51 protein-coding genes, 1 pseudogene and 1 other annotated feature (2 of these 53 running past the window's edge) are annotated in these 57,671 nt (G+C 50.9%); of the genes and pseudogenes, 38 read left to right on the top strand and 14 right to left on the bottom strand.

The window, feature by feature from the left end; translation table 11 throughout:
* Nucleotides 1-236, top strand: partial view of an ABC transporter ATP-binding protein gene (locus tag IDH45_RS13170; protein ID WP_190928270.1) — the final stretch only. Its footprint begins 1,579 nt before the window's first position; 236 of the gene's 1,815 nt are visible here — the last part of the coding sequence; its start codon lies beyond the left edge, outside the window; it ends in the stop codon at nucleotides 234-236.
* Nucleotides 237-319: 83 nt separating this feature from the next.
* Here the strand turns inward: IDH45_RS13170 and IDH45_RS13165 are convergent, their stop codons facing one another.
* Complete coding sequence (locus IDH45_RS13165) at nucleotides 320-1,651, bottom strand: ABC transporter substrate-binding protein (protein WP_190928268.1); 1,332 nt, start codon at nucleotides 1,649-1,651, stop codon at nucleotides 320-322.
* Between the two features lie 523 nt (nucleotides 1,652-2,174).
* Between IDH45_RS13165 and IDH45_RS13160 the strand changes: the two genes are divergently transcribed.
* The 8 genes from IDH45_RS13160 (at nucleotide 2,175) to IDH45_RS13125 (ending at nucleotide 14,261) form a co-directional block, all read left to right on the top strand.
* The gene (locus IDH45_RS13160; protein WP_190928266.1) at nucleotides 2,175-3,500 is read left to right on the top strand and encodes an ABC transporter substrate-binding protein; all 1,326 of its coding nucleotides are present in this window, start codon (nucleotides 2,175-2,177) and stop codon (nucleotides 3,498-3,500) included.
* A 718-nt stretch (nucleotides 3,501-4,218) separates the two neighbouring features.
* On the top strand, nucleotides 4,219-6,576 hold the full coding sequence (locus tag IDH45_RS13155) for an MHYT domain-containing protein (protein ID WP_190928265.1): 2,358 nt from the start codon (nucleotides 4,219-4,221) through the stop codon (nucleotides 6,574-6,576).
* 10 nt (nucleotides 6,577-6,586) lie between these two features.
* The gene (locus IDH45_RS13150; protein ID WP_190928263.1) at nucleotides 6,587-8,980 is read left to right on the top strand and encodes a PAS domain-containing hybrid sensor histidine kinase/response regulator; all 2,394 of its coding nucleotides are present in this window, start codon (nucleotides 6,587-6,589) and stop codon (nucleotides 8,978-8,980) included.
* A complete protein-coding gene (locus tag IDH45_RS13145; protein WP_190928261.1) occupies nucleotides 8,977-9,342 on the top strand; it encodes a response regulator in 366 nt (121 codons plus the stop codon). Before IDH45_RS13150 ends, IDH45_RS13145 begins: the two co-directional genes overlap by 4 nt.
* A 41-nt stretch (nucleotides 9,343-9,383) precedes the next feature.
* Complete coding sequence (locus IDH45_RS13140; RefSeq protein WP_190928259.1) at nucleotides 9,384-10,442, top strand: HD-GYP domain-containing protein; 1,059 nt, start codon at nucleotides 9,384-9,386, stop codon at nucleotides 10,440-10,442.
* Between the two features lie 500 nt (nucleotides 10,443-10,942).
* Nucleotides 10,943-12,328 (top strand): ABC transporter substrate-binding protein, encoded by a 1,386-nt coding sequence (locus IDH45_RS13135; RefSeq protein ID WP_190928257.1) that lies wholly within the window; start codon nucleotides 10,943-10,945, stop codon nucleotides 12,326-12,328.
* Nucleotides 12,329-12,654: 326 nt separating this feature from the next.
* Nucleotides 12,655-13,548 carry a helix-turn-helix transcriptional regulator gene (locus IDH45_RS13130; protein ID WP_190928256.1) on the top strand — a complete coding sequence of 298 codons (894 nt, stop codon included), beginning with the start codon at nucleotides 12,655-12,657 and terminating at the stop codon, nucleotides 13,546-13,548.
* Between the two features lie 92 nt (nucleotides 13,549-13,640).
* Nucleotides 13,641-14,261, top strand: a complete 621-nt coding sequence (locus tag IDH45_RS13125; RefSeq protein WP_190928254.1) for a stalk domain-containing protein — start codon at nucleotides 13,641-13,643, stop codon at nucleotides 14,259-14,261.
* 124 nt (nucleotides 14,262-14,385) lie between these two features.
* Here IDH45_RS13125 and epsC read toward each other — a convergent pair whose 3' ends face one another.
* A complete protein-coding gene (gene epsC, locus IDH45_RS13120; protein WP_190928252.1) occupies nucleotides 14,386-15,294 on the bottom strand; it encodes a serine O-acetyltransferase EpsC in 909 nt (302 codons plus the stop codon).
* 190 nt (nucleotides 15,295-15,484) lie between these two features.
* Here epsC and IDH45_RS13115 point away from each other — a divergent pair, with 190 nt between their 5' ends.
* The 4 genes from IDH45_RS13115 (at nucleotide 15,485) to IDH45_RS13100 (ending at nucleotide 19,800) form a co-directional block, all read left to right on the top strand.
* Nucleotides 15,485-16,462, top strand: coding sequence for a helix-turn-helix transcriptional regulator (locus tag IDH45_RS13115; RefSeq protein WP_190928251.1), 978 nt, complete (start codon nucleotides 15,485-15,487; stop codon nucleotides 16,460-16,462).
* A 219-nt stretch (nucleotides 16,463-16,681) separates the two neighbouring features.
* Complete coding sequence (locus IDH45_RS13110; protein ID WP_190928249.1) at nucleotides 16,682-18,133, top strand: MFS transporter; 1,452 nt, start codon at nucleotides 16,682-16,684, stop codon at nucleotides 18,131-18,133.
* Between the two features lie 93 nt (nucleotides 18,134-18,226).
* The gene (locus IDH45_RS13105) at nucleotides 18,227-18,979 is read left to right on the top strand and encodes a hypothetical protein (RefSeq protein WP_190928247.1); all 753 of its coding nucleotides are present in this window, start codon (nucleotides 18,227-18,229) and stop codon (nucleotides 18,977-18,979) included.
* Nucleotides 18,976-19,800, top strand: coding sequence for an AAA family ATPase (locus IDH45_RS13100; RefSeq protein WP_190928245.1), 825 nt, complete (start codon nucleotides 18,976-18,978; stop codon nucleotides 19,798-19,800). Before IDH45_RS13105 ends, IDH45_RS13100 begins: the two co-directional genes overlap by 4 nt.
* 74 nt (nucleotides 19,801-19,874) lie before the next feature.
* Here IDH45_RS13100 and IDH45_RS13095 read toward each other — a convergent pair whose 3' ends face one another.
* The gene (locus IDH45_RS13095; protein ID WP_190928243.1) at nucleotides 19,875-20,729 is read right to left on the bottom strand and encodes a sugar phosphate isomerase/epimerase family protein; all 855 of its coding nucleotides are present in this window, start codon (nucleotides 20,727-20,729) and stop codon (nucleotides 19,875-19,877) included.
* A 236-nt stretch (nucleotides 20,730-20,965) separates the two neighbouring features.
* On the opposite strand from IDH45_RS13095, the gene IDH45_RS13090 reads away from it, so the two are divergent.
* Both IDH45_RS13090 and IDH45_RS13085 read left to right on the top strand, forming a co-directional pair.
* Nucleotides 20,966-21,499, top strand: coding sequence for a sigma-70 family RNA polymerase sigma factor (locus IDH45_RS13090; protein WP_317891201.1), 534 nt, complete (start codon nucleotides 20,966-20,968; stop codon nucleotides 21,497-21,499).
* Nucleotides 21,492-22,862, top strand: coding sequence for a DUF4179 domain-containing protein (locus tag IDH45_RS13085; RefSeq protein WP_190928241.1), 1,371 nt, complete (start codon nucleotides 21,492-21,494; stop codon nucleotides 22,860-22,862). Before IDH45_RS13090 ends, IDH45_RS13085 begins: the two co-directional genes overlap by 8 nt.
* 105 nt (nucleotides 22,863-22,967) lie before the next feature.
* Here the strand turns inward: IDH45_RS13085 and IDH45_RS13080 are convergent, their stop codons facing one another.
* Nucleotides 22,968-23,834 carry a LysR family transcriptional regulator gene (locus IDH45_RS13080; protein WP_190928239.1) on the bottom strand — a complete coding sequence of 289 codons (867 nt, stop codon included), beginning with the start codon at nucleotides 23,832-23,834 and terminating at the stop codon, nucleotides 22,968-22,970.
* A gap of 131 nt (nucleotides 23,835-23,965) precedes the next feature.
* On the opposite strand from IDH45_RS13080, the gene IDH45_RS13075 reads away from it, so the two are divergent.
* From IDH45_RS13075 to IDH45_RS13045, 7 genes are all read left to right on the top strand, one after another.
* Nucleotides 23,966-24,952: a zinc-binding dehydrogenase gene (locus tag IDH45_RS13075; RefSeq protein WP_190928237.1), complete on the top strand. Its 987-nt coding sequence runs from the start codon at nucleotides 23,966-23,968 to the stop codon at nucleotides 24,950-24,952.
* Nucleotides 24,953-25,052: 100 nt separating this feature from the next.
* Nucleotides 25,053-25,502: a hypothetical protein gene (locus IDH45_RS13070; protein WP_190928235.1), complete on the top strand. Its 450-nt coding sequence runs from the start codon at nucleotides 25,053-25,055 to the stop codon at nucleotides 25,500-25,502.
* A gap of 164 nt (nucleotides 25,503-25,666) precedes the next feature.
* Complete coding sequence (locus tag IDH45_RS13065; RefSeq protein ID WP_190928233.1) at nucleotides 25,667-26,398, top strand: aminoglycoside phosphotransferase family protein; 732 nt, start codon at nucleotides 25,667-25,669, stop codon at nucleotides 26,396-26,398.
* Complete coding sequence (locus IDH45_RS13060) at nucleotides 26,395-26,601, top strand: hypothetical protein (protein WP_190928231.1); 207 nt, start codon at nucleotides 26,395-26,397, stop codon at nucleotides 26,599-26,601. Before IDH45_RS13065 ends, IDH45_RS13060 begins: the two co-directional genes overlap by 4 nt.
* Nucleotides 26,602-26,649: 48 nt before the next feature.
* A complete protein-coding gene (locus tag IDH45_RS13055) occupies nucleotides 26,650-27,006 on the top strand; it encodes a HesB/IscA family protein (protein WP_190928338.1) in 357 nt (118 codons plus the stop codon).
* Nucleotides 27,007-27,030: 24 nt separating this feature from the next.
* Entirely contained in the window at nucleotides 27,031-27,273 is a 243-nt protein-coding gene (locus tag IDH45_RS13050) for an indolepyruvate ferredoxin oxidoreductase subunit alpha (protein WP_190928229.1), read from the top strand.
* Between the two features lie 23 nt (nucleotides 27,274-27,296).
* Entirely contained in the window at nucleotides 27,297-27,554 is a 258-nt protein-coding gene (locus tag IDH45_RS13045) for a DUF1450 domain-containing protein (RefSeq protein ID WP_190928227.1), read from the top strand.
* Nucleotides 27,555-27,688: 134 nt separating this feature from the next.
* Here IDH45_RS13045 and IDH45_RS13040 read toward each other — a convergent pair whose 3' ends face one another.
* The gene (locus tag IDH45_RS13040; protein WP_223836627.1) at nucleotides 27,689-28,198 is read right to left on the bottom strand and encodes a P-loop NTPase; all 510 of its coding nucleotides are present in this window, start codon (nucleotides 28,196-28,198) and stop codon (nucleotides 27,689-27,691) included.
* Nucleotides 28,199-28,330: 132 nt separating this feature from the next.
* Between IDH45_RS13040 and IDH45_RS13035 the strand changes: the two genes are divergently transcribed.
* Nucleotides 28,331-29,254: a UDP-N-acetylmuramate dehydrogenase gene (locus IDH45_RS13035; protein WP_223836615.1), complete on the top strand. Its 924-nt coding sequence runs from the start codon at nucleotides 28,331-28,333 to the stop codon at nucleotides 29,252-29,254.
* A gap of 54 nt (nucleotides 29,255-29,308) precedes the next feature.
* On the opposite strand, the gene IDH45_RS13030 is transcribed toward IDH45_RS13035, so the two are convergent.
* The gene (locus tag IDH45_RS13030) at nucleotides 29,309-30,673 is read right to left on the bottom strand and encodes an FAD-binding oxidoreductase (protein ID WP_190928223.1); all 1,365 of its coding nucleotides are present in this window, start codon (nucleotides 30,671-30,673) and stop codon (nucleotides 29,309-29,311) included.
* A gap of 338 nt (nucleotides 30,674-31,011) precedes the next feature.
* On the opposite strand from IDH45_RS13030, the gene IDH45_RS13025 reads away from it, so the two are divergent.
* Both IDH45_RS13025 and IDH45_RS13020 read left to right on the top strand, forming a co-directional pair.
* Nucleotides 31,012-31,437 (top strand): MarR family winged helix-turn-helix transcriptional regulator, encoded by a 426-nt coding sequence (locus tag IDH45_RS13025; protein WP_190928221.1) that lies wholly within the window; start codon nucleotides 31,012-31,014, stop codon nucleotides 31,435-31,437.
* Nucleotides 31,438-31,536: 99 nt separating this feature from the next.
* Nucleotides 31,537-32,946, top strand: coding sequence for an MFS transporter (locus IDH45_RS13020; protein WP_190928219.1), 1,410 nt, complete (start codon nucleotides 31,537-31,539; stop codon nucleotides 32,944-32,946).
* Here the strand turns inward: IDH45_RS13020 and IDH45_RS13015 are convergent.
* Nucleotides 32,943-33,842, bottom strand: a complete 900-nt coding sequence (locus IDH45_RS13015) for a DMT family transporter (RefSeq protein ID WP_190928217.1) — start codon at nucleotides 33,840-33,842, stop codon at nucleotides 32,943-32,945. The genes IDH45_RS13020 and IDH45_RS13015 overlap by 4 nt on opposite strands.
* 292 nt (nucleotides 33,843-34,134) lie before the next feature.
* On the opposite strand from IDH45_RS13015, the gene IDH45_RS13010 reads away from it, so the two are divergent.
* Nucleotides 34,135-34,695, top strand: a complete 561-nt coding sequence (locus IDH45_RS13010; protein WP_190928215.1) for an AAA family ATPase — start codon at nucleotides 34,135-34,137, stop codon at nucleotides 34,693-34,695.
* A 335-nt stretch (nucleotides 34,696-35,030) separates the two neighbouring features.
* Here the strand turns inward: IDH45_RS13010 and IDH45_RS13005 are convergent, their stop codons facing one another.
* Nucleotides 35,031-36,218: a GntR family transcriptional regulator gene (locus IDH45_RS13005; protein WP_190928213.1), complete on the bottom strand. Its 1,188-nt coding sequence runs from the start codon at nucleotides 36,216-36,218 to the stop codon at nucleotides 35,031-35,033.
* A 159-nt stretch (nucleotides 36,219-36,377) separates the two neighbouring features.
* Here IDH45_RS13005 and IDH45_RS13000 point away from each other — a divergent pair, with 159 nt between their 5' ends.
* Nucleotides 36,378-37,760: a metallophosphoesterase family protein gene (locus IDH45_RS13000; protein ID WP_190928211.1), complete on the top strand. Its 1,383-nt coding sequence runs from the start codon at nucleotides 36,378-36,380 to the stop codon at nucleotides 37,758-37,760.
* Between the two features lie 10 nt (nucleotides 37,761-37,770).
* Nucleotides 37,771-38,511, top strand: coding sequence for an HAD family hydrolase (locus IDH45_RS12995; RefSeq protein ID WP_190928209.1), 741 nt, complete (start codon nucleotides 37,771-37,773; stop codon nucleotides 38,509-38,511).
* Nucleotides 38,512-38,596: 85 nt separating this feature from the next.
* Here IDH45_RS12995 and IDH45_RS12990 read toward each other — a convergent pair whose 3' ends face one another.
* On the bottom strand, nucleotides 38,597-39,913 hold the full coding sequence (locus IDH45_RS12990) for an ABC transporter substrate-binding protein (protein ID WP_190928207.1): 1,317 nt from the start codon (nucleotides 39,911-39,913) through the stop codon (nucleotides 38,597-38,599).
* A 257-nt stretch (nucleotides 39,914-40,170) separates the two neighbouring features.
* Here IDH45_RS12990 and IDH45_RS12985 point away from each other — a divergent pair, with 257 nt between their 5' ends.
* Nucleotides 40,171-40,668 carry an SRPBCC family protein gene (locus tag IDH45_RS12985; RefSeq protein ID WP_397327054.1) on the top strand — a complete coding sequence of 166 codons (498 nt, stop codon included), beginning with the start codon at nucleotides 40,171-40,173 and terminating at the stop codon, nucleotides 40,666-40,668.
* Nucleotides 40,669-40,776: 108 nt separating this feature from the next.
* Here IDH45_RS12985 and IDH45_RS12980 read toward each other — a convergent pair whose 3' ends face one another.
* Complete coding sequence (locus IDH45_RS12980; protein ID WP_190928203.1) at nucleotides 40,777-41,676, bottom strand: AraC family transcriptional regulator; 900 nt, start codon at nucleotides 41,674-41,676, stop codon at nucleotides 40,777-40,779.
* A gap of 182 nt (nucleotides 41,677-41,858) precedes the next feature.
* Between IDH45_RS12980 and IDH45_RS12975 the strand changes: the two genes are divergently transcribed.
* Together IDH45_RS12975 and IDH45_RS12970 are read left to right on the top strand one after the other, a co-directional pair.
* Nucleotides 41,859-44,222, top strand: a complete 2,364-nt coding sequence (locus tag IDH45_RS12975; RefSeq protein ID WP_190928201.1) for a WG repeat-containing protein — start codon at nucleotides 41,859-41,861, stop codon at nucleotides 44,220-44,222.
* A gap of 217 nt (nucleotides 44,223-44,439) precedes the next feature.
* On the top strand, nucleotides 44,440-46,203 hold the full coding sequence (locus IDH45_RS12970; protein WP_190928199.1) for a glycoside hydrolase family 35 protein: 1,764 nt from the start codon (nucleotides 44,440-44,442) through the stop codon (nucleotides 46,201-46,203).
* A gap of 88 nt (nucleotides 46,204-46,291) precedes the next feature.
* Here IDH45_RS12970 and IDH45_RS12965 read toward each other — a convergent pair whose 3' ends face one another.
* Nucleotides 46,292-47,263 (bottom strand): phytanoyl-CoA dioxygenase family protein, encoded by a 972-nt coding sequence (locus IDH45_RS12965; RefSeq protein WP_190928197.1) that lies wholly within the window; start codon nucleotides 47,261-47,263, stop codon nucleotides 46,292-46,294.
* 135 nt (nucleotides 47,264-47,398) lie between these two features.
* The gene (locus tag IDH45_RS12960; protein WP_190928195.1) at nucleotides 47,399-48,304 is read right to left on the bottom strand and encodes an AraC family transcriptional regulator; all 906 of its coding nucleotides are present in this window, start codon (nucleotides 48,302-48,304) and stop codon (nucleotides 47,399-47,401) included.
* Between the two features lie 181 nt (nucleotides 48,305-48,485).
* Nucleotides 48,486-48,738: a binding site (T-box leader), on the top strand.
* A gap of 120 nt (nucleotides 48,739-48,858) precedes the next feature.
* Between IDH45_RS12960 and IDH45_RS12955 the strand changes: the two genes are divergently transcribed.
* The 3 genes from IDH45_RS12955 (at nucleotide 48,859) to IDH45_RS12945 (ending at nucleotide 53,575) form a co-directional block, all read left to right on the top strand.
* Complete coding sequence (locus tag IDH45_RS12955) at nucleotides 48,859-50,538, top strand: glutamine--tRNA ligase/YqeY domain fusion protein (protein WP_190928193.1); 1,680 nt, start codon at nucleotides 48,859-48,861, stop codon at nucleotides 50,536-50,538.
* 203 nt (nucleotides 50,539-50,741) lie between these two features.
* Complete coding sequence (locus IDH45_RS12950; RefSeq protein ID WP_190928191.1) at nucleotides 50,742-51,623, top strand: immunoglobulin-like domain-containing protein; 882 nt, start codon at nucleotides 50,742-50,744, stop codon at nucleotides 51,621-51,623.
* Between the two features lie 575 nt (nucleotides 51,624-52,198).
* Nucleotides 52,199-53,575 carry a chymotrypsin family serine protease gene (locus IDH45_RS12945; protein ID WP_190928189.1) on the top strand — a complete coding sequence of 459 codons (1,377 nt, stop codon included), beginning with the start codon at nucleotides 52,199-52,201 and terminating at the stop codon, nucleotides 53,573-53,575.
* Between the two features lie 372 nt (nucleotides 53,576-53,947).
* Here IDH45_RS12945 and IDH45_RS12940 read toward each other — a convergent pair.
* Nucleotides 53,948-54,136, bottom strand: a pseudogene (locus tag IDH45_RS12940) (helix-turn-helix domain-containing protein); the annotation flags it as partial.
* Between the two features lie 158 nt (nucleotides 54,137-54,294).
* On the opposite strand from IDH45_RS12940, the gene IDH45_RS12935 reads away from it, so the two are divergent.
* The 4 genes from IDH45_RS12935 to IDH45_RS12925 all read left to right on the top strand — a co-directional run bounded on the left by IDH45_RS12935 (nucleotide 54,295) and on the right by IDH45_RS12925 (nucleotide 57,223).
* The gene (locus IDH45_RS12935; protein ID WP_190928187.1) at nucleotides 54,295-54,609 is read left to right on the top strand and encodes an ArsR/SmtB family transcription factor; all 315 of its coding nucleotides are present in this window, start codon (nucleotides 54,295-54,297) and stop codon (nucleotides 54,607-54,609) included.
* An 83-nt stretch (nucleotides 54,610-54,692) separates the two neighbouring features.
* Nucleotides 54,693-55,175, top strand: a complete 483-nt coding sequence (locus IDH45_RS12930) for an SRPBCC family protein (RefSeq protein ID WP_190928185.1) — start codon at nucleotides 54,693-54,695, stop codon at nucleotides 55,173-55,175.
* Nucleotides 55,176-55,640: 465 nt separating this feature from the next.
* Nucleotides 55,641-55,763, top strand: coding sequence for a hypothetical protein (locus IDH45_RS34655; RefSeq protein WP_263364809.1), 123 nt, complete (start codon nucleotides 55,641-55,643; stop codon nucleotides 55,761-55,763).
* The gene (locus tag IDH45_RS12925; protein ID WP_190928183.1) at nucleotides 55,760-57,223 is read left to right on the top strand and encodes an arylsulfatase; all 1,464 of its coding nucleotides are present in this window, start codon (nucleotides 55,760-55,762) and stop codon (nucleotides 57,221-57,223) included. The genes IDH45_RS34655 and IDH45_RS12925 overlap by 4 nt, the downstream gene beginning before the upstream one ends.
* 189 nt (nucleotides 57,224-57,412) lie before the next feature.
* Here the strand turns inward: IDH45_RS12925 and IDH45_RS12920 are convergent, their stop codons facing one another.
* Nucleotides 57,413-57,671 carry the end of an AraC family transcriptional regulator gene (locus IDH45_RS12920; protein WP_190928182.1) on the bottom strand. It continues 2,051 nt past the right edge of the window, so the window shows 259 of its 2,310 coding nt (coding positions 2,052-2,310); its start codon lies beyond the right edge, outside the window — the gene reads right to left on this strand; it ends in the stop codon at nucleotides 57,413-57,415.

Below are 57,671 nucleotides of genomic sequence, written 5' to 3'. Positions count from 1 at the left end.
CTATCGATCCGATCGAAGAATCGAACCTGTACAAGAAGTTCGCGGAAATCGCCAAAGACAATACGGCGATCATCGTCACCCACCGGCTGGGCTCGGCCAAAATCGCCGACCGGATCGTCGTTCTGGATCAGGGGCGGATTGCTGAGACAGGCACGCATGATGAACTGATGCGCAAGACCGGTAAGTATGCCGAGATGTTCAGCGCTCAGGCGCAGTGGTATTCCATACAGCATTAAGCAAAAGCAACAGGCTGCCGATTCCGTTCGGCGGCCTGTTGGGCACGGATAGGTGATGAGTGCTCACAAAGATGATCGTCGAACTATTGATTTTTCTTTTCCTCGATAAACTTGTTCGCTTTCTCGTTCGCTGTACGCAGGGCGGTATTGATGTCGACGTTTTCCTGGATGACGCTTTTGAGCGCATCGTTCAGAAATCCGTAGATGTTCGGATCGTATTTGGACGCTTGCGGCAATGGCGCAGGGGTGACGTTGAATATCCCAGACAAGTTTTTGCCTTCGAAAATTTTCATATCGCGGGCGTATTGCTTGCGAAGCTCCTTGTCTTTCATAATCGTCAACCGAGCACGCTGGTTCATATCTTTTTGCGCTTCCTCGCCGGTTAACAGCTCGATGACTCGGTAGGCCGCTTCCCGGTTTTTGGCAGCCTGGGGCACCATCAAGAGATGGAAATCGACTTCGCGTCCGATTCCCGGCCGGTCGTTATAGGACGGATAACTGATCATATCCCAGTTGAACTGCTTGCCGGGCTCGTCCGGCGTAGTCAACTGGGTGGCGAAGGAGTCGAGCCAATACGGGTAAAGCGCCAGCTTCCGTTCTTTGAGGAAATAGGCGACCCCGTAGACGTACCGTTTGTTCGGATCGATCACTTGTCCGGGGTAATCGAAGATCTGTTTTGCTTGTGCGAACACTTTTTGGAAGCCCTCGGTCGTGAGATCGGCCTTTTCCCGGCTTTTATCGAGCAGAGGCAGCGAATAGGCGCGGGACAAAGCGAGCGCGGGGCCCGGATCGATACCGATATATTGGGTGCCGTCATCATAACGCGTCACTTTTTGCGACAGGTCGATCAACTGATTCCACGTCATATTGTCTTTCGGGTACGGGACTCCGAATTTGTCGAAGATGTCTTTGTTATAAGCGACTAATCCGTAGTTGAGCGAGAAGGGGATGCCGTACATTTCTCCGTTTTTTCCGTAAATGCCTTCTCCGTATCCTTTGACCACATTGACGGCTTCCGGCTCGAACTTGCTCAGATCGATAGTTCCCCGCTTGATCAGATCGCGCAAGTCGCTGCCGAGACCGAGATCGAGAGGCTGGATCAAATAATAGTTGCTTGTGATGATCAGATCCGGAATCTCGCCGGCGGCCGCGAGTTCTTCCAGCTTGCGCCCCTTGATCAGCTCGACGGACACGTTCGGATACTTTTTTTGGATCGGCTCGATGAACGTTTTGTTCAGATCATGGTCCGTATTAATACCGGCTCCGTGATTAAACAGTGTAAGAGTTACGGTCTGCTTGGCGAAATCGTCATCTTTCAACATGACATTTATCTGGTTGTCCGACTTGCCGCAAGCCCCGACCGTCAGCGCAATCAAGATGCCGATCCCGACCGACTGCACGTGTTTCATTCGCATAATCATTGTCCTCCTTCTCCGGATCAACTTGTGAAAAGTCGCCACTTCCCGACAACGTACAGGTGCCCCCGGCGCCTGTAAGAGCGTACCCGGTTTGACGTTGGTAGCGATTTCATTCCCAATTATATCCTTTAAGAAATAATATTTCAATACGAAGTTTAAATCATAAAATTATATTTCCGAAACTTCCGGATTTCTCGTTTTCAAGAAAAAAATAGTTGCATTATTTCGTTTTCTGTATAATAATAAGAAACAAGGTTTCAGTCATCCCTATTGATGAAAGCGTTTAAAAGTTAGGTTAAGGGTGGAGTCCACGAGAGAACCCCGAGGCCATTACGTCTGTTTCGCCAGCCGGCGGAGCGGGTGTTTTGCCCGAGGTTTTTTTTGTTCCATTTTTTCCTGATTCGGCGTGAAGGGGGTGATTTCTATACATCTTGCCTATCGATATCCGTCACATACGGATTTGTAGTCGTAAGTCGGGGTAACCGCTTTATCCAATACGAATCCTGGAGGGGGACTTCATATGAACGAGTATTTGAAAGGGTTTTCATTAGGTTCGATTATCGCCGCGCTGGCCATCACGGGCTGTTCATCCGGGCAAGGCAGCCAGGGAGGGGATACGCCGGTCAAGGAGTCCGGTTTTGTCGTCTCGACGGAGCCTGTTACTTTGAAGTTTTATGTCAACGTAACGAGATTGTCGGAACTGGAGTTTCAAAACTATTTCGTCGATCCGCTCAAAAAGAAATATCCGCATATTACGCTTCAGAAGCTCGAAGGAGAGATCGATAAGCTGGTTGCCGCTGGGGATGTGCCGGATCTGATTATGTCCGATAACGACTGGCATATGCCCTTGAAGCATCTGGATCTGCCGATGGATCTGACCGAGCTTGTGAAGAAATCGGGTCTGGACTTGAACGTGTTCCTCCCTGAATCGATTCAGGCGATCCGCAATCTCGACCCGAAGGGCGGACTGGAAGGCATACCGCTGTTCCTGAATACGGGAGCGCTTTTCTACAATAAAGACTTGTTCGATAAGTTCGGGGTTCCGTATCCGAAGGACGGCATGCTCTGGAGCGAAGTGCTGGAGCTGTCCAGGAAATTAACGCGCAAGGAAAACGACGTTCAATATATCGGATGGGACCCCCGGTTCCCCGATCACTTGATCAGCCCGTACTCGCAGGAATTTGTCGATCCGAAGACGAACAAAGCTCTGATCGATATTCCGCATTACCGGAAAATATTCGAATTGTTCAAGCAAGTGTACGACCAGCCCGGCTACATCGGTCCGAAGAATGAATACGCTTACGGACCGGGCGGATTCGTATCCACGCATATATTGGCGATGCAGGCGGACTGGGTAAGCAAGCTGGTAAGCGACCTGCTTCAGGCCGAGGCGAAAGGCGCCGCACCGAACTGGGATCTCGCCACGGTGCCTAATTTCGAAGATACGGTCGGCAAGGGTCGTCATGCGCTGGCGGATATGCTGATTATTACGAAACCTAGCAAGTATAAGGAACAAGCGATGCAAGTAATTCAAATGTTAACGTCGCAAGAGCATCAAATCATGATGACCCGGGACGCCAGACTTACGGTCATGAAGGACAAGGAAGTTCAGAATCAGTTCGGCGCAAACAATCCGTCCTTAAAAGGAAAAAATATTGCGGCGATCTACAAGTACCCGCCGTCCAAAACTCCGCAGCCGCATATTGCCGACAAGGAAGTGCAAACGGTTATCCGCAACATCCGCAAAGAGATGGCCGTCGGCAAAAAGGACATCAACACGGTGCTCCGGGAAGGTCAGGAGCTGGCCGACAAGAAAATTGCGGAGATGGCCTCTATGATGAAATAGTAGGCGGGAGAAGCTACTATGCTATTGCTCCTTAACCGTTCAATCCGCCCTAAGCAGCTCGCATCCTTTATGAGGGATGCGAGTTTTTATGTACATTAAATGTCTTCAACGGGTTAAGCGGAGAAGGGATCATTTTCACTTGTTGAGTCAGCAAGGGTCGCAGATCGCTTTTTAGGTGGCCGTTTCGTCTGTTCGTCTGCACCTTCCGCCATGCTGCAAGCGGAGAAGGAACCGAATAGGAGCGGTTTGTACCCGTTATTTTGTTCATAATCTGTTTGGAGGGGGAAATAGGAGCGGTTTGTAGCTGCTAATATCCGCGGAAAGGGTAAAACGCAACGAGTAGGGCGGGATAAGAGGTGCAAACCGCCTCTATTCGTCTTTATTGTCCCCACATGCCGAAGATAGAGGATGGCAAAGACTCTTATTATGTGATAGTGCCGGTATGCATTCCGTTTGAACGAAGCCGAATATGCCCTGCCCGAAAAAATTACTTCATTAATAGATGTGACTGGATGCGCGCTGCTTGACGTCGTGCCGGACTATAACTTTTCGTAAAATGTTTCCAAGCATTGTAGTATAATAGAGGAGTCTAAGTGCCCATTGATTCCCAGATTGCTAGTTCGGTAGTATGATCGGATTGCCAAGGGTTCGATTGATTTCGACGTTATTTCTCAAAATCCGCTAACGCCATTAGGAGCTTAATGGGGAGGGACTAAAAATGGAACATATACACGGCTCGCATGATCCGGTACTGGTCGTATTTTCGTATATCGTAGCCGTGGTAGCTTCCTATACGGCGCTCGATCTGACAGGCAGAATCAGCACTGCGGAACGAATCAGGCGCTGGTTATGGCTGCTGTTCGGCGCAGCCGCTATGGGGCTTGGCATATGGTCGATGCATTTTGTCGCTATGCTCGCCTTATCGCTGCCCATCCCGGTTGCTTATGATCTCAGACTCGTAACGGTTTCGGTGCTGCCTTCGATTGCCGGGTCATTCGTCGCTTTATATGTAGTAAGCCGCAGCAAAAGGCTCGGAGCGCGAGCGTTATGGGGAGGCGGCCTGCTGCTGGCTGCCGGCGTATCGAGCATGCATTATATCGGCATGGCGGCCATGCAGATCGGCATAAGGTATGATCCGCTGCTGTTCGGCCTATCAATAGTAATCGCGATAGCCGCTTCCGTAACCGCGTTGTGGCTGACGTTTTACTTTCGTGTGGAAGGACAGCGCGGGGAAGGCTGGAAGAAGCTCGGCAGCGGCCTGATTATGGGGGCGGCGATCGCGGGCTTGCATTATACGGGCATGCTGGCGGCCAATTTTACGACGAGCAGCGATCCGGATCTGGCGGCAGGCGTCGTGCTGGATCAGAAGTGGCTCGCTTATTTCATATCGGGCGGCACTTTATTCACTCTGGGCTTGTGCCTGCTCGGCATCTTCGTATCCAAACGGTTCTACTTGAAAGATTCGGAGATTCTGCTGAAGTCCAAAGAAATATACAGGATGAACGAAGAATTGCTGCAGCTGAACGGGCATCTGGAGCAATTGGTGAAGGAACGTACGGCCCAGCTGGAGAAGGCGCATGACGAAGCGATTCGCGCGAACCGGATCAAAAGCCAGTTTCTGGCCAATATGAGTCACGAGCTGAGGACGCCGCTTAACGCCATTATCGGATATAGCGAAATGCTTCAGGAGGATGCAGAGGATCTCGGAGAGGCCGGTTTCGTCGAAGATTTGGGGAAAATCAGCCATGCCGGTAAACATTTGCTTGCGCTGATCAACGATATTTTGGACATCTCGAAGATCGAAGCGGGCAAGATGGAGATTTACTTCGAAACCTGCAATCTGCCGGAGCTGATTCAGGACGCGGCGGATACGGTCGCTCCGCTTATGGAAGCGAACGGGAACCGTCTGGAGGTGCATCGCCTGGAAGGTGAGATTACCACCGATGTGACGAAGCTCAGGCAAATTCTGATCAATTTGCTGAGCAATGCAGGCAAGTTTACGAAGCAAGGCCAAGTCGTTCTGAAGGTCGACCGGGAAGCGAGAGACGGCGAGCCGGGGTACCGGTTCAGTGTGCAGGACAGCGGAATCGGCATGTCGCCCGAACAGATGGACAAGCTGTTTCAGCCCTTCACCCAAGCCGACAATTCCACTACGCGCCAGTATGGCGGTACCGGACTCGGACTGGCGATCAGCCGTCGGTATTGCGAACTGATGGGCGGCGATATCCGTGTCGAGAGCAGTCTCGGGGCCGGCAGCACCTTCGTATGCTGGCTTCCGGCATCCCGTACGGCTCCAGCGCTTAACGAGCAGGCGGTTGGACCGGTTGCCGATTCCGAAGCGGAGACGAACTCCGCCCGGATTCTTTTGATTGATGACGAGATATCGAGCGAACAACTGCTTCAGCGGTACCTGGCCAAGGAAGGCTGGACAGTCGCCTACGCCGACAACGGGCAGAAAGGGCTGGCCTTGGCGAAAAAGCTTCGCCCCAAGGTGATCTGCCTCGACATTCTGATGCCCGGCATGGACGGCTGGAGCGTGCTGGCCCTGCTCAAAAACGACCCGGACACGAAGGACATTCCCGTTGTCATCTGGTCCATGTCGAGCGATAAACAGCTCGGCTTCGCGCTTGGCGCCGCCGAATATTTGGTCAAGCCCGTACAACGGGAGCAGCTCGTCTCGGTTATCGATAAATACGTGGACAAGAGCGGACAGCATTCGGTTCTGGTCATCGAGGACGACCAGTCGGCCAGCGAGCTTGCCGCCAGGCTGCTGCGCAAGGAAGGCTATCTCGTAACGGTAGCCGGAAACGGAGCGATCGCCTTGGATAGCTTGACGCGGCACCAGCCTTCGCTGATTTTGCTGGATCTGATGATGCCGCAGATGGACGGTTTCCAATTTATTGAGGAGCTGCAGAAAATCGAGGCTTGGCGGGACATCCCGGTTATCGTCATCACGGCGAAAACCGTAACGGCCGAGGACCGCGTCAAGCTGAACGGTTACGTGCAGAACATTATACAGAAGGGCGGATTCACCCCGCAGTCGCTGCTTGCGGAAATCAGACCGTATCTGGTCTAGGAGGGCCGGATTGGCGAGCAGGGGGAAGACGAATCGTATTCCAATCACCGGATGGGAGCTGACAGCTATGTTATCGGATCTGAAAGATGTCAAATACGCATTATCCGCCATCGAAGCATCATCAATCGTGTCGATCACGGACCACGAAGGCACGATCACATATGTGAACGATCATTTCTGCGAAATATCCCAATACGAACGGAAGGAATTGATCGGAGTTAATCATAGGGCGGTCAATTCCGGCTATCATGCGCAGGAGATTTTCACGCATCTGTGGGAGACGATCGGCGCGGGACAAGTGTGGAAAGGGGAAGTGAACAACCGGGCGAAGGACGGCAACGATTATTGGGTGAATCTGACGATCGTTCCGTTTGTTAACGACGAAGGCATCGTCTATCAGCACGTTGCGATCGGGACCGACATTACGAAGCGTAAACAAAACGAAACGAAGCTGCTGCAGATGATGGAAAACTTGCGCGATATCGAAAATGCGCTGGACGAATCCTCGATTGTGGCGATCACGGACGCGAAGGGCGTCATTACATACGTTAACGAGAAGTTTTGCGAAATATCGAAGTACGATCGGATCGAGCTGATCGGCAAGACGCACCGGGTCATCAATTCGGGCTATCACCCTAAATCGTTTTTCCAAAACATGTGGGAGACGATCAAAAAAGGAGGGGTCTGGAAAGGCGAGGTTAAAAATCGGGCCAAAGACGGTAGCGAATACTGGATGAATACGACAATCGTGCCTTTTGTCGACGAGAACGGCAGCCCTCATCAATTCATATCGATCCGCTCCGATATTACGGATCGCGTCAAGGCGGAAGCCGCTCTCGCCGAGCGGACCGAACAGCTCGCCAGAGCGCGCGACGAAGCGGTCAAGGCAAGCTTGATCAAAAGCCAGTTTCTGGCGAATATGAGCCACGAGCTGCGAACCCCGCTGAATGCGATTATCGGCTACAGCGAGATGCTTCAGGAGGAGGCGGAAATTTTAGGGGAGCCGGAGTTCGCGGAAGATTTGGCGAAGATCAGCAAAGCCGGCAATCATCTGCTTACCCTGATCAACGATATTTTGGATATTTCCAAAATCGAAGCCGGCAAGATGGAGCTTTTTCCCGAACCGTGCAGTTTGCCCGATCTGGTTCAGGATACGATCGCTACGATTCGTCCGCTCGTGGAGAATAAAGGCAACAAGCTGCTGGTGAAATGCGAGCACGAAGGGATGATTACGGCCGATGTGACGAAGCTCCGGCAAATTTTGATCAATTTGCTCAGCAACGCCAACAAGTTCACCGATGCCGGCACGATTACCTTTAAAGTGGTGAAGGCACCCAGGAACGGACGAGCCGGGTACTGCTTCAGCGTGCAGGATACGGGGATCGGCATGTCTTTGGATCAGCTCGACAAGCTGTTTCAGCCGTTCACCCAAGCCGATGCTTCGACGACAAGGAAGTACGGGGGGACGGGACTCGGGCTTACGATCAGCCAGAGGTACAGCCGGCTGATGGGCGGCGATATCCGGGTGGAGAGCAGCCTGGGTGAGGGCACGCTGTTTACTTGCTGGCTGCCGGCGGCCCCGCAGGATGTAATCGACACGACGATGTGGATGGATACGCCGGGCACCGCGGAAGAGGAGGGAGGCGAGATCAGCATCCTGTTAATCGACGACGAAGCTTTTAACCGGGAGCTGATGGAACGGTACGTAGCCAAAACCGGCTGGACGGTCGCTTATGCGGACAGCGGGCCGGAAGGGCTGCGGCTGGCGAGGAAGCTTCGTCCGAAGGTGATCTGCCTCGACATTCTCATGCCCAGCATGGACGGGTGGAGCGTGCTGTCCGCCCTGAAGAACGACCCGGAGCTGGCGGATATCCCGGTTGTCATCTGGTCGATGACGAGCGACAGGCAGCTCGGCTACACGCTTGGCGTATCGGAATATTTGACGAAGCCGGTTGAACGGGACCGGTTAATTAAAGTGATGGAGAAATATATCCCTTCCAGCGAAGAGCACCATGTTCTCGTCATCGAGGACGATGCGACGGCCAGCGAGCTGATGACCCGCCTGCTGCTGAAGGAAGGATATGCGGTCTCCCGGGCCGGCAATGGGCGTATCGCGCTGGAGCAGATGGCCGCTGCGGTTCCTTCGCTCATCTTGCTGGATCTGATGATGCCGGAGATGGACGGGTTTGAATTTATAAGCGAGCTGCGCAAGGAGGAGAGCTGGAAGGCTGTACCGATCGTGGTAGTGACGGCGAAGACGGTTACGCCCGAGGAACGGGAGAAATTAAACGGGTATGTGCGAAACATTGTCCAGAAGGGCTCGTTCGATTTTAATTCGCTGGCTGCGGAGATTCGCCGAATTTTAACGCCGATGAATGAAAGCGCGGAGGGAAAATGCCAATGATCACCGTACTTCTGGTCGAAGACAACGAAATGAATCGGGACATGCTCTCGAGACGGCTGGAGCGCAAAGGGTACCGGATCGTCACCGCTGAAGACGGCGCGCAGGGAGTGGAGCTTGCGGCTCAGCTTCAGCCGGATCTGATCTTAATGGATATGAGCTTGCCGATTCTGGACGGATGGGAAGCTACCCGGTTGTTGAAAAACCGATCGGATACAAGCTCGATCCCGATTATCGCCTTGACCGCCCATGCGATGGCCAGCGACGAAGAAAAGGCTTACCAGGCCGGGTGCGACGATTTCGACACGAAGCCGGTGGTGCTCGATCGATTGCTGGAGAAGATGCGTCACGCACTCGAGAACTGATACCGCCTCATCCAGGCCCGCATACAGAATGGAGATCAAAGATGGAAGACATCAAGCTGGCAAAACTTCTGATCGTCGATGACCAGGAATACAACATCAGCCTGCTCGAGCGGATACTGGCCCGTGCCGGATTTATCCATGTCCACAGCCTGACGGACCCGCTGCAAGTCCGGGATCGGATGATTCAGGTGGAGCCGGATATCGTCCTGCTCGATATGCATATGCCGGGGATGGACGGGCTGCAGGTGCTGTCGCTTATCCGGGAGATGACGGGACCGGACATCTATTTGCCCGTATTAATGCTTACCGCCGACGCTACGCCGGCCATGAAGCAGCAAGGGCTGCAGGCGGGGGTTAACGATTTCTTGACCAAGCCGTACGACCGGACGGAAGTGATCCTTCGGATTCATAATTTGTTAAAAACACGACAGCTCCATATTCAGCTTCAGCAGCATAAAAACACACTGGAGCAAAGAGTGCGGGAAAGAACCGATGAGCTGCAAAAGGCGAGAAATGAAATATTGCAATTGCTCGGACGTGCGGCGGAATATCGCGACGATATGACAGGCAGCCATACGTTTAGGGTGGGCAGATTGGCCGGTTTAATCGCCTGCCGGATCGGGCTTTCGGAAGAGTTGACCAATTCCATCCGGTTGGCCGCCCCTCTTCACGATATCGGCAAAATCGGCATACCGGACGAGATTTTGTTGAAGCCAGGACGGTTCGAGCCGCACGAGTTTGAACGGATGAAGGAGCATACCCGGATCGGCAGCAGCATCTTGGATGGAAGCTCATTCTCGATTCTGAGATTGGCTGGCGTCATTGCAGAAGCGCATCACGAGAAGTGGGACGGCTCCGGTTACCCGAGCGGGTTGAAGGGAGAAGCGATTCCGCTTGAGGCGCGAATTGTCGCGCTTGCCGATTTCTACGATGCTTTAACTCATGAGCGACCGTATAAAAGAGCCTGGACTCCGCGAGAAACGATGGACGAGATCGTCAAGCAGAGCGGCTTGCATTTCGATCCGGCCATTGTCCGCGCGTTCGTGCAGCTGTATGAGGAAGGCAAGCTGGTCATGCCGGATGAAGAAGGCTGGGAATAAAGAGGGAAGGATGTCGCCGTTCGCTTTCGATTCAGGAGGCGGGCGGTGTTTATTTGAATACAGGGATAAGTTACTCAATGTGCAAACTGCCATGAATGCTCCTGACGATGAAGTTTCGGCGAAGAGGCATACATCGTGGAAAAGCTTTGGAGCAAATCGGATTATAAGCAGCAGTTGGTGCGACTAGAAGTTAATAACGTTAAATATATACTCTATTAATTAAAAACAACTTGCTTCCCTTCCATGCAAGAAAAACCAATTCTGCATAAAACCGACGCTTGCTTTTCGCTGGATATCCCGCTCTGACAAGCGTCGCACCGCATAGCCAGCGTCAGGAAGGCGAATCCGCTGGCAGACGCAAACTTGAAAAAGAGCTCAATTGCGCATAAGAACTTGCGACAGCCTGCCTGTAATATAGAAAGTATCGCACCGGTTAAGCCGTTTTCGAAAGCGCATTCATTCCCGGAGCGGAATTACAGGCTAAAGGGGCTGAAGTTCTTATGGGATTCATCAGATCATGTACAGGGGGGAACGGGATCAAGCTGACCGTTGCTTTGGCTGCGCTCTCCTTGCTAGCGGCATGTACAGGCAGCGGCGGCGCAGGGAGCGGGGAAACCGGCAGTGACAGCAAAAAAGAGGGAGAGTCCCAAAACCTTCCAAACACTGCTGCTGCACCGGAGCCGGTAACCTTAACGTTTTTCGAGCCTTCCACGGGGCAGTCCAAGCAATTGTTCATGGAACAGTACGGGGCGGCGATCGAGAAAAAATTTCCCCATGTGAAGACGAATTTCGTCCATATTACCCCTAAAGACGGAGGAGGCTATATTTTATTGCCCGATCTGCTGGCCGCCGGTACGCACATCGATATTGTGTTCTCCTCGATCGGAGCGATCCACAGCCGGTTTATTGATTTCAATTTGCAGACGGACATCACTGATCTTATTCAGAAATACAAATTCGATCTGTCCCGTCTCGACGATACGGCCGTCGGGCTTATGAAGGAAATTGCGGGTGGCGGTATGTACGGTCTTCCGGTCACGAACAACCCGAGTGTGCTTGTGTACAACCGGGATCTGTTCGACAAGTTCGGGGTGTCTTATCCGAAAGACGGAATGACTTGGGACGAGATTTACGAGGTGGCCAAAAAATTGACCCGCAAGGAAGGCGATGTGAGTTACCGCGGCTTCGTCACGTCATTCAGCCATATCGCTCTGATGAACCAGCTGTCGGCCAATTTCGTCGATCGCAATACGTTCAAACCGCTGCTGGTTACCGACGACAAATGGAAGAAACATGCGGATAATCTGATTCGTTTTTTTCGGATTCCCGGCAACGAAGTACAAGGCACGAATCTGGCCCAGATGAATAAATGGTTCGTGGAGGAACGGATCGCCGCGATGAATGCGACCCAAGTATGGCTCGCGCCGTCCGACCCGATGAACCTGGTGAACTGGGATATGGTGAGCTTGCCGGAATATAGCGACCTGCGGGGCGTCGGCTCGCAGCCGTATCCGACGTACTTTAACATTACAAATATGGCCAAAGGAAATGCCAGAGATACCGCATTTCAGGTGATCGCTTGGCTAACCAGCGATGAGTACCAGTTGGCCAAGTCCAAAGAAGGCGTGCTGCCGATGAACAAAAATCCGGACATCCGCGCTGCCTTCGGGGCGAATATGCCGTTTCTGCAAGGGCGGAACGTCAAAGCGCTGATGCCGGCCAAACCGGCGGCTGCCAGCATCTGGACGAAGTATACTCCGGTTGCGAACAGCGCGATGCTGGGGCAACTGGATCTAGTGCTGCGGGGTGAGATTGATGTCAATGTGGCGCTGAGACAAGCGGCGGAAACGGTTGAGAAAAAGGTCGCGGAGGACAAGGCGAAGTAAGGATTTGGGGAGTGCAGAGAATTGCAGGGGAGTGAAGGAAGGCGAAGCGGCTAGAACGACGGCATAAGATTTCGGATGGACGGCCCGGAAGGCGACTTGTCGCTGGTAGGACCGTCTTTTCGTGTTTTTGGCGGTAGCCCGGCGTATACCGCTTCAATTGTGTCCGGGGTACAGTCCGAATTTACAGTTGCCTCACCCCGTTTTTACATGGAGTCCTCCGGTATTTGCAGTTTCCCGCTTGACTGAGCCGGATTATGATGAAATCGCCAGAAACGATCAACCTGCCGGGTCAAGCGGTTCGAGAGCAAATACAAGGGGGACGGCTGATGACAACGTCCGGAGTGATCCACAGCTTCATGCACCGGATTGAAAACGGTTGCTCACCAGGTCCGCCGGAGCAAAACGGCTATGAGATTTGCTATGTGCATTCGGGGAGTTGCTGGTTCTACTCGGAGCCGGATTTTGTCGATCTGGAGGAGGGGGACCTGCTCATCCGCGGCCGCTTATGCCATGGCTTGCATGCAACGGCGGTAAACGTGTGCGGGACTCGAACGAACATCCGATTTGACGAGCCGGACACGCAGACGTTGGCGCCTGCTTATTGGCCGGTAGACGTATGGGCCCCTTTTCGCCAAGCGGGCTTGCTCCGATGGAAGCTGGAACCTGACCGTAAGATCGAGCTCGAATCGATTTTCAACAAAATGGCCGTATGTCATCTGCAGGCGAATCCGGTTGCCGTCCATCGGTTTCACCACGCCTTTCTGGAGGTACTGCTGCTCATATGCGAATTCTGCGGTGAATCGAAGGGCCAACAACCGGAGCGGTCCACAGAAAAGGAAGCTCATGTCCGGCACCTGGTTACTTATATCGGAGACCATTACGGAGACGAATTAACGCTGGAGCAGCTGGCGAAAACCGTCAACCTGAACAAATATTACGCAGGCAAGCTGTTTAAGGAATCAACGGGATTGACTTTATTCGACTATATCCGAAAACGCCGGGTCGTCGAGGCGAAACGGCTGCTGCTCCAAGAGCCTGAGCGGTCGGTTACGGACATCAGCCTCGAGGTCGGCTTTAAACAGCTTTCGCATTTCTCATCCAGTTTCAAGCAGATTACGGGACTGTCCCCCGAGCAGTTGCGCAAATGCCGGCAAGAGGCGGGTAGTCGCGAATTATTGTCAAACTGTCGGGCCATGCTGCGCGGGCGGGCGTTTTTATAAACAATGGAAGGATTATCCAAACCTTTGTAGAAATCTTAATAGAAAAGAGGATCATACTCATTCGATCCGTGAACTGTTATCGAGAGGCAGAGGTGAATGAATTGAAAAAGTTTATTGGCGGGATCTTGTGCGGCATCCTGATTAGCATTTGCACGGCGGTGTATGCCGAAAAGTTGGGAGAGCTCAGTTTATTTCCGGTGGCGTTTAAATTCAATGACAAAAATGTGAGTCTGGGCGAACACGATGTATCATTGAATTACGAAGGGAAAACATACGTTCCGCTGCGATTTATGGCCGAGAACTTGGGAGCGGCCGTCAGCTATGATCCGGCCTCAAGCACCGTGTCGGTTTTGTATAATGAATCCAACCGGCCGGTCTTGCGCGATCCGTCCTATCCGAGCGTGGCGATAGGGAATTTAAAGCCCGTAAAAGATGGAGAAAAAACGCGCTTGGGCGGATATTTGTTATTCGACAGCTCGGATAAACAGTTTCAAGCGGACCAGGTGATGCAAATGCGAATTCAGCTGACGTTTTATGACTGGAATCAGAAGCAGATCGGGATAACGACGTCGCTGATCACATTCGGCGGCTGGGCGGACAATCCGTTTGAAGTCGTCCCCTTTAACGTATGGGTTGAGGGGGATATGCCCCACTACGATCATGCCGAATTAACCGTGTTGTATCTAGGCAAACCGCTTCAAAACTTTCATTGATGATCGGGAATGGAAACGGACTCTCCGCGGCAGAGGGTCTGCTGTAATAGCAACAGGGAGGTCTGGCACCAGCTGTATAGGGAAAGCCCTGTTTTCTCCGCGCGAAGAGAGACAGGGCTTTTGTTTATTTAATATTCGGAGAGGGCTGAGAGTTATACACTTTGGAGTAGGGAAGCACGGACTGGGTGAGCCAGATGTTTCCGCCGATAACGGAGTTGTGGCCGATCGTCGTATCCCCGCCAAGAATAGTCGCCCCGGCGTAAATCACCACATGGTCTTCGATATTCGGATGTCTTTTGATTCCTTTGATCGGATTGCCGTGTTCGTCCAGCGGGAAGCTTTTGGCACCGAGCGTGACCCCCTGGTAAATCTTCACATGCCGCCCGATCGTGCAGGTTTCGCCGATGACGACTCCCGTTCCGTGATCGATAAAGAAATAATCGCCTATGGATGCGCCCGGATGAATATCGATACCCGTCAGCTGGTGTGCGTACTCGGCCATGATTCTCGGAATGATGGGCACGTCCAGCTTATACAGTTCGTGAGCGATTCGATGAATGCTGATCGCTTCTACCGACGGATAGCTTAGCAGGATTTCTTCCGTGGAGCTGGCGGCCGGGTCTCCGTCATAGGCGGCTTGAATATCCGTCTGGATTTTTTGGCGAATGTCCGGCAGCAGCTTCAAGAGTTGAATAACGATCTCGTCCGCTTTTGTGTAGCATTCCGAACGTGTCTCGGCACAATCCGCCTTCGCGCGTTTATTCAGCAGCACTTTCTGGATCAAATCCTTGAGGTCCAAGGCGGACGTCCTAAGACGGTTCCCGATAATAATATTGATTCTTGTCTCGTCTATCGGGTATTTGTCATACACACCCGGGAACAAGGCGGAACGGAAATCGTGAAGAACTTTATAGATCGTTTCCTTCCCGGCAAACCCGATCGTTTTCTCAATAAAAAAATGGCTTTTATTAATATCTTCCAAAGCTTTGGCGATCCCTGGAATCTCTTCATTCAACCATTCGTTTAGATTCATAGCTTGTTCGACCTCCACGAAAGGATTTTATCACAGATCAGCCCTATGCAGTACTAGAAATCGCATAAAGAGGCCGAAGCCGGGGGGAAGGGGGAAAAGTTGCGGATTGCGCCAGACGGTTGAAGCTTTGTCCAGGATCGGGTACAATGCATCCTATACATGCGGCTGGAAGACTGGAAGGTGAAGTACAATGACCTTGCATATATCAGGTATCCACGATCTTTTCGATCAATTTACGAGTTTGGTAGAAGGCGAGGCGGTTCAGAACGGATCGGAGCAGCAGCTCGCGCTTCCTGTGCACGTGGGCTCCGGAACCATATCGCGGACGCGTATCCGTCCCGGGATGGAGATCATGGTGACGGATGTAACGTTCGTGCAAGATATGAGGCTGCATATACGGGAGAACTGCCAGCTGTTCGAACTGAGTTACTGCTTGAACGGTGATATCCACTGCGAATGGCTCGGAAAGGAAAGTCATACGGTCCGGCAAACGGGGAACGTTCTTTTCCTGGAAGATGTGTCCGTCATGGAGGAGAAACGGGCGGGCGTTCGGCATCATTTGCTGGAGATCCGGCTAACCCCGGACGAACTGATGCGTTATGCCGAAGATCCGGCAGAGAAAAGCCGGATGGAGGGCTGGCTGAAACACCATCGTGGAGGAATCGATTCCTTTCCGGCGACCCCGGCTATCCAAAAATGTGTGGCGGAGCTGCTGCACTGTACGCATCGCGGTTCGTTGAAGCGTTTATATCTTGAGAGCAAAGCCCTTGAGTTTATCGCATTATTCGGAGAGGCGGACGAATTTGGTTCCTTTGATGGCGGTAAGGGGAAGCTTCGCCGTGACGATGTTGAGAAATTGAACTTGGCGCATGGACTGATTGAAGTGCATTTCGAGCAGCCGCTGTCGATCCGCGAACTGGCCAGACGTGTCGGGATGAACGAGTTCAAGCTGAAGAAAGGATTCCGCGAACGTTTCGGCTGCACGATATTCGAGCGGGTGCGGCAAAAGCGGATGGAGAAGGCGCTCTGGTATTTGCAGGTGGAAGGCTGGAATATCGGAACGGCTGCCGTTTCCGTCGGTTACAGCAATGTCAGTAATTTTACGACGACTTTTCGCAAACATTACGGCTGCAATCCCAGCGACTATTTAAAGCAGATCGATCGCTGAGTTTGGCGTATATGTAAACTTGAACAAAACTGCAATCGTAAATAACTTCGGCATGCCGACCACTAAGCTCCGTTCGAATGTGAACAAGCCCGGTCAGCGCCGAAGTTTTTTTGGTAGGCCCCGGATCAGGGAGAGAAACTCCTCCAGCAGGTAGAGGGGAAGGTCGACCGGGTGGTAATGTGGAGGTATCATCGTCATCTGCATGGAGGAGGTATCCCATTGACCACGCTGTTATCGGCTTCTCCAGCAAGGGAGTCGGCTGCGGATCATCAAGTTCATCCGAAGCGCTGGTATGCGCTTGCCGTTATGCTGCTCTCGATATTGTTAATATCGTTAAATACTTATATGGTGCAAGTTGCGCTCCCGCTTATCCAGGACAGCTTGCACGCCGCGTTCTCCGAAGCGCAGCTGATCGTTACCGGATTTTCCCTCGGTTTGGCCATCGCGCTAATTGTGAGCGGCAAGCTTGGAGATCTGTACGGCAGGAAACGGATGATGGCCATCGGCGTGAGCGGCTTCACGATAATGGCGGCAATCGGCGGTATCGCTACCGACCCGGCCGTTATGATCCCGGTCCGCGTCTTGCAAGGACTGGCTGCCGCTCTGATCCAGCCCCAAGTGTTGTCCACTCTGCAAGTTTGCTTTCCGCCGAAGGAAAAGGCGCTTGCTTTCGGGATATACGGCGCTGTGATCGGGATCGGATTTGCTTTCGGCTTATTGCTCGGAGGGATGATCGTCGAATGGAATGTGTTCGGTCTCGGCTGGCGGGCGATCTTTTTTATCCATGTGCCCTTCGGACTTCTTATTTTGTCGCTTCTGCCGATTGTACCCGAGTCACGCGGCGCACGGGAGCAAAGGATGGATTGGGCGGGGGCGTTTATGCTGGGGGCCGGATTGTTCCTGCTCGTATATCCGCTATCGGAGGGGCAAAAGCAAGGCTGGCCGCTGTGGACCTTGGGCTGCATGCTGGCTGCCGCGCTCATTTTATTCAAGTTTACTGTGGTGCAAATTGGCAAGCGGAATCGGGGGACGTACCCGCTGATCGACCTGAACATTTTCAAACATCGGACATTTCGTGTCGGAATCCTAACAGCGGCTATGATCTATCTCGGCATGTTTTCTTTTTTCTTTATCTTAACTTACTACTTGCAGTTCGGCTTGCGTTATGACGTTCAGGCTACGAGTCTTGTTTTCTTGCCTTTAGGGGCCGGTTTTTTCATTGCTTCTTTGTTTTCTTCCCGGTTGGTCGGGAGATGGGGGACGAAAGTGTTGAGACTCGGTGCGATCGCGATGGGAAGCGGTAGCCTGCTATTGATTGGCTCGCTGCGGGTAGATCCGGTTCATTTGCTGCATACGCGGAATATGGGGATATTGACGATTTACGGATTTGGCCTGGGATTGGCCGCCACTCCTCTGGTCAACGTCGTTCTCGGTGCTGTACCCGCTCGCGATGCCGGTACGGGGTCGGGGTTGTTTAATACGTGGATGTATTTGGCCAATTCGATAGGGGTGGCCTTGATCGGTTTATTGTTTTCCGCGGTGTTGGGGAACTCGTCAGGAGGTGCGGAACTGCCTGACTATGTACGGGCATTCACTTCCGCGCTAGCGGTAACCGGCGGGCTCGGCTTTTTGGCATACATCTGCTTATGTTTCTTACCCGATCGGCCTTAAGCGGGCTTATCCGACAAATGGGTTTACTTCCGTTCACGATACCCTTTATACTATTTTTAACAAATAGGGCTAAGATGGGGATGGAGGAACAGAATGGCAAGTTTTCGGCGTACATTGGCTAATATGTTGAGAGCGGGGTTTCCGCTTATCCATGTCAGGACGTGGGAAGAAGACCGCACGCTAGAGACGATTAATCAAATTGCAAGCAATGACGCACTTATAAAAACGTCTCGCCACGTATATACTTGGAATCTGCTGGAGGCGGACGACGGGAATGAGAAAACGGATGAAACGAAGCCTAAAAGTTTGCTGGAATTTCTGGGTCGGATCGAACTTATTACATGGCCGGCCATTATTGTAGTGTACGATATTCATTCATTCTTCACTGGAAATAGCACAGACTTTAAAATGGTTCGTATGCTGAAGATCATTCATCAAAAATTAAAGTCATCGAAGGAACCGATCAATATTTTGTTTTTATCTGCAACTGTAGAGTTTCCGAAGGAGCTGGAGAAAGATATTGTGACGATCGAATTTCCACTGCCCGGCGTACAAGAGATCGAGCAATTGCTGGATACGATGATCGGCGAAAACGAACAACGGGACAAGATTAGAATCGATCTGGACCCCAGCGATAAAGAACGACTCGTTCAGGCGGCGCTTGGACTGACACTTCGGGAGGCCGAAAACGCTTATTCGCTGGCTATGGTGCAGGACAGCCGCCTGTGCAAGGACGATGTCGACGTGGTACTGGAAGAGAAGAGACAAATCATTAAGCGATCCGGATTGCTGGAATATATCGGCGGCGGCATTAAATGGACGAAGTGGGCGGCTTGGATCTATTGAAAGCATGGCTAAACAAAAGAAACGACTCCTGGTCGGAAGAAGCGGTTCGATACGGATTAAGTGCGCCGAAAGGAGTTTTGTTAACGGGTGTTCCCGGCTGTGGCAAAAGCTTGGTTGCCAAAGCTGTAAGTTCGCTGTGGACGCTTCCTCTGCTGCGACTGGATGTAGGGAAACTGTTCGGCATGTGGATAGGGACCAGCGAAAGTAAAATGCGCAGCGCGATTCAAATGGCGGAAGCGATAGCGCCGTGCGTGCTCTGGATCGACGAGATCGAAAAGGGATTTCGCGGGGTGGGTGCGATCGGCGACAGCGGAACGGCCAACCGTGTATTCGGCACGTTTCTGACATGGATGCAGGAAAAGACGAAGATGGTGTTCGTTATAGCAACAGCGAACGATATTAGCGGACTGCCTCCGGAGTTGATGCGGAAAGGCAGGTTTGATGAAATCATTTTTGTAGATTTGCCAAATGCGGAAGAACGCCGGCAGATTGTAAGATTGCATCTACAGAAAAGGTTGAAAAAGTTGCTGGACGAAGCGGAAATCGATACCATCGTAAGAAAAACAGATGGATTTTCCGGCGCGGAGCTGGAACAGGTCATCCTATCCGGATTATTCGAGGCGTTTGCCGAACGCAGAGATGTCGTCATGCAAGATATATTACAAGCCGTCCAAGCTACAGTTCCGTTATCGGTCACTCAAACCGAGAAAATCGATGCACTGCGAAAATGGGCCCAGGAAAGAGCGATTCCTGCTACTTCGAATTCCACCTATACGAGACCAGATCCGGGTTTTCGACCGCCGGGTTGGTTTAACCGGTAGGTGAATTTGAGATATGATCCCCAAAAGCCCGAACCCCGATCGATATGATCCTAGGTACGGGCTTTTTACGCGCGCTACTGTGCCAACTCGTAATAACGCTTCATATTGTCGATGCTGATCGGCAGCCATTTGTCTGTTGGCTCGGGAGCATCGTACTCGGCTGAGAAATATCCGTCATAGCCAATCGTGCGCAAGATCCGGAACACTTGCTGGAATTGGATCGCACCGTGACCGATTGCCGTATCGCGCAAAAAGTTACCGCTGCGGGTCACATGCCACCCTGGACCGGGATGAGCTCCGCTGCCGCTTTTCAGCAAATAGTCTTTGACGTGGACATGGACGATCTCGTTGGAGAAGCGCCCTACAAACTGCTCCGGGGTCTCGTCCGCAAACATGATGTTACCGAGGTCCGCAACAACGCCAACGTCTTCGCGATCCAGCTCCGCCAGGAAGCGGCTGAACCGCTCCACCCCGTTAAAAACAAAGCCCTGATCCTCGTATACGCACCGGATGCCCCGTTCCGAAGCATAGTCGCAAACTTCTCTTACGGCAGGCACAATTTGAGGAAGCAGCTGCTCGAAATCGGCTTGGCCGAAGCGAAGAGGCTTCAGATGCGGAATGAGCGTATGATGAAAATAAGGCGATCGCAGCAGGACGGCGATGTCGATATAATGTTTAAGCCGTTCGACAGACGAAGCGATATCGGGAGCCAGCAAATCGCAGCCCATCGAAAAACAGCTGACTGGAATGCCGCGCTCCCTGCAATAATCGGCCAGTCGCCGTGCGTCTTCCAAGGTGGCCAATTCCTTGGTCGGATACGGTTCGATGGCGTCAAACCCTTGCTTGACGGCAAGATCCACCGATTCCAGCAAAGTCATGCCTTTGGCATAATAAGATCCGTAGCTGCACAAAAATACGCTTGTTTTCATAGAACCCTCCTGATCATAAATGGAATCATCATAGATTTGATTTCAAGTGATGTTTGATGTAAACATATTTATGTTATAATTAAACATTTTATCACGAGTTAAGAGAACTCACTATTCCTAATTTTGCAGACTTTCTTACTATTTCTTTAGAAAAGTTAGAATTTCAATAAATGTTGAGAACCGGATCGATCTAGTTCTGATCTATAGAGTAGACGGCTAATTAGCGAGGTGAAGTTGTGAACGAGGATCTGGTCCAAGCGGTTCGGAGCGCACAGAAGGGGAACCACGACGCTTTTGTCCGACTCGTCAAGGAATACGAGAGTACCATGTATCGGGTAGCCGGGGCGTTTCTGCGATCCGATTCCGAATGTGCCGATGCGATGCAGGAAACGGTAATCAAAGCGTACAAATCGATTCGGAATTTGAGAGAACCGCTCTACTTTAAAACCTGGCTGCTGCAAATATTAGCGAATGAATGCCGCAAAATATACAATCAACGCAAGAGTATCATTCCTGTAGCAGAACTATCTGAGGATTCGTACCACCCTGATCTGTCGGGAAAGTTGGTGGTGGCCGACGCTTTACAAGAGCTTGAGGACGAGCTTAGAGTTGTGATCACTTTATATTATTTGGAAGATTTGCCGGTGAAAGAAGTCGCCCGATTGTTGGATACCCCCGAAGGTACGGTAAAATCCAGATTGGCCCGTGCCAGGGAGAAGCTGGCTGTCATCATGCAGCCATCCGCAGAAGGGAGAGTGTCCTATGAATGAGCAGCAATTTGATATCCAGGCGAGAAAGCAGCTCGTTCCTGTCGCTAATGAAGTGCCCGATTGGATCAGCAAAAAGATGGACGATACGCTGTCCGAACTGAAGCGCAACCGCAAGCAAGGGCTTCGCCGGAAAATCGTATACGGAGCCGCTGCGGCTTGTATTGTTTTCGGCGGGATCGGGGGGGCCGCTCTGGTGAATCCGCCGTTTGCGGAAGCGCTGCGGAACATTCCGTTGGTGGACTCCATTCTCAAGCTGGCAGGGGACTCCGGAATTCGGCAGGGAGACGAATTGGGACTAGCTACACAGGTGAATGTATCAGCTGAGGACCAGGGGGTTCGTATAACGGTCAAAGAAATGCTGTACGATGGAGCTCGGCTCTCCTTAGGGTATCGGATCGAAGGCGATTCGGCCTATCTGCCGATTACTCCACATTGGTATATCGATGGAATCCAAGTAAACGGCGGTACTTCGCAGCGGATCGGGAAGGCTGAGGACGGAGCCCAAATCGGGGTGATATCGTTTACGCCGAGTAAGGCGCTGCCTGCACGAGCCCTCCTTGAGCTGCGTTTTGGTTCCGTTCTGGATCGAAACAAGCATACCGAGGGCAAGCTGGTTACTTTGCCAGGACACTGGTCCTTGCAGCTTCCCCGGATTCAATCGAATGTTAAACCGTGGACCAAAAGAATCGCGGGAGCAGCATCCGAATGGAACGGCCAGAAAATTACAGTATCCAAAGTGGTGTCTACTCCGGCTGTCACGCGAATCGAGTTTGAAACGATAGGGCCGAACGAGCCACTTGTCGATGTGGCTCATCCGAATACATCCAAAGGTTATCAAGTTCTCGATGATTCCGGGATGTACTTGGAAGTGTTCGGAGTCGGGGGATCGAGTGGACCTCACAAGGCCGGGGATCAGACGGTTGCCGTGAAGCGTTATATCGAAATGGCTCCATTGCAACGAATTCCGGACCATTTGATACTTCGTCCGTACAGCCGGACTTTCGATTATGCGAACGCTCGTACTACCACTGAGCTATGGAATCCCGAGGGACCGCCGATCACTTTATCTCAGGGAGCTGTAGGCGATGTTACTATCATTAAAATCGAATTCACTGCGGAGAAAACACTATTGCACTTCCGCGTTCATGGAAACGATCCGTACCAGCAAGCCGAGGGGCTATGGCTGGAAAACGCTTCGGGACAGAAATGGACAGGAGATGTCGTGTTCTCGGACGCCGAATCGATGCTGTTTATTAAAGAGCTGCCGGCGATCGATTCCAGTCAGGATGTACGGGTTGCGGCGGTAGAGGTCCCGAATCCGGAAATAACCCGTCAACTGGAGGTTGTGATCCCTTTGAAATAACTTCCGATAAGAAAAAACAAAAAGAGGACTGCTTATATGCAGGTCCTCTTTTAAAATGGCACTTAAAGCTCAGGACTGTTGGATTTTGAACATGTTTATATTTCGTCAATGGCGCGAGGGTCCAAGATCAATAAATTGCACAAATTTGGACAATGCGCTTGAATAGATAGAGTCCTGTCTATACACGAACCAAACCTGCAGATTCCGATAATCTTCAGGGAGACTGTGGGAAACGATGATTCCCGCTTCTTCTGCTTTAGCGATCGACGACTGTGGCAGCATCGAAACGCCGAGGCCGGCGGATACCCCGCTAATAATCACTTCCAGCGTTCCGTACTCCATAATTGGAAAGGAGGTCAGTCCGTTATCACGCAGGAAACGCTCTGCTTTGGTGCGGTGTGAACACCCGACGTCGAAAAACAGCATCGGCTTTTTGAGTAATTCATGCATATCGCCCTCCCCCTGTTCCGAGATCAGCACCAGCGTTTCTTCAAAAGCTGCAACATGCTTGATCACAGGATCGTTTATCGGCCCATAAACAAAAGCTCCGTCAAGCTCATAGTTCAGTACCTTTTGCAATAAACGGTGCGTTTCACCTGTTACAAGCGATAGATGAACCTCGGGGTATAGGGAATGGAACCGGGCAAACAGCGGAGTCAGATGAGTGGCAGCTGTTGTCTCGATAGATCCTAATCGAAGGGGGCCGGACGGATGTTCCGAATATTGCGTAGATTTCACGGCCTCGTCCAACAAGACGAGTATTTTATCGGTATATTTCAGTAAATTTTCGCCTGCCGGCGTTAACGTCATTCCCCGATTGGACCGGCGGAAAAGCGAGATCTTTAACTGAGCTTCAAGCTCCTGGATCCTTGTCGTGACGTTGGATTGCACATAATTCAACACTTGAGCGGCTTTCGTTATGCTGCCCTCGCGAGCGACAGCTTGAAATATTTTCAAATCGCTGATTTCCATGCCCGTATCACCTGTCAGATATCATTGTTAATGATAGTCACGTTCGTTTCTACTCATTTTACTAGAATAGTCCCCATCATTACAATGAAAGACAGCAGTATAAAGTATGTTGTCTTCTGGGAGGAGTAATGATGAAAGCAATTGTACATGCAAACATAAGCGGCTTAGAGGGCTTGACCTATCAAGAGATTCATGACAGGCAGCCGGGCTTTGGTGAGGTGAAAGTAAAGCTTAAAACAGCAGGGTTAAACCATCGAGATTTATTCATCATGAAAGATCGGACGGAACCGGAACCGCTTGTGATCGGCTCGGATGGGGCAGGCATGGTTGAAGCGGCAGGTGAAGGCGTATCCAACATTACAGTTGGTTCTGATGTCATTATTAATCCATGTATGGGGTGGGTAACAACCGAAGATGTCCCGAACGTTCCAGCCATTGTAGGAGGTCCTTCCGACGGTACATTCGCCGAGTATGTGATTGTTCCCGCGCGGAATGTGATCAGCAAGCCAGCTTACCTTTCATGGGAAGAAGCGGGCGTGTTGCCTTTGTCCGCATTGACAGCCTATCGGGCTCTGTTTACGAGAGGGCGCTTACAGCAAGGTGAACATGTCCTCATTCCGGGCATTGGAGGAGGAGTGGCGACTTTTGCCATGCTTATGGCTTCCGCGGCGGGGGCGCGAGTCAGTGTAACGTCTCGAAGTGAAGCGAAAAGAAAAGCCGCACTCGAACATGGAGCTGATTACGCGTTTGACAGTTTTAGCGATTGGAAGGAAAGTATCGGCAAAAATACCGTGGATCTCATTCTCGACAGCATTGGGCCTGCGACATTCCCGAGCTACTTCGATGTCATTAAGCCGAACGGACGGATCGTCACTTTCGGAGCAAGCTCGGGGGATCGCATTGAGATTCCGATTCGAGACATATTTTTCCCCCAAATCAGCATTATTGGCACGTCAATGGGAAGCAGCGAAGAGTTTGAGGCTATGCTTCATTTTATGGAAGTCCATTCGATCCGTCCTATTGTTGATCGAATGTATGGTTTACAGGACACCGTTCAAGCGTTTCACCGAATGCAGAAGGGAGAGCAATTCGGCAACATAGGAATAAGGATAGATTGATTTGTAGCAAACGTTCACTTGGAACGAGGCTGTTAACTTGGATCAACAACGTATGCCGAAAACCGGATAGGGCAAGCTACGGTTGGAGGTGTAAGGTCGAATGCGAAAGTTTTGGATGGGGATGTTATTGTGCATATTGGCCGTGGGAGGGATGTCGTCCGTTACCTTAATCGGCGAAGCTTACGAAATCGAGCGGGAAAGCGAGCAACCGGGAACGGTGCAGCCTTATAAACGCGGCGGGTACCGCTCGCCACCCCGAACCTATAACCCCGGAGCGACCAATCCGGTTCGAACCACTCCGAATAGACCGGAAAATGCAGCGCGCAATCCGGCTCCAGCCCGTACAACACCGGCCCCGCGAACGGGCTTTGGCGGATTTTTCGGAGGAATGTTCGGCGGTTTGGCGTTGGGAGCGATACTGGGTTCTTTGTTTAACCCGCTCGCCGGATTTTCGATGGGAGCTCCGTTTCTCTCGCTGTTAAGCTTCCTCCTATGGGGTGTCGTTATTTATGTTGTGGTTCGGATGTTCCGCAGACGGAGAGAGTATTGATACGGGTGGCCGGTTGTGTTGGTTCCTGAATCGCGACGAATGAAGCAGCTTATCTCGAGCTGCTTTTTTGGCTTTTAAAAAATAGGCTGATCCCTGTTATTGCAGGAATAGTTTGGTACTATAAGAAGAAAGGCGAATATTCCAAACGAATCAGGGAGGAAGAGATGAACGCAATCGAAGCCTTCTTAAAAGAACAATATGCTTTGAATGCAACGGAAGTATTGCCGCAACAAGGCGGCTGGGCGGCGCTTGCTTATAAGGTGAATAGCGGTGATCAAACCTTCTTTTTGAAAAAGTATGAAAAAAGCAGAGCGTCCACCGAAGAATTGACAACGTACATCGACGATTATGTGCCCGTCCTGTTCTGGCTGCTGAACCATACCGGTCTCAAGGGCAAAATACCGGTGCCTCTGTTGACCGCCGCAGGCAATTACAAGTGCGAAGACGATGAGGGGGTGTATCTGCTATATGAATACATCTCCGGGGAAACGATAGGAGCCCAAGATTTAAATGAACAGCAAGTCGTCCAATTGTCCGAAATCATAGGAGAGCTTCATCGATATGGGGACAAGATCTCAGTGGATACGAGCAAGGTAAAGGAAAATTTCGAAGTTCCTTTTATCCGCAGTTTGAGCGGCGTGTTCGAGGAGGAGTTTGCCCGGTTGCCTGTCGACCTTAAGGACCGGCTTCGGCCCTATCAGGAGCCTATTCGAAATAAAACGAGCGAAGTCGAGCAGCTCTCAGCTAAATTGCGCAAGAGCGTCCCTAAAATGGCACTATGCCACACCGATATCCATCCTTGGAATCTGATGCAGTCCGGCCGGCAACTCATCCTGATCGACTGGGAAGGGTTGAAGCTGGCGCCCGTTGTCCAAAGAATTAAAAAGCATGGATGAGTAAAGCCATCAAAGAAATCGTAGGCGATAAAAACAAAAAACAAATGTCCTTAAGCGTTCACACGACACGGGAGCGTCCCGGTTTCCAAACCAAGAACCTCAAATTCCTCGGTAAGATGGAGGATGAGGTTCTAAATAAAGATTTATCTATAAAAAGTTTGGCTGAACCGTTGACAAGAGCGGCTTCTTTTATCATAATTTAATATACATAATACTATATTATGTATATATTTATCAGGGAGGGAAACACGATCATACACATAAGCGAGACGGCCACTGGAAAAATCGCTGAGATGTTGCAAGACATCGGCGCAGATCAATATTTTTTGCGTCTGGGTGTCAATGACGGTGGGTGCAACGGTTTGTCTTACAGTATCCGTTTTGACGATTCGCTGGATGAGGGAGACCGGGCTTTCGTGTGGGGAACGTTTCAAGTCGTTTTGGACCCCACGAGCGAACCGTTCCTCGAAGGAGTTCACATCGATTACAAGGAAGCGGGCATGACCGGTGGCTTCACGATCGACAACCCCAATGCCAAATTCACATGCGGCTGCGGAGCCAGCTTCCGAACGGCTACATACCGGGGCAAAGCGAAAAAGTGCGACTGAAAGTCGGGAGAGGGAGGATCGGATATGACTTTTGTAATTACGTCGGCCTGTATCGGAGAAAAAGCGGAAGATTGCGTTGATGTCTGTCCAGTCGATTGCATTCGAGACGGAGGGGATCAGTATTATATCGATCCCGATATTTGTATTTCTTGCGGGGCGTGTGAAGTGAACTGCCCGGTCTCGGCGATTTATTATATCGACGATGTTCCTGAAGAAGAGGAAGCCTATATTCAGAAGGCAGTCGATTTTTTCAAAAAGGGCAATTGATTGAACCCGGGAGGTATGCGTATTTGTCGTTAGGGCTTATTGTTGTGGAAGTTTGCGAGCGAAACCTTCTGGCATCCATTCCACTGGAAGAACTGGAGGATCAATATCCGGAGATCGCCGTACAAAGGACGCCATGTTTGTTCATGTGCCATCTGTGCAGGGCGGTTCCTTATGCTATGGTGAACAGCAAGCGGGTTTACGCCAGGACGGTAAACTTGTGTCTGCACGATATTCAAGAAGCGGCCGTTAAGGAAATCAACGACTTTATGGGAATCAAATAAGACCCAAGCCGCGGTTTTCCCGATGAATTTATAAATAAAACAGCATCTGCCGCTCGTGCAGATGCTGTTGTGTTTCAAGCGGGAATCGTTGCTAACTCACAGATAGAAGCGTGTTGTCGTATAAGATTCCCATTTCAGGTATTCGTATGGATGATGTGCTCGGCAAGCTTGTTAAACAGTTGACCGTTCGTTGATTCCGGTGCATACACCGAAGGCAGCGTATGAGGGCTTAACGAATCCGGTTTCGGCGGAGCGATGGGGATCTGGGCGAGAAGTTTCGTCTGAAGCTGTTCGGCAAGCAGGGCGCCGCCTTGTTGTCCGAAAATATAATGCTTTTCTCCTGTCGGATCTACATAATAGGACATATTCTCGATAACTCCAACAATACGCTGATTCGCCTGCATCGCCATCTTGCCGGCACGGGCGGCTACATAAGAGGCCGCAGCGCTTGGAGTCGTCACGATCAGCTCCGAGCATTGCGGAATTTTCTGGTGTACCTGAAGCGCGATATCCCCGGTCCCCGGAGGCAGATCGATTAACATCACATCCAGCGGTTCCCATGCCGCTTCATATAAAAAGGCGGAAAGCATCTTTCCGAGCATCGGTCCGCGCCATTCGACCGGGTTGTTATCGGATATATACAGCGCTAGAAGGGAAAGGTCTGATCCGCGATGACGAATAGTCGTAACGAACTTTTTAACCGGATATGTAAACGCCAGGTAAGGTTAGCCGAACACACCTCTTACGGAATCGGAGGAGCTGCGGATTACTTTGTAATGCCGGCAAACGTTGAACAACTCCTAAGTGTGCTGGACGTGAGCCAATCATACGGGATGGAGCGCATTGTATTTGGCATGGGCTCCAATGTTTTATTTCCCGATAAGCCCAAGCCGGGGACTTTGTATATTTCGTTGAAAAACATGACCGATGTTACCGTGAACGGTTCCGGATGGTTCGTCTCCTCAGGCATTCCGCTGTCCATGCTGTCTCTTGCCGGGCTGCTTGCGGGTTCGCCGGAGTTTCAGTTTACGTACTTGCTTCCGGGTTGTCTGGGTGCGGGAATCTATATGAACGCGAAATATTATGATGAGCAGATTGGCGACAAAATCGAGAAGGTATATTATATCGACCTGGACGATCCGACGTTATCGCTGCAAACGATTCACGCGAAGGATTGTTTATTTGCCTATAAACAATCGATTTTTCAGCATAAGCCCTGGCTTATCGTAGGAGCACAATTCCGGGTGCCGGAGCAGGCAGGGGAGCTAGCAGTTTGTTTGAGCCGACTGCTGACCCAACAGAAAGCGGCTAACGAGAACGGTCTGTCATCCTTGGTTACGTTTTATTCGTACTTCTCCCGGGAAATAATAAAGCTCCAATCCCGGAGAATTCGCATACCTGAGCCTATGAAACACATCGAACAATACCGGACGGAAAAGCGGCATTTCAAGTTCCCCTCCTGCGGCTCGTTTTTCAAAAACAACTACGCGGCCGGCCTATCCATCGGCGCTATGGTCGACCGGTTGGGACTAAAAGGGTTATCTTGCGGCGGTGCCGTCATTTCGCCCTATCATGGCAATATGATTTTGAATGTTCGCCAAGCAACCGCGTCCGATATTCTTGCCTTGAAGGATACGGTGTCGGAAGCGATTGAGCTGCATTACGGGTTTATTCCCGAGCCTGAAGTAGCTATCTTGTAAGTGCCTATGCAAACACTCCACCTCAACTTGAAGTGGAGTGTTGTCGTGTTGGAGCTAACCTTGCGGTTGAATATTATGATTATGCCGGAAAAAGTTTGTCGGGTCGTATTTTTGTTTAATGGCCGCTAATTTCTTGTAGTTGTCCCCGTATGTATCTCTAATAATTTGCGGGTCGGCCTGTACGGTATTAAGATAAGACGCTTGACGCGTCGAATAGGGCAGCATCGTTTTGTAAGCGGAATCGATCCAATCCTTGCACGGCTTCTCCTCTTCCATCGGATAATCGACATCGAAGCACAGGAGGAACGAGGCGTCACGAACGGCAAACGCCGTAGCATCGGAAGGCACCCGATTCATCTGACCGTGGCATTCCCAGAATTGAACGAGCAGGGACGATCTGGGCGGCTGCTCTAGTAGGGCCAGCAAAGCGTCTATCGCTTCTTCGTTAAACTCTTTGATAAACAGCGACGTTCCGGCAACAGCGACATTTTTGGGAGCCGCCAAGTCAAACCGGGATTGCAGCTCCGTATACCGGACTACTCCCGTATTATCCGAGATCGGCTGAGCCAATTCACGCAGCGGCTGAACGGCGTCGTGCCCGTCGGCTTTGTCCCCGGCATACAATCCGGCTATCACGATGACTCGTCTATGGTGCAATGACTCAGGCACACCCGGAGCGGCCGGCATTTGGAAGGTCATCATGTTAAACGATACTTCGTCGGGCGCCTTACGCAAAAATGCCTGGGCGTTGCGCAAAACCTGTTTTGCATCTTTATAGTCGTACATTACGTCAACAGACAATACTTCAGGTCCAAGCGGATACAAGTTAAACTCGAAGGACGTCACCACGCCGAAGTTGCCGCCGCCGCCACGGATCGCCCAATACAAATCGGGATGTTCCCGTTCGCTCACCTGAATCTCCTCGCCATCAGCGGTAACCATCCGTGCAGAGCGGATATTATCGCTCGTCAAGCCGTATTTGCCTCTCAAGTAACCGGTCCCGCCGCATAAAGCGAGTCCGGCGATGCCGGTTTCCGTTACAGTTCCCGTAGGTGTGGCCAAACCGAACTTCTGCGTCTCCGCATCCACGTCGCCAAGCGTGGCGCCGGGTTCGACGATAGCGATTCGACGCTCCAGATCGACGGTCACTTTGCGCATATCGGAACAATCAATCATCAGCGCGCCGTCGCTCACCGCGGTTCCGGCAACATGATGGCCTCCGCCGCGGATCGTCACTTCCAGGTTTGCTTTTTTGGCAAATTGCACGGCAGCGGCAACGTCCGCAGCCGATTGGCAAACGACAATCGCCGCCGGATATTTATCGTAAGCGGTGTTCCAGACTTTTCTTCTTTCGTTGTACGCTTCCTCGCCCGGGACTAGGAGCCGCCCGCTCAGTTGGTCCTTTAATTGTTCGAACAATGAGTATCCCTCCAAAATAATGAATTGGCCACCGCTCTGGTAATCGTTCTGGCAGATGGTGGAACAGTGATCATTATAGGAGACAAAGAATACATAGTCAATATATAATTATAATATGTGTAGTATGAAAGTTAGACGTAACAGTTCACATGATTTTATTCTTTTGAGCTTATATACGGGGAAAGAACCGCTGTCGGTACGGGCTGCATCGGGTTAGATCATCCGCTTCACCCGATCGTATGGATCGATGGACCGCACATTTGGATTGACACGTCATATCGTTGAACATATAATAGTCACAGCAACTATCATCACGCCGATTATCGTGGAGGCCTCGATTGGAATTAGAAAAATATATAGGTGTTATCGTTCACAGGGCAGATTTGAAACTGAACAACTATTATCAAAAAGTGGTTAATCCCTTTGATATTACCGTCGATCAATGGGAGATCTTAGTGATTTTGTGGGAACGGGAGGGCATCACGCAAAAAGAGCTCGCCGAACGATTGTACAAGGATCAGACGAACATTGCCCGGATGCTGTTTAAGCTGGAGAAGAAAGGGTTTATTTATCGCGTGACACATGAGACCGACCGGCGATCTTTGCGCGTTTATTTGACGGAGAAAGGACACGGAATTAAAGACGAAATTCTCGAACCTTCGATTGAGGCTTACCAGAAAACGGTGGAAGGATTAACCGAGGAAGAAGTGGAGACGTTCCGGAGAATTCTCTCTGTGATGTACAACAATGTGAAGGATTTGTAAGTTTTAGGTTCCCTAGTATGGTCGATAAAATTGATTATATAGTTGCTATGACCATTATCGATATGACGAGTAGTTGGAGAAGATACGGAGTGTGAGAACATGACAGCAAATCAGGAGAAAGTCGGTATTTTTAACCCGCCTTACCGGGCTCTGACGATCGGGATCATACTAGCCGTTACTACCGTGGCATTCGAAGGGCTGGCGATTACGACGATTGCTCCGAATGTTGCTCAGCATTTAAACGGCTTGCATCTGTACGGATGGATATTCAGCGCGTTTTTATTATCGCAAATCGTAGGCTCTATGATGATCGGCCAGCAGATTACCAAACAAGGAGTGTATCCCTCGTTTCTCTTAGCGATTCTCCTTTTCGTGATCGGCCTAACGGTTGCGGCTACTTCTATTCATATGTTTATGCTGATCGCCGGGAGAGCCTTTCAAGGATTCGGCGCTGGCGCGATGATTACCTGTGTGTATTATAGCATCACCTTAAGCTATCCGGACAGGCTAAGAACGAAGATATTGGCCGCTTTCTCGAGCGCCTACATTTTGCCGGCGATAATCGGTCCTTATGCGGCGGGACTTCTGGCTGAAACTTTATCGTGGAGAGTCGTGTTTTGGATTGTGCTTCCACTGATCGGTTTGGCGATTTTCCTCACGATTCCTTCCTTTCGTCAGCTTCAAACGCGGGCCAGATCGAGTCAGCCTTCCTCCCATAAAGGCTTTCCCAAAGAGGGATATGCGATTATTTTAACTTTCGGCACCGGGCTGCTGCTAAGCGGGCTAGGCTGGATTACGGAATGGAAAGGCATCGTTCTTACGATAGCAGGCATCCTCCTGATGGTTCACCCCTTGCGCAGCCTGTTGCCTATAGGAACGTTTACCGTCCGAAAAGGGCTGCCCGCAACGATCGTTACGAGGGGATTGTATGTAGCCTGCTACGTTGCAACGGAGAGCTATGTGGTATTGGCGTTGACGGAAGTGAAGGGGTTCTCGGCAGATCTGGCAGGATTGATTGTTGCCGCAGGCGCACTAAGCTGGTCCGCCGCCGCCTGGCTGCAATCCAAACTGGATGAACGAGATCGGGGCGCAGGAAGAACAAAGCGGGTGATCACCGGTACCGGTATTATGATTGTCGGGGTCGTATTCGTCATTGCTTCGATCACGCTGCCGGGAGGCGTTCTGGGGTATGCCGTGATCTCTCAGCTATTCACCGGCTTCGGCATCGGATTAGCCAATCCCACCACAGGTGCTATTGCGCTGCAGCATGCCCGTGCCGGTGAAGAGGGGGAGGTCTCCGCCGTCATTCAGTTCATAGATGCGTTTAGCCCCGGGATCAGTATCGGCGTAGGCGGAGCTTTCATCGCGATGAGTCAAACGTTGCAATGGGACTTATTTACCGGCGTCTTGCTGGCGTTGTCGCTTCAGCTGCTTTTCATGATAGGAAGCTTTGTGATTTCGTTCCGTATCCAAAAAGCAGCAGCAACTGGCACTTCCATACAAGGTTAAGGCGCGGAACTTTTGCGTATGGAAGCTTTAGGAGCAAGCGATACGTTACCGGCCGCTATGCCGCCCAAGATAAGGACAACCCCGATCCATTGCAGCAAGCTTACATGCTCGGCCAAAATGAACGAAGACATGGACACCGCTACGGGAAGCTCGGAGGCGGTTAAAATGGTGCCCAGCCCCGGCCCGATCCGCGGCATTCCGATCGAGAACAGTAACGGCGGGAGTACGACGCCAAAAAAACCGAGAAGCAGTCCATACGGCGCAACCCCCATTAATACGGACATATCCAGCAGAAACGCCGGCGGAAGCAGCACAAAAACAACGATAAGACCACCGGTGGACAGCAGAGCGCTTTTCTGGACCGGAGGCGTATCTTTCCCAACGGAACCGCTAAGAAAAATGAATGTAGTAAATGTCAAAGCCGAAAGCAGCGCCCAAGCCATTCCGGCCCAGGAAAGAACGATTCCGCCAGCTGAAACGACATTGGCAGCGAGAACGGAGCCGATCAGAAGAACGGCGATCGAGACCATTTTTCCTGCAGTCGGTTTTTTCTTATACACGACCCACTCCAAAAGGGTGCCAATCCAAACAAACTGAAATAAAAAAATGATGGCAAGCGAAGCGTTCAACGTTTGCAGGGACTGGTAATAAAACACACCTGTCAAGCCAAATGGAATGCCGGATAAAAGCAGCTGGCAGATTCGTTTGAACGGCAGCTTTTGCTTTTTGGTAAACATCACTAATATCCAGGAAAGCAAAGCCCCGAATAAATATTGGCCGCCTGAAACTGCTGATACTGAAAAACCTGCCGAGTAAGCAAGCTTGACAAAGGTCGATAACAATCCGTAACAGCATCCGCCCAGAAAAACAATACATGCGTAATGCCAAGTTTTCATCGTCTGTCCTCCTATGCAAAATAAAAAACCACACGATTGTCGAAAAGACAATCGTGTGGCGAAAATAGAGTTTCCTCTAGAAAAGTCCACGTCCTGTAACAGGTTTTATTATTCAAATTCCTTTACAGTATATGAGCAACTCTACACGTTGTCAATGTCCATTTGCTGTACGTATCCGAGAAAAATTCGATAAAAACCCGTTGATTTGCGCCTGTTCATCCATCATAATCGGATACAATAACTTCTTCGATACCTATTTATTGGAGGAAAGTCGGATAGGAGGACGTAGCTAATGAAATTGATTGTTATATTCGGCCCGCAGGCAGTAGGGAAAATGACGGTGGGGCAGGAGCTGGCGAAATGTACCGGACTGAAATTGTTTCATAATCATATGACGATCGATCTCGTTTCGAACTTTTTCAGCTACGGCAGTGCGCCCGGAAAACGGCTGGTTAGTTTGTTCCGGCAAGAAATTTTCGAAGAAGTGGCCAAGAGCGACTTGCCCGGATTAATTTTTACGTATGTCTGGGCTTTTGATATGCAGGCGGATTGGGACTATGTACAAAAGATCTGCGGCATTTTTGAGTCCAAGGGCGGTGGCGTGTATTATGTAGAGCTGGAAGCGGATGTGGAGGAAAGACTGGAGCGCAATAAAAGTCCGAACCGTCTCCATCACAAACCGAGCAAACGAAATATCGAGTTTTCCGAACAAGATCTGCTCCGCTCGATGGATAAGTATAGATTGAACTCGTACGAAGGGGAGATCCGGAAGGAAAATTATATGAGGATCAATAATACGAGAATCAGTCCGGAGGAAGTGGCTAGGATGATTCAGGAACAATTTCAATTGTAGGCGTACTGTCAGCAGGAAAAGAGCGAATCTGATTCGGATTCGCTCTTTACGTTAGTTCATCATTTGTATCCAATCAGCCACAGATTACAGCTACCAGCTTTCTGTATTGAGGCACGGAGAGAAGCTGAAAAATGAACCAGGGAACATCTATATAACCGCCAGTCCGTTCAACGCTGAATGGACGAGCAGCGACTCTCTGAAAATCTATAAAACTGTAAGAGAAGCATATAAACGCAAATACCGACATAATGGAGTAAAAATCGAATACAACTGAGTTCTCGGAGAAAATGCAAACAAAGCAACTAGCAAGGATAGGGTTTCATTACTAATTATTATTACTCCTCAGGACGCGCGGACGAAGAAGCTCGGACCACCAGTCGGGTAGGGACGACGATTTTACGGCGTTTTTGCTTCGGGTTACTCATCACGGAAACTAACAGCTTAACGGCTTCGCGTCCAACCGTATATTCCTCCTGATTTACAAAGGTAGGCGGAATCGCGGAAAAAGCGGACAGCTCGTAATCGTCCAGAAAAACTACGGAGAGGTCTTCAGGGACGCGCCGCGACAATTGTTTGGCCGCTTCCATTACGGTCAGGCCAACGGAAGAGTTCACCGCAATAACGGCCGTAAGCTCCGGATTCCTCTCCAAATATTGAACGATTCGTTCCTTGCTCGCCGAATCGCTTGCTCCGTCCTGCAAAATACGGTTCACCTCTTTACTCTCCAGATCGGTTAACCGTAAATACCTGTCAATTAATATCCCGTTCTCGGAAAGCGCCTTTTCGTATCCGGTTAGACGGTCCTCAATGCTGGATGTTCCTTCCACATGAGTGGATATAAATCCGATGCGGCGGTGCCCCATACGATAACAGTGTTCGGTCGCTTCAAATGCGCCCGTTACGTTATCGGAGCATACGTAGTTGGTTTCAACTCCTCTTAAATAACGGTCAACCACAACAACCGGAAACTCGTTTAAGGTTAGCTTCAAAATCTCCTCGTTATAACTTTGACCCTGTGCCGGATAAATGATAATCCCGTTGAAACCGCTGCGAACAATTTGATTCAGCAGCTCTTTTTCCGTTTCCTGCGAATCGCCCGTTGTGCGAAATAACAGGTTGAATCCTTCATCTGCGAGTTGGTTTTCGATTCCGTGCAGCAGGTTCGCAGTGAATCGGTTATCGATACGCGGCATCAAAAAGGCTACCGTCAAATCGCCCTGCCGCTTCTCCGGACGGTAAACGGGAGGCTCGCCGAGCTTGTCTTGCGCTACGAACGTTCCTTTTCCTTGTATACGGTAGATCAAACCTTCTTCAATCAATTCTTGAAGCGCGTTTTTAATCGTAATCCGGCTCACTTTAAACTGCCCGGCCATTTCGTTCTCAGACGGGATCTTATCGTTTGCAAGCCATACGGACTGTTCGATCTGGTTTCGTACATATTCTTTGATCTGTCTGTATAGGGGCGTGCGGCTTCCTTGTTTGGAATCGGAGCTGCTTTTGGATGAGGCACGTTCGGTTGTCACGGTCGCGACCTTCTTTCCCGGCTATAATGCGGTCTATTGTATTATTATTGTTAACGGATTGACACAGGAAGTCATGGAAAATAAACTTGTCTTATTGATATAAACAAATATATATGAATAGTTACAAATAATCAACTTGAGAGAAGAGGCGCTTAGAGGATGAAGCAACCTTTGCGATTCGTCGTCATGGGGGATTTGCATTACGTACAGGAGCAGTCGCATCAGCAAGCGTTAAACGGGAAGCCGAAAGGGGTGACGGAAGTCGCCGATATTACCCGGAACTTATGGATGACGCGCCATGTAACGCCAAGAATTATCGAGGAAATTGCCCTGTTCAAACCTGATTTTGTCATCCAAACCGGTGATATCATCCAAGGTCATTGCGATGATGAGGCAAGCGGACTTCGGGAAATGAGCGAAGCGATGGAGCTGCTGGAACGGCTGAACTCGCCGGTTTTCTTTGCGCTCGGGACGCATGATGGCGTCGTGGGAAGGCGCGAGGAGGAGCAAGTTCTGCAATACGTGTATCCGGCTATTGCCAAAGCGTTAGGTACCGATTCGGTGACAAGGGGGTATTATACGTTCGAGAAAGCAAACTCTTTATTTATCGTTTTGGACTATACGACGTTCATCCAAGGCGACCTGCAGGAACAATTTATTCGTGAGGCGTTCGCCGAATCCAAAAAATACGAGCATGTCTTTTTGTTTTCCCATCCTCCGCTTATTTGTGTAGGCAGACCGTTTTTTACCCATTATGACTTCGCGCAAACCGTACTTCGTGAATTAGCTGAACATCCGATAGACGCTTATTTTTGTGGACATACCCATAATCAAATATCCGCTTTACATCGGGTGGGAGAGTATTGGCTGCCTCAACTGAAAAGCTCCGTGCTCGGTTATCCCGACCGACCGCCTGTTTGCTTGAGCGACGTTCGCCCGCTGCTGCCTGAGCCGGAGGCGTTTGAGATGGGCTGGGGCTATTTGGAGGATTCGGCTCCGGGCTGGTGGTCCATTACGGTGGATGGCGAAACGGTACAAGCGGATTGGCACGTTTTGGGGCATGGCGTCGTTGGGCAGTTGACATGGAGGGGCCGGGGCGAGAAAGCGTTATTCTCCCAAAAGCCGGAATATGGCAATTCAAGCGGACTTCCGCTGCCAAAACTGGGCGACATCCAATCGGTCCGGCTTCGGGCTGCCGGCTCCAACTGCCGGACGCCGGGAGCACACCGGGTAAGCCTGAATGGGGAAGAGATCGGAGCGTTTCAGCAACTGGAGTACTTTGACAGCCGGCAATATATGAGAATCGAGGCGAAATACTGGCATTTTCTTGGAGTCCATAACCGAATCGAAATCACGACAGGAGATGAACCGATATGTATCGGCGGATTCGTACTTGAGATTGAAACGGATGATGGCTGGATCCGGAGTACGGTATCCGGCTATTATGCAAATACGGATCGCTGGGATCGGTGGGGAAACGCTCCGCTCATCAAAATCGCGCCGCATCAAACCGTAATAACCGAGCTTATTTTCGGATCTTAAGGAGATTAAAATGAATTACAAACTAATTGCGCTTGATCTGGACGGGACACTGCTGAACAAAAACAAAACGATTTCGGCGGAGAATATCAAATGGATACATGCAGCCGGAAAGGCCGGGATGAAGATTACTCTCGCTACCGGACGGCCGATCTCCGATGTGACAAGTATAGTCGAGCAACTGGAGATCGATTGTCCGCTAGTTATTAATAACGGCAGCGAAGTATGGCATGCGCCCGGCGACCTGCATTCCAGGCGCGAGCTGTCCCCGCATTCGGTCGCCAAATTATTTGAACTTCTCGAAACGAATCGGGAGGAGCTGGATTTCTGGGCGCATACGGTTGGGGGGCGGATCAACCGAACCAATGTGCCCGCCGATGTGACAACCGCCCAATGGCTTCAATTTGCGATTCGCAGTTCTGATCCGGAACAACTTCGAACGGTTCGGGAGCGGATCGCGTCGTGGAATATGCTCGAGATCAGCAACTCCCATGTGACCAATATGGAATGCAATGCGCCGGGCGTTACCAAAGCAAGCGGTTTGTTAGAAGTTTGTTCGATTATCGGTATCGAGATGTCGCAAGTCATTGCGATCGGCGACAGTCTGAATGACATCCCGATGATCCGGGCAGCGGGTTTGGGGGTTGCTATGGGGAACGCTCAAGAACCGGTAAAGCAGGCCGCCGATCGGATAGCGCCTACCAATCTGGAAGATGGCGTTGCCAAGGTGATCGAGCAAGTCCTTTTATCTTAATGTTATGAAGCAAATAGACGCCTCCGGCGCCACGGTTGAAGTGGTTTTGGAGGCGTCTTTGTTTAACGTTGAATACTTTCCGCCGCTATTTCTTGGTGCTGATCACCCGGTTGATCTCCTCGTCCGCTTGTCTCAGAGCGGTATTGAGGTCGATTTTGTCGGCTGCATAGTCCCGGAACGCCTGCTGGCCGATCTTTTTGCCGTCGGATTCATAGACTGAATAAACCGGTGAAGGGGAGACCGAGCTTTTGAAGAGAGACTGGACGTTTTTCCCTTTCAGATACGGAACTTCCTCGCCGAACTGTTTCTTAGGCTCGTCGCTTGTAAGCGGCGACATCCTTGCCGTTTTTCTGGCGCTGGTTATCTGGACTTCGTCCGAGGTGACGACTTCCATTACCTTCATTGCCGCTTCCGGATGCGAAGTCGTTTTGGATACGATAATATTGTGGGAATCGAGCTTTCCGGAAATATTCGGTTTGTCTTTATAGCTCGGGTACTGAGCGATATCCCAGTTCACCGTATTCGCCGCACTTCCGATCTGCGCAATCAGATTCGTTGAAGCCAGCATGGCTACGTTTTTTTCTTTAATAAACAGGTTGCCGGAAGCGGCGGCGGAAGGCTCCAGACTCGGTTGTACGTTCCCGGGAATCGTAAGAATGATTTTCGTCAGCTCGAACACTTGTTTCCACTTGTCGTTATTCATGCTGGCTTTGTCTGTGCTGCCGTCTACATACGTTAGTGAATAAGGGAAGCTCATCACATAACTGCTGGCCGGGTCCAGACCGCGGTATTGAACGCCGCCGTCCTGCTGGGTCAACTGACGGGCCAATTCGACGGCTTCCTCCCAGGCCATGCCGTCTTTCGGATAGCTTTTGCCGAACTTGTCGAAGAGGTCTTTATTGTAGTAGAGAGCGTTAAATTGCATCGCATAAGGAAGCCCGTACAACTCACCTTTCTCCGATTTCACCGCATCGATAGCCACGGATTGGAACCGCGACAGATTAAGGCTGGATGATTTCACGTAAGGCGTGATGTCCGTCAGCAAGTCCAGCTGCTTCAAGCCTAGAATCCCCGAGTTCGGCGTTAAAAGCAGATCGGGCACTTCCCGTGCCGCCAGCAAACTGTTAAGTGTAACGTCTTTGCCGGGGCGGGTAATCTCCAAAGTGATATGAGGATACTTTTTCTTGACCGGATCGGAGAACAGCAGTTTGAAATCGTCGTCGGAGATTTCGGCACCGTTTTGGAACACCTTTAACGTTATAGGCGTATTTGATTCATTAGCACCTGTCTTCGTCTCAGGGGCGTTGCTGTTAACGGAGTTCGTCTGGCTTCCGCATCCGGTTGCCACCAAGGCAATCGATATTACAATAGAGCCGGTCAGAGTAAGTCGTTTCGTCATCATTTGCAGCCTCCAGCTTGATTTTAAGTAGCAGATGTACATCTGTAATCCAGTATAAAATCGAACCGTTAAAACTGACTTGTTTTTTTGTCAAATACGTATTAAATATGAATGCAACTTGTATATTTGTTATATTGATTTCTTTTTTTGCGAGACCAGGATCCTCCCGTTAACGTCCACAGGCTGCAGCGGGAAGGTGTATATACGCAATTGGTAAGAAATAATACAACTACCGCTGTGCTATAATTAGAGCGACGATCATGGAAGACGAAAGGAGAATATCCAAATTGGCGACATTGAATCAAGTGCCAGTCGTGAAAGCGGAGATGCTTATTCGTAGACCTGTTGCTGAAGTGTTTGAAGCTTTTATCAACCCGGAGATAACGACCAAATTTTGGTTTACCAAGAGCAGCGGAAGATTGGAACAAGGAAAGCGCATCCGGTGGGACTGGGAAATGTATGGCGTACACGACGAGATCGAGGTAACGGAAATAGTGGCGGACCGGCTGATCCGGATTGAATCGTCGGATAATACTCGAGTCGAATGGACCTTTACGGCCCGCATGGATCAGGAAACCTACGTGACGATTACCAATTCGGGATTTGCCGGAACCGGGGACGAGATGGTATCTCAGGCGATCGATTCGATGGGCGGTTACACGATGGTGCTTTGCGCTCTAAAGGCGTTGCTGGAGCACAACATTGCCCTGAACCTCGTGGCCGATAAAGCGCCTGACGCCCATGTGAACCGTCAGTAGATCGATGTTGCCAAAGAAATGCCGGGGAAACAAAACCGAGCTGCTTGCGGCAGAGGCGGCGTATATCCGAGAAAAAGCTTGAGCAATCAAGCTTTTTTTGTTCTCCCGTCACTCGTGCTTGGGCCGGTATTGCAGAGGCGAGGTGCCGGTCCAACGCCGGAACTGCCGGGAGAAGTGGCTTAGCGAGCGAAACCCGAGCCGGATCGAGATATCTTCGATCGACAAGCTCGTTGTGACGAGCAGATGCTTCGCCTGATTCACGATGAGAAGGCTGACATAACGGCGCGGAGAGACGCCGTACACCTTTGTAAATATTTTCGTGCATTGGCTGCGGCTCATATGCATTTCTTTGGCGATATGGGCGATGGAATCCTCAGAATCAGGGGAAGCCATCCGCTGCAATCGTTCCTCCACTGCATGAGCGATGTCCGTCTCCAGAGACGAGGCGGCCGGCGGGCGCTTTTTGACCGGAGCAGGCGTTAAAGCAGCGCTTTGCTCGGCAATTTCTTTGACAATCAGCAGGATGCAAGCTTGCAGCTCGATTTTATGCAATGGATCGAAGTGTTGTAATGCGAGCATTCCCGATCCGTGGTGCTGTTCACCGACCAGACCGGCTGTCATAATCCGCTCGATTTGCTTCATATAACCGGGCAGGCCCGTGTTTTCCGCCTCAGAGCGGGACAAGTACCCGCAATCGGCTCCGCTGAGCCGTCTGCGTAGTTCGGGATCGTCGACGTCGAAGTGGATGTTGAAGAACGAATAGGGGGAACCGGACCGGTTGTCCGTCCGATGACGTGCCCCGGACTTGACAATAATCCAGTCGCCCGAATAAAGCGTCAGCTCATAGCTTTTCATCACTTGCGTCGCTTCGCCGCTAAAGCAGTACAGCAGCTCGAACAGATGATGATGATGCATCGGATACGACCAGCCGGGCGGCTTAACGCCGAACCCGCATCCGGATATTTGCAGCGTGCTCGTCATGTTCGGAAAATATACTTCGATGTCCATCGTATTCACCCCGGCCGAATATTCTGTATGCTTTATCATATCACATGCCCGGACAAATATTAGGCACAATTGGTCGAAGGAAGACGAGTGAGTAGGAAGAAAGTTATGGATAAAAATACCTACTGATGTTACACTTGGCAAAGGAATAGATAATAATGGCAGAAAAGGGAGAGGGAATGGGAGTGAAACGAATTCTGCTTGTATGGATCGCCAGTGTAATGCTGTATGCGTGCTGGCCGGTCCCGGTTGCAAGTGCCGCCGAAGCGAAGGTAAAGGTATACGAAACGGGAGTAACCGCCTATCAATACGTAAACACGTATGATGAAGTGGTGTCCGACTATTTTTCTGCTGTGTTTGTTGAAGTAGACGGGAGTATCAAAATTCCGTCTTTTTCGCTCAAACGGATGGGCGGCATATTAAGTCATACTAGCGGAGCCGGTGGTAAAGTTACAATAACCGACCACCAGAAGTCGATGACTTATGAGATGAAAATCGGCAGTTCTAAAGTAACGGTACTGAACAAAGATAAGATTAAGCAATCCGAATTTACGCTTAGCAAGGAAGTAACGGTTCATCTGGTTGGAGATTATCCGTGTTTCCCACTAGATTTTTTCGAGAAGATCGGTTACAAGGCCGAGTTTGACGGAAAACGGACGATAAACGTAGATTTAAGTCTGAAGAAGGCCGAAGAGAACAAAGAAGAATCTAAACTCGTTCCGTTTTCGGTCGGTTCCAGGTATGGCTATATGAACACAGCGGGCAAAGTGGTCATTGAAGCGGAGTACGACGGAGCGTTGCCGTTCGCGGAGAAACTCGCCGCCGTAAAAGCGGACGGCAAGTGGGGCTATATCGATGAAACCGGGAAGATGGCGATCTTGCCCCAATACGATACGATATCCGCCTTTGAGGAAGGGATTGCCGTTGTAGGTCAATATGTAGACGGCGAGTTGAAGATGGGCTACCTGCAACAATCCGGGAAATTGCTGAAAGCTCCGGATTTCAACTATGCGCTCCCGTTCAGCGAAGGATACGGTGCAGCCACGTACGGCAAATCGTTCTTTTATATGAATCAGGACGGAATATACGTATTGTATCCGGACAATGACGATGCGGGGCCGTTTTCCGACGGTTTGGCCAAGATCGGGAGAAAAAACAGCTACGGTTACATCAATAAACGCGGGGAAGAAGTCATATCGCTGCAATATGAAGATGCCGGAGATTTTAATGAAGGTTTGGCTGCCGTCAAGCAAGATGGAAAATGGGGTTATATCGATAAAAACGGAGAGACCGATATCCCTTATCGTTACGATCACGCAGGTTCGTTCGAGGACGGTTTGGCGGTTGTAAGAACCGGCAAACTGTACGGTCTGATCGACAAAACCGGCAAAACGACAGTCCCTTCCAAATTCGATATGATCGGTACCGGGCATAACGGCTATTGGCCGGCCCAATCGGCAAATCAATGGGGATTTATCGATGTGAAAGGCAATTGGGTCATCGGTCCGGAATACGAGTTCGCTTATGGAGCGGCAAGCGGTCTGTTCTACTTGCAATCCGAAAGCCGCAGCTACTATGTCGATTCACAAGGGAATGAAGTTGTCCCTCACGATGCAAATGGCAACGAATACGTGCGGATTTGGACGGCTGGCAAAGCAATTGAAGTAAACGGAAAGCTGCTGGAGCTGAACCATCTTCCATCGGTTATCGAAGGCGTTACCTATGTTCCTGCACAAAGCGTACTGGAAAGCGTAGGTATGAAAGCGGAGTGGGACGCCGAATCGTTAACATTGTCGGCAAAGCGGCCTGGTTTATCGGTTGATCTGCAAGCGGACAAAGCAGTAGCGCAAGTAAATGGAAAAGAAGTGGAATTAGCCGCTGCTTCGTTCATATGGGAAGACGTTTTGTACGTTCCGGCAACTTTTCTGAAAGGAAACGTTGTCGCTTTATTGGACGTAACAGAGTACGCCCCCGTTGATCTGACGGAGATGGGAATGGAACAGGTGTGGGACGACTTTGCTCAGTGGGCCGAATCATTCGATAATGCGGATCTCGAAACCCAACTGGAGATGGCAGCTCAGATCGAAGAGCATTTTAACGCGGTCGAAGCGGATTATGCAGCGATATTCCAATCCGAACCGAACAACGATGCCGCTTATCTGGAATACGCGGTCTTGCTGGGCGAGCTTGCTCAAATGTTCGAGCAGGAGGAGCTGTGGGCCGAATCGGCTGCCATGGCGAAAAAGGCCGGTCAAATTAGTGCGCGTACTGCAACTTATTATCATTTATACGCCGCCGATCAACGTTTGGTTGGTGTCGAGAAAACCGGGGTATACCGGAAAGCGGCTGAAGCCGATCCGTACTTGCTGCTCAACCATGCATTAACGAACGGGACGTATTATGAGGCGGGGATCGCGTTCGGCGAAATGAAAGGGATGTCGAGTTTTGCAGTATACAGCTTGAAATTGGCCGCGGCATACGGCACGGAAAAGGAACAACAGGAAGCCAAGGCACTATTGGACGAGAAATATGGAGCGTCGATGGAATAAGTAAGGATGAGTCTGAATGACTTAGCAATTATAAAAAATTGGATCGGGCTGTCCCTATTACCGGGGCAGCCTTTTTTGCAGTTATTACGGAAGTGAGATTAACGTGCACAAATGGTCAAAAAAACGGACGCTATGCATATGGTGTCAAATGGGCGGCTTGGATATGATAAAAGCATAAACATGTCGAACGACATACGATGGAAAGGCGGCGCTGCTAATGCCACTGTTGGAAGCTACAAACGGACAATTTACGTATGACGGCCAGCCGTTACGAATTATATCCGGAGCGATTCATTATTTCCGCACCGTCCCCGAGTATTGGCATGACCGGCTGCAAAAGCTGAAAGCATGCGGCTTCAATACGGTGGAAACCTATGTCGCCTGGAATCTGCACGAGCCCCGGCCGGGAGCGTATAACTTCGAAGGGATTGCCGATATCGAGCAGTTTATCCGGACGGCGGGCGAGCTCGGATTACATGTGATCGTCCGGCCAAGCCCTTATATTTGTGCGGAATGGGAGTTCGGCGGGCTGCCGGCCTGGCTGCTGGCCGATTCGGATATGCGGCTGCGCTGCTTCCATAAGCCGTTTCTCGATCGGGTGGACGCTTATTACGACGTATTGCTGCCGAAATTCAAGCCGCTGCTGTCCACGAACGGCGGCCCGATCATCGCGATGCAGATCGAGAACGAATACGGCAGTTACGGCAACGATACGAAGTATTTGGACTATTTGCGGCAGGGCATGATCAGCCGCGGCATCGATGTGCTCCTGTTCACGTCGGACGGGCCGACCGATTCGATGCTGCAGGGCGGAACGGTGCCCGGCGTTCTCGCGACCGTCAATTTCGGTTCCCGGGTGGGGGAAGCGTTCGCGAAGCTGCGCGAATACGAAGCCAACGGTCCGGTCATGTGCATGGAATTTTGGAACGGCTGGTTCGATCATTGGGGCGAGCATCATCATACGCGGGATGCGGGCGATGTCGCGCGGGTTTTGGAAGAGATGCTGCAGGAGAACGGCTCCGTTAACTTTTATATGTTCCACGGCGGTACGAATTTCGGCTTCTACAGCGGTGCGAACTGTCCGGCGCCTAACCAGTTCCAGCCCACGATTACGAGCTATGACTACGACGTCCTGCTGACGGAAGCCGGAGAGCCGACGGACAAGTTTTACGCGGTGCGCGACGTGCTGGCCCGTTACGGATTCGCGCCCGGGGCGGAACTTCCGAAGCCAATCGCCAAGCGTGCTTACGGGAAAATCCGGACGGACCGGCAGACGGGGCTTTTCGACAGTCTGGACGTCTTGTCTGAGCCGATAGCTTCCGTATATCCGCAACCGATGGAGAAGCTCGGGCAAAACTACGGTTTTATTTATTACGAAACCCGGATTTCCGGACCGAGAGAGAAGCATCAGCTGAACTTGCAGGATGTCGCCGACCGGGCACTCGTATTCGTGGACGACCGGTTTGCGGGGACGATCGAGCGATGGGACCCGGAGACGAAAGTGTCTTTCGACGTTCCGAAGGAAGGCGTGAAGCTCGGCATCTTGGTCGAGAATATGGGCCGGATCAACTACGGTTCCTATATGAAGGACCGCAAGGGGATTACCGAAGGGGTTCGGTTCGGTTATCAGTTCCTGTTCGATTGGACGATTCGCACACTGCCGCTCGACGATTTGTCCGGTCTGACATTTGAAGCCGGAAGCGCCAGCGGGCAGCAAGGCCCGGTCTTCCACAAAGCGACGCTGCAGGCGGATCATCCGGCCGACACGTTTCTGTACTTGGACGGGTGGACCAAAGGCGTCGTCTGGGTGAACGGCTTCAACATCGGCCGTTACTGGAACAAGGGTCCGCAGAAAAGCTTGTACGTACCCGGACCGCTGCTCCGTGCGGGGGACAACGAGATCGTACTATTGGAGCTGCACGGAACGGAAACCGCCGAAATCGAGTTCAAGGACGTTCCCGATCTCGGTCCGACCGCTTAAATAATATCAAAACGAGCCCCATCTTCCAAATTTCCGGAGGTGAGAGCTCGTTTTTTTTAGCAGATCCTCTTCATGAAAGGACATCCGCCTACATTTCCATCTTGCCCATATCGCCGCCGGGCATCGCAACCATCATCGAGCCGGAGTCGTCGCCGGACACCGGCTCGGGCGACAGCTCCACAGCGGTTCCCAACTGGGGCACAGCGTAGGGCAGGTGCGTGCGTCCCCGGGCCAAAATATGGTTTTCGTTGGAGCCGCTCCAGGGCACCCACGAGCGGGCGTTGCAATAATGCAGCACATAAGCGCGGCGGAACCGGTCAGCCGTTTCGTTGCGATAAGACCGATGGAGCAGGTGAGAGTGGAAAAACAGTACGTCGCCCGGCTCGGCGATGACCGGAACCGACTCTCCGTATTTCGCGGCGATCTCCGATAAATTGTTGACGGAATCATCCAGATTACTTGGAGCGCTGGCCGGAACGAGACCTTGAATGTGCCGTTCGTCGGCATGCACGTAACCTTTCCTCGCCTCCGGCGGCGGATAAATCGGCTCATGGTGAGAGCCGGGAGCGACCCACAGGCAGCCGTTGGACTCATCGGCCCGGTCCAGCGCGACCCACGCACCGATCAGGCTGTCCGGTTGAGTCTGGATGTAGAACGAGTCCTGATGCCAGCCCTGGCCGCCTTTTCCCGGAGGGTTGAAGAACAGCATCGATTGCAAAGCGAGGACGTCCGGACCGATCAACGCTTCGAGTACGTCCAGCACGAGAGGATGCAGCAGTCCCCATTCCGCCGTCTTATTGTGCAGATGCGGCATATGCATGCGGGCGGAGGAGAGCCGCTCGGTTTTGTTCGTTCCTTTCATCCAGGCGTGCTCGCGGGACAGATGATCCAGCTCCGTTACGCGGCCGTGGTAGATATCGTCCGTCCAGCTCAGCAGCCGCTCGGTGTCTTCCTTTGCCAATAACCCTTTTACGAGCAAATAGCCGTTTTTGTGGTAGTCAACATACTGGTCGACCGATACGGTGTAACGAATACGTTCTTGAGGCTTTACTTCGCTCATTCCTTCGTACCCCTCTCCTTCGGATATCTTTATTGTCAAGGAAACGGAGAAATCCGGCAATGTACGAAGGCGAAACAATGATGGACAAATTTGATCTTATCGTCAGCAGATTGTAGCGGAACGGGTCCTGCGTATTTATTCATCCGGCCCCGGGTTGTCCAGAATGAAGTAGTGGTTTAACGGGTAAAACCGGCCCCAATCGTCGGGAGGGGCAAGCTCCCTCATCCGGGCGTCCCCGTATTTTCGCCGATACTCGGTCGCGGTCATTCCTGTCGTCCGGCGGAAAAGCCGGTGAAAGTAATATTCGTCGGCAAAGCCGAGATCACGCGCGATCTGCTTGATGCTGTCGGTGCGCTGCAGCAGAAGCTGAGCGGCTGCATTCATTTTGCGTCGGATGATCCAGTGCTTCGGGGCATGCCCGACATGCTGCTGGAACGTTCGTGTAAAATGCTCGTGGCTCCATCCGGCAAGCCGGGCCAGCTGCTCCACTTCGATCTGCTCTCTGGAATGGGCCTCGATATATTGCAGCGCACCGGAGATTTGAGGAGGCATCGTTCTCTCGTCGTACGGGCCGGAGTCGGATTCCGTCTCCAGTCCGCTCTCCAGCTCTTCGAGCATGTACAGCAAGAGCTTCTCGGCCATCGTTCTCCATCTGGGCGGCTTCACATGGAACAGATACAGCATCTGCTTCATGTGCTGCGGGATGAGCGACCGGTCTTGCACCGGGATTACGCTATATTGAAAGTCTTTAAGCAGGCGATAATGGATCAAGCCGGATAACGGGTCGACGTCGAAATGAACGAACAGATGACGGCACGGGCTGTCCGGATCGAAGCGGTACTCGTGCAGTTCGCCGGGACGCGTAAGCAGGACGCAAGCAGAATCGAGAATATGTCCCGTGCCGTCGGCTTCGTACCTCGTCCGGGAGCCCACCGGAAAATAGACGATCTCGTAGTCAGTTAGCAGTCTCGGTCCGAGATGGCGCCCAGCCTTTACGTTGACGTCGCCCGCGCGGTGAAATCGGATCTCGCGATTGTTCATCAGGATACCGGCTCCTTCTTTATGGCAATGGCTTCTTCTATTATACCGTCTGTCCGGAGGGGAGAAAACGGAAACCGGCTTGTACTTGCGCGGGACCCGGCTGCGGACGCCTCATGTTTTCGCTGGATCCGAATAGTGGTTTACATCTTAGGGAATGATTTGTTATCATAATAGCAATATTTGAAACGCGATGATGAGAAGAGTAGGGGAGAACGTACCTGTACAGAGAGCTCCGGACGGTGAAAAGGAGCCGGGTGCTTCCCCCGAACCAAGCCTCTGAGCAGCATGCCGGAACCGCACGCGGGGATGGATGACGGGAGCTCCCGTTATAGAGCTAGAGTATAAGCATGGCCTGTCATGCCGTACTTGAAGAGGTTAATATGGCGACATATTAACGAATCTGGGGTGGTACCACGAGAACCTTCGTCCCCAAGACATAACGTCTTGGAGGTGAAGTTTTTTTTGTTTTACCCGTGTTAACTTGGACCGGGCACTACGTACTGCAGAGAAGTTTGCATGTTGCCACAAACCCAGACTCAGGAGGAGGACTCGCTATGACCAACGAAAAGGAACCGACAACCGAACACTTTTTATATAAACGGATTGTGGAGGAGCTTGAATCGAATCCGTTCCATCGGACCATGTGTACGCGGTTTCCGCCCGAGCCCAACGGTTACCTCCATATCGGGAGCGCGTATGCGATCCAGACGAATTATTCGATGGCGCAAAAGTTCAACGGCCGGTTTCATCTGCGGTTCGACGACACGAATCCGCTCAGGGAAGATATCGAATACGTGAACGCGATCATCGAAGATATCCGCTGGCTTGGCTACGACCCGGGGCCACATATTTATTATGGTTCCGACTATTCGGAACAAATCTGCGAAGCTGCGGTCACCTTGATCCGGAAAGGAAAGGCATACGTCTGCGATCTGACGCCGGAGGAAGTAACCGAATATCGGGGGACGCTGACGGAGCCGGGCAAAAACAGCCCTTACCGCAACCGGACCGTGGAAGAAAATTTGGAGCTGTTCGCCAAAATGAAAAATGGCGAATTTCCGGCCTCCTCCAAAGTGCTCCGCGCCAAAATCGATATGAGCTCGCCAAATATCAACATGCGTGACCCGATTATTTACCGGATTGTTTATGCCGAGCATTACAGGACGAGCAGCGACTGGTGCATCTACCCGATGTACGATTTCGCCCATCCGATCCAAGATGCGATCGAAGGCATCACGTATTCGTTATGTTCGATTGAATTCAAAGATCACCGCCCTCTGTATGAATGGGTGTTACAGGAGCTGGATATCCCCGAGCCTCCGCGGCAGCGGGAGTTCGGACGGCTGAGCTTGACGGGCGTGGTGACGAGCAAGCGGTTTTTGAGACAGCTGGTGGAAGAAGGCCACGTGGACGGCTGGGACGATCCCCGTCTGCCGACACTGCGGGGGCTGCGGCGAAGAGGGTTCACTCCCGAAAGCATTCGCGGCTTTATCGAAGAAATCGGCAGTATCCGGACGCAAAGCACCGTCGATATCTCGCTGCTCGATCATTGCCTCCGACAAGATCTGAAGCAACAAACGGTGAGTGTCATGGCGGTTCTGAATCCGCTCAAGGTGGTCATTACCAATTACCCGGACAATCACACGGAATGGCTGCCGATCGAGAATAACAGCGAAAACGAGGCGATGGGGAAACGCGAAGTACCGTTTTCCAAAACGATATATATCGAGCGCGACGATTTCATGGAAGTTCCGTCGAAAGGGTATCACCGGCTCAGTCCGAATGCCGAGGTTCGGCTGAAGGGAGCCTACTTCATCCGCTGCGAGGACGTGATCAAGGACCCGGTAACCGGGGAGGTCGCGGAGCTGCACTGCACGTATGATCCGCTTACGAAGAGCGGTAGCGGTTTTACAGGGCGTAAGGTGAAAGGAACGATTCACTGGGTGTCGGCCGAACAAGCGGTGAAGGCGGATGTCCATCTCTACGAGAAGCTGCTGCTGGAATCGGGTATTCCGGGGGAAGAAGACGGGGATTGGGCGGATGTGCTGAATCCGGAGTCGCTTGTAATTGTCAAGGATGCTTGGATGGAGCCCTTTGTGAATCAGGCCCGTCCGGAGCAAAAGTTCCAGTTTTTCCGTCATGGCTACTTTTGTGCGGATCGGAAGTATACGACGGGCGATAAGCTGGTATTTAACCGGATCGTCCCTTTGAAAGATACATTTAACCGAAAATAACGGTTCATCCGGAACAAGATCGTTGATCAGCTATGTGGCTGCCGTTCGAAAGAGCGGCGGCATTGCTGCGTTTGCCCGCGTACGAGCAATTCGCAAAGTATCGAAGAATATCGGTATGTAAAATTCTGAAAATGAAGGAACAATTTCACCTCCGTCCACGTTAATAAATGTAGATAAAAAGGTAGAGGGGGATGGGGAGAAACATGGCTCGAATATTGCTGTCGGCAGCCTATGTATTTCTGGTCGTTATCCTGACGGCTGGATGTGTTCAAGAGCAAGACGTGCCACAAGCTAGCGGGAAGCAGCTGTCCAACGCGGTTCATTATTCAGTCTCGATGGGGGCAAACAAGAATCTTGCCAAGAGCGATGCAGACGGGGCGGACCGGCACTATGAGGAGGTGCAGCCTCCTACCGGTACATGGACAGACGGCAGAGGCATCGGATCGGCGATCGCCGCGGGTTACAAGAAGCCCTGCGAAGAAGTAAGCGCACTGCTGCACATCATCGAACCGGAGAAAGCCAAAGGAATCGAAACTCGTACAATCCGGTACAAGCTGACCGAACGCGACCGGCAGGGGCAATTGATCCGGGGCGTGGCCGAGCATACGGAGCACATGGATCTGGAGCTTGCCTATTCCAACTTTTCAACGAAGCTGCCTGACCATGAAGGAACCTACTATCTCCTGACCGTCGAGATTATGGATGGCAACGCAGTGGAGGATACGGTGTTATCGCTTCTTACAGTTCCCGTACAGAAGGTGGAAGCGGTATTAAAGCTGGATCAGACGACGTATTCCCGCAGCGCCAAGCCAGTCCTTACGATGTTGAACACCGGCCCGGCCCCCCTGTTTTTCGGATTGGACTACAAGTTCGAACGCAAGGAGGGAGACGACTGGACTGTTGTCCCGACGGGCAAAAACATCGGCGTAGAAGCTATCGGTTATGAGTTGGCCGAGAATGGCGAATGGGAGCAGACGATCGAATTCAAGCATATAGCGCCCGGTCAATACCGGATCGGCAAAACCGTTAATGGCCAAGGGACGTCGATTGAAAAGACGGTGTTTGCCGAGTTTGAGGTGCGGTAGGGGGAAACGGGCGGGATGTACGCTGGAATGATCCTGGCATGGGGCGGTTTATAAATGAGGATACGTATGAAGGGGATATTTCGAATCCGCTGACGTTAATTTGTATACGTATGTTGGGAATAACCCTGGTGTGTTTTTTACGTGGTGAATTTGAGATTATGGGGATCAGTAGCAAATCGGCATGAAAAGGCCATCTTCCGAACAAATAAGGAGGAGGCCTTTTCAAATATCCTTGGAGAGGTGGCGTCGTTACCGCGCCACCTATTATCGACGCCACATGTCTCTTATAACAGAAAATCTATTGCTATCTTTTCATCATTTCATGGCTTAGTCTGGTGAGCCAATTGCAAAGCCCCCCTACGGGGGCCTATAGTGGCTAATCTATAGAGCCAAGGATGCAAGTAATAGTATATATAAATATTTGAGTTGTTCACTTTCCTCTTATGGTATATATTAGTAAATGAAACTATATGTATCATATATGATTTAAAGATACATATTGAATCGAGGTGATGTTTCACAGAGAACTACTATGTATTGAAAAATGAGAAAAGAAATCAGAGGAGGAAATACCGTTGAAGATGAAACACCACATTAAGGCAATTTTATTTACATTTCTTCTACTCTTTGTGACCGGTTCCAGTATTTCATTTGCCCAAGATCCTAAAATTGAAGAAGGAAACATAATAATATCTGAGCAATTACCGTTAGATCCTCAAGTGTTACTAAATAATGCATTACAATTTCGAAAAGCAAACGGCCTAGATATTACGATAGAAAACTTAAAAACACTTATTTCACAAAAGACAAGTTATACCGCATCAGAACAAATGACAGGACCTATTACCGAGAGTGAGCTATCAGTAGTAATTGGTAATTCAAAATTTAGAGACGAGTTACCTGATCTGGAAAAAGAAATTAAAGCGAACTACCAAAAATATTACGGCGGTCTTTATTTGAAGCCTGGGAAAGCAGTCATCCTACTGACCGACATTTCAAATGAAATAACATCATCAATTGCGAGAAAAACACCTGAAAGTAATCGACTGGAATTCCAAAAAGTTGATTACACGTTGCAACAACTTCAACAAATTAGAGATAAAATTGCAAGTTTAACGGATAAAAATGTCCTTACAAGTTTCGGTATTGATATTCTTAAGAATCGGGTATATGTATCAGTTGTAAATGATAGTAAAGAAAATCAAGATATTATCTTAAATCTCATTGATCCAAAATATGTTATTTTTGTTAAAACAGAACCGATCGTATTAAATGCAGAAGATAATAACAAATATAGACCCGATATTCCTGCTGGAGCATACATTGGGAAATATACAGCGGGTGATTGTACTGTCGGATTTTACTCAGTAATCAATAATAAGAATTCTCTTGTAACAGCTGGGCATTGTGATTGGAATGGATCTACAGCCACATGGTATCAACCATATGATGCGCCTTTTCAATCAAACAGTATCGGCACATGGGCTGGTAGGACAAGCGGTGATACTACTGTCGATGCTGGATACATCAATTTAAGTTCACACACATATGTTTCGAGGTATGTCACTCATCAACCTTCTGGTAATGTGGCTATTGGTAGACAGCAGGACAATGTATACGTTGGAGATACGGTCTATACAAGAGGGGCTAAAGGCGGTACCGTTTACACAGGTACTGTCACTAAAACAGGTCATAGCGAACTTTTTCCGAGTGGTTCTGGTTATAATACGGTAAGCAACCTTGTTCTTACAACTAATTCATCAGGTGTAGTTGGGGATAGTGGGGGCTTTGTAGGTCTATTCAACTGGAATTCCTCCAAAAGTAGATTTGATTATGTATTAGTCGGTATTCATAACGGTACTAAACCTTCTACACCTCCTTCACAGTTTTTTTCTCCACTAGGTTCGATAAAGTCTGCTCTGGGAATTACCGACGTTTTTTTAGATAATTGAACTGACATAAAGAGCCTGCCTTAGGGAATCAGCTTGTTGAGAAGCCTCAACAGGCTATTTTCTGTATATCTGGCATAATTGAAAGGGATAATCATGATAACCAGATTCGGCGAAATAACTCAAGTCGATATCCAATATCACGATTGAGGGCACTTACTGTCGAGGGTAAAGAACTTGTATGCGTAGGAATCCGCTTAGTTCGGTGATTTTTCATTTTAAGGATATATGTTCTTGTCCACGTCCAAAGACAAGAACATATATTCTTACCCATATGAAGGACAAGAACATATCCTGCCAAATGCATCCTGTCAGTAGGGCATTTGCTGCACTTTCTAGCGTTAAGCGGTACGAAGGGGGAAGGGCTTGCGGAGTTCAAGAACGTTTTTTGGCGCGGGACGGGTAAGGCATTTTTTGATCGGTGCGGCCGAGCAAATAATCGATGCTCGTTTGATGGAAATCGGCCAATGCAATTAAGAGCGTTGTCGGAATATCCAACTTCCCTCGTTCGTAATCGCTGTAGGTTCGCTGCTTGATGTTCAGATACTCGCACAGTTTCTCTTGTGATAGATCCTTATTTTAGCGCATGTTCCGTATTCGTTCATAGACCACGGGTACTCACCTCAAGATGAGTATAGTTCAGTGGATAACCCACTGCAATAAAGAATTAATTATTTATTATATAACTTGACAGAAATATAACCGAAAAGTAATATAATTTTATGAACAAGGACAAACTTTTCGAAGTGCTGGCCGAGCCTAACCGGAGGCGTATGCTTGACTATTTGCGGTTTCGGGAGCGAACGGTCGGGGAACTGGTCGCGTTATCTTCATTGAGCCAGCCCGGGGTGTCGAAGCATCTTCGCATTTTACGGGAAGCCAATCTGGTGAGCGTGCGTAAAGAAGCACAAAATCATCTGTATCGACTGAATGCCGAGCCTCTGCAGGAGATCGCGGATTGGTTCGAGCCGTACCGGCAATTTTGGTCGTCCAAGCTGGACGATTTAGAGAATGCACTTGATGAAGAGCGGGAGTAACCGAACATACTATGATCGAATTTTTTGCGGCCCGTAATCAGAAGAAGGAAACCCATTCCGAGCGAACAAAGAGGAGGAACCCGATGTTAGCCGTTGTGGAGCAAGTTCCGGGCGGATACAAAGCCCGTTTCGAACGTCGCTTGAAGCATCCCGTCGAGAAAGTATGGTCGTACTTGACCGAGAACGACAAGCTGGCGAAATGGTTTGCCGAGTTGTCGGTCGACGATCTCCGGGAAGGGGGCGTGATCAAGTTTGACATGCAGGACGGCACGTTTGAGGAGCTTCGGATTATCGAACTGAAACCGTATTCGGTGCTCGAATATATGTGGGGCGAGGACCGGGTCCGTTTCGAGTTGTACCCGGAGACCGAAGGATGCCGACTCGTGTTAATTGAGCACATTCATAAGCTTACCGATCATACTCCGAAAGATCTCGCCGGCTGGCATGTATGCCTGGATGCTATTATCGCCCTGATGGACGGTAGAACGATTGAATCGCGGGAAGACGAATGGAAAATCTGGTACGATAAGTATTCGGCGCTGCTGACCAATTTTCCAAAAAGTTAGTCAAAAAGTAATGTAACTCAAGACCGCCATCATTTGGCGGTTTTCATTGAAAGATCAGATGGTTAAGTTCTTCACCGTGCTAAAGTGAGCAGGGTGGTAGGTTTGATGTAGAAGAGAGCACGTAAGAGTCAAAGGGAATGGGTATTGGAGCGGAAAGTTTGGGTGTGAATTTGGCATGGACCTCGCCAAAATCACACTCGGGCCGCATTTGAAGTCGTGTTGTAACCGCAAGACCTAAAAAAGACAACACGATTCAACGAGCGGCTGGAGCCCGGTATCCATTCCCTCCCACGCACAAACGTTTGGGTTTGCACGTAAAAGGATTGTCAGGAGTTTTTACCTTACGGTTTTTCATTGCACAAATGGTCAAAAAATCGAACGGAATGTATATGGCATCCTGCGAAACGCTGGATTATGATGATAACGCAAGCGATCGGATAAGGATAAAGGAAAGGCGGAGAACGCATGACAACCTTCGAAACGGCAGCGGCACGATTCCTCTCCGGCGACAATCCGGACAGCGGAAGAGTCGTACCTGCCAACTGTAACCGATCCGGGCGGACTACGATGGAGCTGGGACGCGAATGAAGACGAACCTCTTGCTGATTACAGTCGACCAGATGCGTTACGACTGTCTGAGCGCGCTCGGACATCCGGTCGTGGAGACGCCGAATCTGGACAAGCTTGCCCGCGGCGGGGTTTTGTTCGCGAACGCATACTCGGCGACGCCGACCTGTATACCGGCCCGTGCTGCGATCTTCACCGGCATGAGCCAGCGGTCTCATGGAAGAGTCGGCTACCGGGAAAAGGTGCCTTGGGATTATCCCCACACACTGCCCGGCGAGCTGGCGAAAGCCGGTTACCATACCCAATGCGTCGGCAAAATGCATGTTTATCCGGCCCGCAATTTGTGCGGCTTCCATAACGTCGTACTGCACGACGGCTACCTGCACTACAGCCGCAGCAACAGCGGGATGCCGATGGCGAGCCATTATGACGAGAACGACGATTACTTGCACTGGCTGCGCCAGACGGCGGGAGCCGAAGCGGATTTGACGGACCTTGGTCTTGACTGCAACGCCTCTACGGTGACCCGGCCCTGGCATCTGGAGGAGCGGCTGCACCCGACGAATTGGACGGTCACGCAATCGATCGATTTTTTGCGCAGAAGAGATCCGCGCAAGCCGTTTTTCTTATGGACGTCGTTCGTCCGTCCGCATCCGCCGTTCGACCCGCCGCAAGCCTACTTCGATATGTACCGCGATCTGGAGATGCCGGAGCCTCCGGTAGGCGATTGGGTCGATGTCGAGGCGGCGGCGCGTTGCGGAACCGATCCGACGGGGCTGTCGGGTATATTGCCGAAGCGGCGGCTGAACCGGGCGAGAGCCGGCTATTATGCCTTGATCACCCATCTGGACGATCAGATCGGTCGGCTGCTGAACGCTTTGCAGGAGTACGGCCTATACGGGAATACGCTGGTCGTATTCGCTTCGGATCATGGCGAGATGCTCGGCGATCATTATTATTTCCGCAAAGCGCTTCCTTATGAAGGAAGTGCCAAAGTACCGTTGATCGTCTGCGATCCGGGAGGCCGGCTGGGTCTGCAAAACGGGAGCCGTATCGGCAATGTGGTTGAGCTGCGCGACCTGATGCCTACGCTGCTTGATGCTGCAGGCGTCCCGATTCCGGAATCGGTCGAGGGGAAGAGCGTGCTGACCTTGTGCCGCGGAGACGAGACGGCCTGGCGCGACTATATCCATGGGGAGCACGCTTACGGGCAATTGTCGCATCACTACGTGACGGACGGCGTATCCAAATACGTCTGGTACTCCCAGAGCGGCGAGGAACAGCTGTTCGACTTGAAGGACGACCCGCAGGAACGGGTTAACTTGGCGGGGCAAGCGTCAATGCAAAACACGCTAAGTCTGTGGAGAAATCGACTTGTCCGGGAACTGGAGGGGCGGGAAGAGGGTTATGTGCAGGATGGGTCGCTTATAGCGGGACAGCCGCCTCGCTCTTGCCTGGATCACCTGACTGCGGGCTTGTAAACGAAAAAAGCCAAGCTGCCTCCAACATCACTTTGCGATGCTTGGAACACCGCCAAGCCGAACTTTTTTGAGAAGAAGGACCTCAATCTCCACCTGACCGTGGAAGTTGAGGTCCTTTCGTTTGGGAGATGGGAAGGTTCCCGTGTCATGCGATGCTTTTGGGCAACCTTTTGGCATTGTAGCTGCGAATTATCCGGGACTCCGGGAAAACTTCTCGCGGAACTGGCCGGGCGTCAGCTCGGTGCTTTTCTTGAACAGCCGGATCAGGTAAGACGGCTGGTATCTGAGCGCTTCGGCGATATCGTTGACTTTCATATCCGTCGTCAGAAGCAGTTCTTTGCACTTCTCGATCCGCAATCCGGTCAAGTAATCGATAAAATTGACGCCTTTCACTTGCTTGAAGCTGCGGCTCAACTTGAACGAACTGATTCCGTACCGGCTGGCGTAC

Source organism: Paenibacillus oceani (assembly GCF_014705615.1).
Lineage (GTDB): Bacteria > Bacillota > Bacilli > Paenibacillales > NBRC-103111 > Paenibacillus_AB > Paenibacillus_AB oceani.
This window is presented reverse-complemented; position numbering and strand designations above follow the sequence as displayed.

Bases quoted from the DNA above. Each gene is read 5' to 3' on its own strand.
- IDH45_RS13165 (WP_190928268.1), bottom strand. From the start codon at position 1,651: ATGCGAATGAAACACGTGCAGTCGGTCGGGATCGGCATCTTGATTGCG.
- IDH45_RS13160 (WP_190928266.1), top strand. From the start codon at position 2,175: ATGAACGAGTATTTGAAAGGGTTTTCATTAGGTTCGATTATCGCCGCG.
- IDH45_RS13155 (WP_190928265.1), top strand. From the start codon at position 4,219: ATGGAACATATACACGGCTCGCATGATCCGGTACTGGTCGTATTTTCG.
- IDH45_RS13145 (WP_190928261.1), top strand. From the start codon at position 8,977: ATGATCACCGTACTTCTGGTCGAAGACAACGAAATGAATCGGGACATG.
- IDH45_RS13140 (WP_190928259.1), top strand. From the start codon at position 9,384: ATGGAAGACATCAAGCTGGCAAAACTTCTGATCGTCGATGACCAGGAA.
- IDH45_RS13135 (WP_190928257.1), top strand. From the start codon at position 10,943: ATGGGATTCATCAGATCATGTACAGGGGGGAACGGGATCAAGCTGACC.
- IDH45_RS13130 (WP_190928256.1), top strand. From the start codon at position 12,655: ATGACAACGTCCGGAGTGATCCACAGCTTCATGCACCGGATTGAAAAC.
- epsC (WP_190928252.1), bottom strand. From the start codon at position 15,294: ATGAATCTAAACGAATGGTTGAATGAAGAGATTCCAGGGATCGCCAAA.
- IDH45_RS13115 (WP_190928251.1), top strand. From the start codon at position 15,485: ATGACCTTGCATATATCAGGTATCCACGATCTTTTCGATCAATTTACG.
- IDH45_RS13105 (WP_190928247.1), top strand. From the start codon at position 18,227: ATGGCAAGTTTTCGGCGTACATTGGCTAATATGTTGAGAGCGGGGTTT.
- IDH45_RS13095 (WP_190928243.1), bottom strand. From the start codon at position 20,729: ATGAAAACAAGCGTATTTTTGTGCAGCTACGGATCTTATTATGCCAAA.
- IDH45_RS13085 (WP_190928241.1), top strand. From the start codon at position 21,492: ATGAATGAGCAGCAATTTGATATCCAGGCGAGAAAGCAGCTCGTTCCT.
- IDH45_RS13080 (WP_190928239.1), bottom strand. From the start codon at position 23,834: ATGGAAATCAGCGATTTGAAAATATTTCAAGCTGTCGCTCGCGAGGGC.
- IDH45_RS13075 (WP_190928237.1), top strand. From the start codon at position 23,966: ATGAAAGCAATTGTACATGCAAACATAAGCGGCTTAGAGGGCTTGACC.
- IDH45_RS13070 (WP_190928235.1), top strand. From the start codon at position 25,053: ATGCGAAAGTTTTGGATGGGGATGTTATTGTGCATATTGGCCGTGGGA.
- IDH45_RS13065 (WP_190928233.1), top strand. From the start codon at position 25,667: ATGAACGCAATCGAAGCCTTCTTAAAAGAACAATATGCTTTGAATGCA.
- IDH45_RS13060 (WP_190928231.1), top strand. From the start codon at position 26,395: ATGAGTAAAGCCATCAAAGAAATCGTAGGCGATAAAAACAAAAAACAA.
- IDH45_RS13050 (WP_190928229.1), top strand. From the start codon at position 27,031: ATGACTTTTGTAATTACGTCGGCCTGTATCGGAGAAAAAGCGGAAGAT.
- IDH45_RS13035 (WP_223836615.1), top strand. From the start codon at position 28,331: ATGCCGGCAAACGTTGAACAACTCCTAAGTGTGCTGGACGTGAGCCAA.
- IDH45_RS13020 (WP_190928219.1), top strand. From the start codon at position 31,537: ATGACAGCAAATCAGGAGAAAGTCGGTATTTTTAACCCGCCTTACCGG.
- IDH45_RS13015 (WP_190928217.1), bottom strand. From the start codon at position 33,842: ATGAAAACTTGGCATTACGCATGTATTGTTTTTCTGGGCGGATGCTGT.
- IDH45_RS13010 (WP_190928215.1), top strand. From the start codon at position 34,135: ATGAAATTGATTGTTATATTCGGCCCGCAGGCAGTAGGGAAAATGACG.
- IDH45_RS13000 (WP_190928211.1), top strand. From the start codon at position 36,378: ATGAAGCAACCTTTGCGATTCGTCGTCATGGGGGATTTGCATTACGTA.
- IDH45_RS12995 (WP_190928209.1), top strand. From the start codon at position 37,771: ATGAATTACAAACTAATTGCGCTTGATCTGGACGGGACACTGCTGAAC.
- IDH45_RS12990 (WP_190928207.1), bottom strand. From the start codon at position 39,913: ATGATGACGAAACGACTTACTCTGACCGGCTCTATTGTAATATCGATT.
- IDH45_RS12985 (WP_397327054.1), top strand. From the start codon at position 40,171: ATGGAAGACGAAAGGAGAATATCCAAATTGGCGACATTGAATCAAGTG.
- IDH45_RS12980 (WP_190928203.1), bottom strand. From the start codon at position 41,676: ATGGACATCGAAGTATATTTTCCGAACATGACGAGCACGCTGCAAATA.
- IDH45_RS12970 (WP_190928199.1), top strand. From the start codon at position 44,440: ATGCCACTGTTGGAAGCTACAAACGGACAATTTACGTATGACGGCCAG.
- IDH45_RS12965 (WP_190928197.1), bottom strand. From the start codon at position 47,263: ATGAGCGAAGTAAAGCCTCAAGAACGTATTCGTTACACCGTATCGGTC.
- IDH45_RS12960 (WP_190928195.1), bottom strand. From the start codon at position 48,304: ATGAACAATCGCGAGATCCGATTTCACCGCGCGGGCGACGTCAACGTA.
- IDH45_RS12955 (WP_190928193.1), top strand. From the start codon at position 48,859: ATGACCAACGAAAAGGAACCGACAACCGAACACTTTTTATATAAACGG.
- IDH45_RS12950 (WP_190928191.1), top strand. From the start codon at position 50,742: ATGGCTCGAATATTGCTGTCGGCAGCCTATGTATTTCTGGTCGTTATC.
- IDH45_RS12935 (WP_190928187.1), top strand. From the start codon at position 54,295: ATGAACAAGGACAAACTTTTCGAAGTGCTGGCCGAGCCTAACCGGAGG.
- IDH45_RS12930 (WP_190928185.1), top strand. From the start codon at position 54,693: ATGTTAGCCGTTGTGGAGCAAGTTCCGGGCGGATACAAAGCCCGTTTC.
- IDH45_RS34655 (WP_263364809.1), top strand. From the start codon at position 55,641: ATGACAACCTTCGAAACGGCAGCGGCACGATTCCTCTCCGGCGACAAT.
- IDH45_RS12925 (WP_190928183.1), top strand. From the start codon at position 55,760: ATGAAGACGAACCTCTTGCTGATTACAGTCGACCAGATGCGTTACGAC.